Raw genomic sequence first — 57033 nt, forward strand, 5'->3', positions numbered from 1 at the left:
GTCGAAGCCGCCCTCGACCCGGGAGGCCGGGCGCTGCTGCCGGGAGGCGTACGGGGCCACCGCCGCCGCGGGGCGGCGGGCGGGCAGGGCGGCCGGGCGGGCGTGGGTCTCGGCGGCGGGCAGCTCCGGGCGGGCCTGCTTCTTCGGCTCGGGGTCGGGCTCGGGCTCCGGCCCGGAGGGCTTCTTGTCGGCGAGCGCGAGCATGGCCGCGTGGGCCCGGGCGTAGCCGACCGCGGTGGGCGCGCCCGCCGAGGTGCGCTCCTCGGTGACCGGCGGCAGCTCCTTCGGCGCGGGCGCCGGGCCCGCCTCGGCGGCCTCGATCGCGAGCAGCCGACGGCCCTCCAGGGCGCTGGCGCGCTCGGTCTCGGCGGTCGCGTACCGGCGCAGCAACGCGGCGTGCTCCCCGCGCAGCCCCGCGAGTTCGACGCGCTTGGCGCGCAGCTTGGCTTCGAGCCTGGCTCGCAGCACCCGGGCCTCTTCGAGGTCGGATTCGAGCTCGGCTATCCGCTCTTCCGTCTTCCACTCGTCCTTGACCCGCTCGCGGGCGAGTTCCGCGACGCGGCGGCCGGCCGCGCGGTCCCAGGCCCGCATGACGACGGCCCCGGCCACTCCGGCGCCCGCCGTGAGGGCCACGAGGAGTCTCAGCGCCAGCGGCTCCGCGAGCAGCCAGGCGACGCCGGCGCCGGCGACGGACACACCGGCGACGGACGTGGGCGTGAGCAGCCGGTGCAGGGGTTCGGGATTGCGGTGACGTCCACGGGGCATGGCCTGAAATTTACAGGGCGTGGCCCTCGATTGGAGTACCCGCCCGGGAAACTGTTCCCAGGCGGTTACCCGTCATTTCCGCCGCAAACCGTGTGACTGTTGCCTGTTCCGCTACTTCACGAGGCCCTTGGACTGCAGATAGGCCTTCGCCACGTCCGCCGGCTTGGCGCGCTCCGCGTCGACCTTGCGGTTCAGGTCGACGAGGTCGGCGGTCGTGAGGGCCTTGGTCAACTTGTCGAGCGCGGCCGCGATCTCCGGGGCTCCGGCGTCCTTGGCGTTGACCACGGGCAGCACGTTGTCGGCGTTCTGGAGCTTCTTGTCGTCCTCCAGCAGGACCAGCCCGAAGCCGTCGAGCGTGGCGTCGGTGGTCGTGGTGAGCACCAGCTGGTCGGCGCCGTCCTTGACGGCCTGCTTGGCCTGCGGGGTGCCGACGCCCTTCGGGTCGATACCGGAAACCTGAATTCCGTATGTCTTGGTCAACCCGGGTGCGCAGAAGGGGCGGACGGCGCATTCGTCGCCCGCCGCGATCTTCACCTTGAGGCCGGACTTCCCAAGATCGGAAAGCGTCTTGAGGTTGTTCTTCTCGGCGAATTCCTTGGTCACCGCGAAGGCGTTCTGGTCGACCGCCGAGCCCGCCGGCAGCGCCTTCAGCCCGAGGGGGCCGGCGAGCTTGTCCAGGCCCGCCACGGTCGCCGCGACGTCACTGGAGGCGACCGGCTTCTCCTCCGGCGCCTTCGGGCCGTTCACCTTGGCGTTGAGGAACTCGGCGAGCGTGGCCGCGTACTCCGGGACGACGTCGATCTCGCCCTTCTCCAGCGACGGCTCGTACAGCTCGCGGTTGTTGACCGTCTTTATCGAGGTGCTGTAGCCGGCGTCCTTGAGGACCTGCGCGTACAGCTCGGCCAGCACGTTGGACTCGGTGAACCCGGCGGCGCCGATCACCAGCGCCCCCTTGCCGCCACCGCCGTCGGCCGGGGAGGAGGCGGAGGCTGCGCCCTCCTTGCTCTTCTCCAGGCTGTCGCCGCCGCACGCGGCCAGCGACACCGCCAGCGCGAGGGCGCCCAGGGACGCGCCGGCGACGCGTGTGGTCTTGCTCATGGGGAACTCCGTTCGGGGCGTGGGAAAGAGACGTGGGAAGGAGACGTGGTTCCGTACGGGGCCCGTTCGGGCTGCGTACGGGCTCGTAAGGGGGTCAGCGCGGGCCCGTCCGCGGCAGCAGCCGCTCCGCGGCCACCAGGGCCCCCTCCACCAGCAGGGCGAGCGCCGCCACGAGCAGGGCGCCCGCGACGACCTGTGCGGTGTTGTAGGTGTTGAAGCCGGCCGTGATGATCCGGCCGAGGCCGCCCTGGCCGACCATCGCCGCGATCGTGGCCGTGGCGACGACCTGCACCGCTCCCGAGCGCAGCCCGGTCATCACCAGCCTCCGGGCGAGGGGCAGTTCCACGCGGAAGAAGAGCTGGGCACCGGACATGCCCATGCCGCGGGCGGCCTCCACCACCGAGCGGTCCACCTCGCGCATGCCCACGTACGCGTTCGTCAGCAGCGGCGGCACGGCGAAGAGCACGAGCGCGGCGATCGTCGGGAGATAGCCGGCGTTGCGCAGCGGCGAGACCATGAACAGGGCCAGCACCGCGAAGACGGGCACGGCCCGCCCGACGTTCGACAGGTTCACGGCGAGGGCGCCGCCCTTGCCGAGGTGGCCGAGCCACAGCCCGACGGGCAGGGCCAGCGCACAGGCGATGCCGAGGGCGACCCCGCTGACGTAGACGTGCTCGACGAGCCGGTTCCGGACACCGCTCTCGCCCGCCCAGTTGGCTCCGTCCGCCAGCCAGTTCCAGGCTTCCCCCACCACACCCAGCACGTCAGGCCTCCTTGCCGGCGGGTCGGCGTCCGGCCCGGGTCCACGGCGTGAGCAGCCGCTGTACGCCGAGCAGCAGCAGGTCGGCCACGAGGGCGAGCAGCACGCACAGCAGGGAGGCGGTGAGCACCTGGGCCTTGAAGGAGCTGTTGACCGCCGGGGCGATGAGGTTGCCGAGGCCGCCCTTGCCGACGATGGAGCCGACGGTGGTCAGCGCCACCGTGGACACCGTCGCGATCCGCAGCCCGGCGAACAGGGCGGGCAGCGCGAGCGGCAGTTCGACCTGCCACAGCAGCCGCCCGGGCCCGTACCCCATGCCGCGCGCGGCCTCCCGCACCTCCTCGGGCACGGCCTCCAGGCCGGCCAGCGCGCCCCGGACCAGGATGGTCAGCGAGTACAGCACCAGCCCGGTCACCACCAGCGCCGCCGACAGCCCGAAGAGCGGCAGCAGCAGGGAGAACATGGCGAGCGAGGGGACCGTGTAGAGCAGGGTGGTGAGGCCGAGCACGGGCGCGGCCCAGCGGCGGCCCCGGCGGGCCAGCAGGGCGAGCGGGAGCGACACGGCGAGGCCGATGAGGACCGACACGCCGGTGATCCAGACGTGTTCGAGGGTGGCGTCGGTGAGCTCCTGGGAACGGGAGGAGACGTACTCCCAGCAGAACCAGTCGTTCGCCACCAGGCAGCCCCGGCCCGCCATTCCCCTCACCCCCCGGTCGTCGAACGTACGTGGGACCGACCCTAACCCCCGCCGGTGTCAATGGCCGGATTCCTTCGCACATGGGCAACACGCCCTTCACAAACCGGCGGTCCCGGTAGGGAAGGATGATGATGTGATCCGATTCGAGCACGTCACCAAGCGCTATCCCGACGGGACGACAGCCGTTGAGGACCTGTCCTTCGAGGTGGCGGAGGGCGAGCTGGTCACGCTCGTCGGCCCGTCCGGCTGCGGCAAGACGACCACGATGAAGATGGTCAACCGGCTGATCGAACCCACCTCGGGGCGGATCCTGCTCGACGGCGAGGACATCGCCGCGGCCGATCCCGTCGAGCTGCGCCGCCGCATCGGCTACGTCATCCAGCAGGTCGGACTGTTCCCCCACAAGACGGTGCTGGAGAACACGGCGACCGTGCCCCGACTCCTCGGCACCCCGAAGGCCGCCGCCCGCGCGCGGGCCGCCGAACTGCTCGAACTGGTGGGGCTGGATCCGGCCGTGTACGGGGGCCGCTACCCGGAGCAGCTGTCGGGCGGGCAGCGCCAGCGCGTGGGGGTCGCCCGCGCCCTGGCCGCCGATCCGCCGGTGCTGCTGATGGACGAGCCGTTCGGGGCGGTGGACCCGGTGGTGCGCGAGCGCCTGCAGAACGAGTTCCTTTCCCTCCAGCGCACGGTGCGCAAGACGATCCTGCTCGTCACGCACGACCTGGAGGAGGCGATCCGGCTCGGCGACCGCATCGCCGTCTACGGACAGGGCACCATCGAGCAGTTCGCCCGCCCGGCGGCGGTGCTCGGGGCGCCGGCCACCGACTCCGTGGCCTCCTTCGTCGGCGCCGACCGGGGCCTGAAGCGGCTCTCGGTCACGGTGGTGGAGGAGGCCGACCTGACGCCCGCGGAGGACGGCGCCCCGCTCCCCGCCGCGGTGGAGCTGGGCGCGTCGCTGCGCGAGGCCCTCGCGGCCCTGCTCCAGGAGGACTCGGGCCGGATCGGGGTCACCGACCCGGACTCCGGCGCGCTGGTCGGCGTACTGACACCGGAGGGCGTCCACCGGGCGCTGCGGCGGACCGAACCGCAGCACGCGTAGGGCACCCGGGACGCGTAGGGCACACAAAAGAGTGACCGGCCCCTGGGGGCCGGTCACGGGTGCTTCGTTCGGCTGAATCGGCGGGGCCGGCAGCCGGGCCGATGATCAGGCCTGGATGCGGTCGCTCATCCACATCAGCATCGGCGGGATCTCGCGGCGCCACGTGTTGAAGTTGTGGCCGCCGCTGTCGAGGATGATCGAGGAGACCCGGTCCGGGCTCTGCACCTTCTTGATGAACTTCCTGGTGTCCCCGAGGTTCGGCTCGCCCTTCTCGCTGCTGGTGACCAGGAAGGACGTACCGCTCGGCTTCTTGCTCTCCATGGCGTGCAGGACGTCCGCGCGCTTCTTCAGCTTGGCGTCCCCGTGGAAGAGGTCACCGGTCGTCGGGTCGTCCGGTGCCTCGTAGTACGCGGAGAGCCCGGCGGCCGCGCCGAAGGTCTGCGGGTAGTGCGCGGCGATCTTCAGCGCGCAGTAGCCGCCGGTGGAGTTGCCGATGAAGCCCATGTTCTGCGGCTTCTTGCCGACCCGGAAGGTGTCCGTGATGGCCTGCGGCAGGTCCACTCCGAAGAAGGTCTCGGTCTGCGGCCCGTCCGGGATGTCCACGCACTCGGTGTCGCGCGGCGGCGCGACGGTGGGGCGCAGCATGACCAGGATCATCGGCTTCATCTTCCCGGCCTTGGACAGGCTGAAGGCCTTCATCGGGTAGTCGAGCCCTTTGATCAGGTTCTCGGCCGTGCCCGGGTAGCCGGTCAGGATCACGGAGGCGGGGAAGTTGTCGTTCTTGTGCTGCGGCTGGAAGTACTCCGGAGGGAGCCACACGTAGCCGGGGCTCGTTATCTTCGACTTCTGCCCGGTTATGGCAACCTTCAGGATCTGTCCGCCGACCTGGGGCTTGGCACCACCCGGCACGTCCAGCTTCTGCTTGTCGACGACCTTGATGTCCTTGCTGCTCATCGAGTGGTCGACGACCTTGCCCATGGACGTCTCCTGGCCGAACAGGTCGGCCCAGGAACCGTAGAAGAGGAACGACTTGTTGGCCGCGAGCCCCACAGCCGAGAACAGCGCCAGCTGGGCCGCCAGCAGGAGCCCGATACGGCCGGCGACCGGGCGCCAGCCGCGGCCCGCGAGCTTCGGCCAGAACCAGACCGTGGCCGCGAAGAGCAGCACCCCGGCGACGATGGCCAGCGCCAGAACCGTATTACTGGTGAGACCCATGAGCAGTCAGTCGACTTTCTGATGGCAGGACTGGAAATTTCCGACGGAAGAGTGAACCCGCTCCACGTCGCCGTCGTCCTAATGGACGCACCACACCCCGGAGGCTGTCGCGGCCCCCGGCCACATGATCTCTCGCGGAGCAACGGGAAGCGATGTCTAGCAGGATAGATGGCGATAAGTCCGGACAGGTTCCGGCCCTGGCGGGGCGAATCCTCCGGGGTCCCCGACCGGAGGCCGTTCCCGGCCTCGTAGGTACGGCCGTCACGCTCGTCGGCCTGCTCGACATCGCGGCGGGCGTCTTCCCGCGCTTCCGGCACAGCCGGATCCACGCGGTCACCGAGCTGCTGCCCGGCACCTTCGGCCCGTTCGCGGCAGCCGCGTCCCTCAGCGTGGGCGTGCTGCTCCTGCTCCTCGCGCACGGCCTCAAGCGGCACAAGCGGCGCGCCTGGCGGGCCGCCGTCGTGCTGCTCCCGGCCGGCGCGGTGGCGCAGTTCATGTACCGGCACTCGGTGATCGGCGTGGTCATCGCGGCCGTGCTCCTCGCCCTGCTGGTACGCCACCAGGGCGAGTTCAAGGCGCTGCCCGACCCGCGCAGCCGCTGGAAGGCCCTCGCCAACTTCGTACTGATGAGCGCCGGGTCCATCGGCCTCGGCCTGCTCATCGTCAACGTCCACCCGAACCGGGTGGTCGGCAACCCGGGCCTGTACGAGCAGCTCAAGCACGTGGTCGTCGGCCTCTTCGGCTTCGAGGGCCCCGTCAGCTACTCCGGCAAGGTGTCCTGGACCGTCGGCTACTCCCTCGGCGCCCTCGGCATGCTGACCGCACTCACCACCATCTACCTCGCCTTCCGTCCCGAGCACCCGGCCGCCCGGCTCACCGTCGACGACGAGGCCAAGCTGCGCGAGCTCCTCGCCCGGCACGGCGGCCGCGACTCCCTCGGGCACTTCGCGCTCCGCCGCGACAAGGCCGTCGTCTTCTCCCCCAGCGGCAAGGCCGCCGTCACCTACCGCGTCGTCTCCGGCGTGATGCTCGCCTCCGGCGACCCCATCGGCGACGTCGAGGCCTGGCCCGGCGCCATAGAGCGGTTCATGGCCGAGGCCAAGGCCCACTCGTGGACCCCGGCCGTCGTGGGCTGCAGCGAGACCGGCGGCGAGGTCTGGACCCGCGAGACCGGACTCGACGCCCTGGAGCTGGGTGACGAGGCGATCGTCGACGTCAAAGACTTCTCCCTGTCCGGCCGCCCCATGCGAAACGTCCGCCAGATGGTCAAGCGGATCGAGCGCAACGGCTACACCACCAAGGTCCGCCGGGTCGCCGAGCTGAGCGACGAGGAGCTGGCGGCCGTCCGCGGCGCGGCCGAGGCCTGGCGCGGCACCGACACCGAGCGCGGGTTCTCCATGGCCCTGGGCCGCGTCGGCGACCCCGGCGACGGCGACTGCATCATCGCGACCGCGCACCGCGTGGAGGAGGGCGACACCAGCCCCTTCGGCGATCTCAAGGCCATCCAGCACTTCGTGCCGTGGGGCAAGGACGGCATGTCGCTGGAGATGATGCGCCGCGACCGCGCCGCCGACCCGGGCATGAACGAGCTGCTGATCGTCGCCTCCCTCCAGCAGGCCCCCGAGCTGGGCATCGAGAAGGTCTCCCTGAACTTCGCGATGTTCCGCGCGGCACTGGCCCGCGGCGAGAAGATCGGCGCCGGCCCGGTCCTGCGCGCCTGGCGCAGCCTGCTGGTCTTCCTCTCGCGCTGGTTCCAGATCGAGTCGCTGTACAAGTTCAACGAGAAGTTCCGGCCCCGCTGGGAGCCGCGCTTCATGGTCTACCGCACCAGCCGCGACCTGCCGCGCATCGGCTTCGCCGTGATGCAGGCGGAGGGCTTCGTGACGCTGGCCCTGCCGCGGCTGTTCGAGAGCCGCCGGCGTCCCAAGCCGGTGCGTACGTGCACGCACAACGACGACATGGCGGCTGTGCCGGGCCAGGTGGATCGCGAGGTCCAGGCGGCCTGACCCTCCGCCGGGCGCGCGACCGGAGCCGGGAGCGCGCCTCAAATGCCGGCGGGGCTGGATGATCCGTCCCGCCGGCACTTCCAGCCCCGCCGGCGTTTGAGGCGCGGGGTCCGGGGCGGAGCCCCGGCAGCGGCGCCGCAGCCGCACCGCCCTCCGCCCGGCCAGGGCAAGGGCCAGGGCTCTACCCTGGAGCCCATGAACAGCAACCGCCGGCCGGCTCCCAGGGGCCAAGTCGAAGGCCTGCCCGACCTGGACCGCTGCGCGGTCATGGGCGTCGTCAACGTCACCCCCGATTCCTTCTCCGACGGCGGCCGCTGGTTCGACACCACCGCAGCCGTCAAGCGCGGCCTCGACCTCGTCGCCCAGGGCGCCGACCTCATCGATGTCGGCGGCGAATCCACCCGCCCCGGCGCCACCCGCGTCGACGAGGAGGAAGAGCTGCGCCGGGTCGTCCCCGTCGTCCGCGGGCTCGCCTCCGAGGGCGTCGCCGTCTCCGTCGACACCATGCGCGCGGCCGTCGCCGCCCAGGCCGTCGCCGCGGGCGCCCGGCTCGTCAACGACGTCAGCGGCGGACTCGCCGACCCCGACATGATCCCGGCCGTCGCCGCCGCCGAAGTCCCCTTCGTCGTCATGCACTGGCGCGGCTTCAGCGCCGACATGAACAGCCTCGCCGTCTACGCGGACGTCCTCGGCGAGGTCACCGCCGAACTCCGCGCCCGCATCGACGCGGTCGTCGCCGGCGGCATCGCCCCGGAGCGGCTCGTCGTCGACCCGGGGCTCGGCTTCGCGAAGAACGCCGAACACGACCTGGCCCTGGTGGCCCACCTCCCCGAGCTGCGCGCCCTCGGCTTCCCGCTGCTGGTGGCCGCCTCGCGGAAGCGTTTCCTCGGCCGGGTGCTGGCCGGCGGCGACGGCGCCGTCCCGCCGCCCGCCCGCGAGCGGGACGCGGCCACGGCCGCCGTGTCCGCCATCGCCGCCCACCAGGGCGCCTGGGCCGTACGGGTCCACGAGGTACGGGCGACCGCGGACGCGGTTCGGGTGGCCCGCGCCGTGGAAGGGGCTCTGTGAGCCGCACGCACTCAGAAGGAGCCCAGTGAGCAGAACCGACATCGAAGCGGTCGAAGAGGTCAACACGGCCTTCTACGAGGCCATGGAGCGGGGGGACTTCGACGCACTGTCGGCGCTCTGGCTGGAGGACGAGATCTCCTGCGTGCACCCGGGCTGGCCCGTCCTGTCGGGCCGCGGCGAGGTGCTGCGCTCGTACGCGCTGATCATGTCCCACACGGAGTACATCCAGTTCTTCCTCACGGACACCAAGGTGTCGGTCATAGCCGACACCGCCCTGGTGACGTGTACGGAGAACATCCTCAGCGGCGGGCCCGCCGAGGACGGCGGGGAGCTCGGCCCGCTCGTGGGCCAGCTGGTCGTCGCCACGAATGTGTTCCGACGCACACCGGAGGGCTGGCGGCTCTGGTCCCACCACGGTTCTCCCGTCCTGACCGAGTCAGACGAAGAGGACGAACAGGACACCGACTGACCCCCTCGGGCGGGATCCCCGGTATTTCGCAGGTAAATTCGAAGGCGGACGACGCCGACCGCACTCGGCACAGGTCCATGGTTTCGGGGAGTCCCGGACCGGAAGTACCTACGAAAGCAGGAGTGATTCGCGTGGATCGTGTCGCACTGCGCGGCCTCAAGGCTCGCGGGCACCACGGCGTCTTCCCCAGGGAACGCGAGGAGGGCCAGACCTTCATCGTCGACCTCGTGCTGCACCTCGACACCCGCCCCGCGGCGGCCGGAGACGACCTGGCGAAGACCGTGCACTACGGGGTCGTCGCCGAGGAGGTCGTCGACGTGGTCCAGGGCGAGCCCGTGGACCTGATCGAGACCCTCGCCGAGCGGATCGCCCAGCAGTGCCTCAAGCACGAAGCGGTGGCACAGGTGGAGGTCGTCGTCCACAAGCCGGACGCGCCGATCACCGTCCCCTTCGACGACGTGACCATCACGATCACACGGAGCCGCGCATGAACAACGGACTGAGCGCCCAGAGCGACCCCACCGTCCAGCCCGTACCCGCGTCCGTCACCGAGGCCGTGGACGCGGCCGACGTCACCCTCTCCAACCCCAAATGGGCCGTGATCGCGCTCGGCGCGAACCTCGGCAACCGGCTGGAGACCCTCCAGGGCGCCATCGACGCCCTCGGCGACACCCCCGGCCTGCGGGTCAAGGCCGTCTCCCCCGTCTACGAGACCGAGCCGTGGGGCGTCGAACCCGGCTCCCAGCCCTCGTACCTCAACGCGGTCGTCCGGATCCGCACCACGCTGCCGCCCTCCTCCCTGCTCGAACGCGGCCACGCCATCGAAGAGGCCTTCGACCGCGTCCGCGAGGAGCGCTGGGGCCCGCGCACGATCGACGTCGACATCGTGTCGTACGCCGAGGTGGTCTCCGACGACCCCGTCCTCACCCTCCCGCACCCGCGGGCCCACCAGCGCGCCTTCGTGCTGGCCCCCTGGCACGACATCGACCCGGAGGCCCAGATCCCGGGCCACGGCCCGGTGGCGACCCTCCTGGCCGGAATCGGCCTGACCGGCGTCACGCCGCGCCCCGACCTGGAACTCCGGCTCCCGGAGTAGTCGTTAGCCTGTTCACGGCTACTCGCTGAAAGTGGGGAACGGGCAAGTGAAGCAACTGAGGCCGGCGGTCCTGGCGGGCATCTTCCTGATCGCCGGGATCCTGTCCTGGGCGGGCGCCCGGCTGTGGAACGCCTACGGCACCCTGCCGGGCGTCCCGCTGGCCGCCCCGATCGTGCTGGCCGTGATCGCGGTGATCCTCCTCGCCACGGCCCTGTCGATGCGCGCCCGCCTCAAGGCCCAGCGGGAGCGCCGCCCGGGCGCCAAGGGCGTGGAGCCGCTGATGGCGGCCCGCGCCGTGGTCTTCGGGCAGGCCAGCGCGCTCGTGGCGGCCCTCGTGGCCGGCATGTACGGCGGCGTGGGCGTCTTCCTGCTGACCGACTCCCTCGACGTCCCCGCCCGCCGCGACCAGGCCTGGTACGCCGGCTTCTCGGTCCTGGCGGGCGCGGCGGTCGTGGCCGCCGCCCTCTTCCTGGAGCACATCCTGAAGCTCCCCGAGGACGACGACCACGCCTCGCAGGGCGCGGCCCGGGCGTAGTCCCCTCCGGGGCGGCCGCTCAGTGGTCGGCGATCCGCTGCCACAGGGGCAGGTCGAGCGGCCCCAGGTCCGGAAAGTGGCTGACCTCCAGGTCATGGAGGTAGCCGTCCCCGAAGACCAGTGCCTCGCCGATCCAGTCCCCGGCGGCGCTCAGGACCGACCGGGAGGCCACCACGGGGGCACCCGGCGTCGCCGGAGCCGCCGGGACCGCCTCCCGGTCCACCAACAGGTACGTGCTGGGACAACCGCAGGTGCAACCGACGGTCATCCGGGTGTGCGGGATCTGGGCCCGGTAGGCCCGGACCACGGGGGTGTCCTCCCCGAGGATCAGCTCCAGGGTGCGCCGGACGTCTTCGCCGAGCGGCTCCCAGACCGGCTCGTCGTCCGCACCGGCACCGGCCCCGTCTCCGGCCATCAGCGGGCCATGATCAGGGACATCGCCTCGTTGCGGGTGGCGGGGTCGCGGAGCTGGCCGCGCACCGCCGAGGTGATGGTCTTCGCGCCCGGCTTGCGCACGCCGCGCATGGTCATGCACATGTGCTCGCACTCGATGACCACGATGACCCCGCGCGGGTCCAGGATCTCCATCAGGGAGTCCGCAATCTGCGTGGTCAGCCGCTCCTGCACCTGGGGACGGCGGGCGAACACGTCCACCAGGCGGGCCAGCTTCGACAGGCCGGTGATCTTGCCGTCCGTGGACGGGATGTAGCCGACGTGGGCGACGCCGTGGAAGGGGACCAGGTGGTGTTCACAGCTCGACATGACTTCGATGTCCTTCACCAGGACCATCTCGTCGTGGCCGAGGTCGAACGTGGTCGTCAGGACCTCCTCGGGCTTCTGGTAGAGCCCGGCGAATATCTCCTTGTACGCCCGCGCGACCCGCGCCGGCGTCTCCAGGAGGCCCTCGCGGTCCGGGTCCTCGCCGACCGCGATCAGGAGTTCACGGATGGCCGCCTCGGCGCGCTTCTCGTCGAACTCGCCGATCGTGCCCTCGTCACCGGTCAGGGTCACTGGGTCGGTCATGTCGTCTTCCTCGTTCCTGTCCACACAGCGCTCGCAGGCGCATAAAAGTGCCGCGCCCCCCAGGCTAGAACCTGGGGGGCGCGGCTTCCATTCCGGGTGGATCAGGCCTCGGGGCGGTCCTCCGGGGCCACCTCGATGCCCTTCTCCGTGGAGACCGGCGTGACGGCCGTGGCCGTCGAGCTGCCGTTCGCCGCGTTCGTCAGCTGGAGCTCCTTGGGAGAGAGCACCGGCGGACGGGTGGACGGGGTGCGCCGGGCCGAGCCGGTCCACGCCGGGCGGGCCGGGCGCTTCACGATCGTGGAGAAGATCTCGGCGATCTCCTCCTTGCCCAGCGTCTCCTTCTCGAGGAGGGCGAGGACGAGGTTGTCCAGGACGTCCCGGTTCTCGACCAGGATCTCCCAGGCCTCGTTGTGCGCGGTCTCGATGAGCTTCTTGACCTCTTCGTCGACCAGCGCCGCGACCTCTTCCGAGTAGTCCCGCGGGTGCGACATCTCGCGGCCCAGGAACGGCTCGGTGTTGTCGCCGCCGAACTTGATCGCGCCCAGACGCTCGGTCATGCCGTACTGGGTGACCATCGCGCGGGCCGTCGCCGTGGCCTTCTCGATGTCGTTCGCCGCGCCGGTGGTCGGGTCGTGGAAGACCAGCTCCTCCGCCGCGCGCCCGCCCAGCATGTACGCGAGCTGGTCGAGCATCTCGTTGCGCGTGGTCGAGTACTTGTCCTCGTCGGGCAGGACCATGGTGTAGCCCAGGGCCCGACCGCGGGACAGGATCGTGATCTTGTGGACCGGGTCCGAGTTCGGAGAGGCCGCCGCGACCAGGGCGTGACCGCCCTCGTGGTAGGCGGTGATCTTCTTCTCGCGGTCCGACATGATCCGGGTCCGCTTCTGCGGGCCCGCCACGACGCGGTCGATCGCCTCGTCCAGCATGTGGTTGTCGATCAGCTTCTTGTCCGAGCGGGCCGTGAGGAGCGCGGCCTCGTTCAGGACGTTGGAGAGATCGGCACCGGTGAAGCCGGGGGTGCGGCGGGCGACGGCCGAGAGGTCGACGTCCGGAGCGACCGGCTTGCCCTTCTGGTGGACCTTGAGGATCTCCAGGCGGCCCTGCATGTCCGGACGGTCGACGGCGATCTGCCGGTCGAAGCGGCCGGGGCGCAGGAGCGCCGGGTCGAGGATGTCCGGGCGGTTCGTGGCGGCGATCAGGATGACGCCGCCCTTCACGTCGAAGCCGTCCATCTCGACGAGCAGCTGGTTCAGGGTCTGCTCGCGCTCGTCGTGGCCGCCGCCGAGACCCGCACCGCGGTGCCGGCCGACGGCGTCGATCTCGTCGACGAAGACGATCGCCGGCGCGTTGGCCTTGGCCTGCTCGAACAGGTCACGGACGCGCGAGGCGCCGACACCGACGAACATCTCGACGAAGTCGGAACCGGAGATCGAGTAGAACGGGACGCCCGCCTCGCCCGCGACGGCGCGCGCGAGCAGGGTCTTGCCGGTTCCGGGCGGGCCGTAGAGCAGCACGCCCTTGGGGATCTTGGCGCCGACGGCCTGGAACTTCGCCGGCTCCTGGAGGAACTCCTTGATCTCGTGGAGTTCCTCGACGGCCTCGTCCGAGCCCGCGACGTCGGCGAACGTCGTCTTCGGGGTGTCCTTGGTGATGAGCTTGGCCTTGGACTTCCCGAAGTTCATGACCCGGGAGCCGCCGCCCTGCATCTGGTTCATCAGGAACAGGAAGACGACGACGATGAGGACGAAGGGCAGGAGCGAGAGCAGCACGCTCAGGAACGGGCTGGTCTTGTCCGGGGTCACCGAGTAACCCTTGGGGATCTGACCGGCGTCGTACTTGGTCTGGAGGTTCTGGGCGAGCTGGACGCCCTGATCCCCGATGTAGTTGGCCTGGAACTTGGTGCCGTCGTGCTTGCCGAGCTTCTGGCCTTCGCTCAGCTCGATCTTGATCATCTGGCTGTCGCCGGTGGTCAGCTTCGCCGACTCCACCTGGCCGGTGTTGATCGCCTTGATGACCTCGCTGGTGTCCACCGACTTGTAGCCGCCGCCGGAGCCGACGACATTCATCAACACGACCACGGCGAGGACGGCCAGCACGATCCACATGACCGGCCCACGGAAGTATCGCTTCACGTCCATCCATACGGGGCGCAAGGCACCCCGTCCCTCCTGCCCGTAGGTAAATGCTGCTTTGAGTAAAGACTGTTCTTCGGAATGTACCCCTGAATTGTCACCCGCGGCCTCGTGGGACGGCTGACAGACCCGCTTTCCCTGCTCCAACGGCGGGAACCGCCCCCAGGTTCCCGTCTTCCGGGCCCCGGGGGCGTCGTACGCCGGGTGCGGCGGTCAGCCGCCGTAGACGTGCGGGGCGAGCGTGCCGACGAACGGCAGGTTGCGGTACTTCTCCGCGTAGTCGAGGCCGTAGCCCACGACGAACTCGTTCGGGATGTCGAAGCCGACCCACTTCACGTCGATCGCGACCTTCGCGGCGTCGGGCTTGCGCAGCAGCGTGACGACCTCCAGCGAGGCCGGCTGGCGGGAGCCCAGGTTCGACAGCAGCCAGGACAGCGTCAGACCGGAGTCGATGATGTCCTCGACGATCAGGACGTGCTTGTCCTTGATGTCGGTGTCCAGGTCCTTGAGGATCCGGACGACGCCCGAGGACTGGGTCCCGGCGCCGTAGGAGGACACCGCCATCCAGTCCATGGTGAGCGGGGTGGACAAGGCGCGTGCCAGGTCCGCCATCACCATCACGGCGCCCTTGAGCACACCGACGATGAGCAGGTCCTTGCCCGCGTACTCCGCGTCGATCTTCGCGGCCAGCTCGGCCAGCTTCGCGTCGATCTCTTCCTTGGTGATGAGCACCGACTGGAGGTCGTTGCCCATGTCCTTCTCGTCCACCCGCATCACTTTCGTTGTCGGCCGGGGCCCCGGGGGTGTCCCCGGAGGACTCAGCCGTGCTTCAGCACCAATCAGCCCTGCCGGATGACAAGTCTGCCACCCTGGCGCTGGGCCTCGACCCGTCCGGGCAGGTTGATGGCGCCCTGACCGCGCCATCCGGTGATGAGGCGGTCCACTTCCTCGATGTGCCGGGCGAAGAGGGAGCCCGCGGGGGAACCGGCGGCGACGACCGCCCTGCGCAGCACCCGGCGGCGGACGGCCGGGGGCAGGGCGTACAGCTTGGCGCACTCCAGCCGGCCGTCCTCGTCCCGTACGCCGGTCTCGGCCTCGGCGGCCCAGGCGTCCAGGGCGTCGGCGTCGTCGCGGGAGAGCTGGGCGGTACGGGCCAGGGCCTCGACGACGCCCTTCCCGAGGGCCTTCTCCAGTGCGGGCAGTCCCTCGTGGCGCAGGCGGGAGCGGGTGTAGGCGGGGTCGATGTTGTGCGGGTCGTCCCAGACGGCCAGGGACTGGACCATGCAGGCCTTGCGGGCGGTCTGCCGGTCGACCTGGAGGAAGGGGCGGCGGTAGCGGTGGCTGCGGTTGGGTCCGCCGGACACTTCCGCCATGCCGGACAGGGAGCGGATGCCGGAGCCGCGGGCGAGGCCGAGCAGGACGGTTTCGGCTTGATCGTCCCGGGTGTGGCCGAGCAGCACGGCGGCGGCTCCCAGTCGGTCCGCGGCCTCGTCCAGGGCGGCGTAGCGGGCGTCGCGCGCGGCGGCCTCGGGTCCGCCCTCCCGGCCGACGCGCACGGCGACGGACTCCACCGGGTCGAGGCGGAGTGCGGTCATGCGGGTGACGACCTCGGCGGCGCGGAGGTCGGAGCCGGGCTGGAGTCCGTGGTCGACGGTGATGCCGCCGGCCCGGATGCCGAGCTTGGGGGCCTCGAAGGCGAGTGCCGAGGCGAGTGCCATCGAGTCGGCGCCGCCGGAGCAGGCGACGAGGACCAGTGGCGGGGTGGTGCGGGGGTCGGCGGAGCGGTGGGAGAGGTCGGTGAGGACGTCGTGGAGTACGCGGCGGACCGCCAGGCGTATCGCCGCGACCGCAGGATGGGGACCCATGTCCGGTGCCCTTCGATGGTGTTCGGATGCCTCGGAGGCTTCGGGGTGTGTGGTGCGTTGGGGTGCTTGCCCGGCTGCCCCCGCGGGGCGGGGGATGTCACTCAGAGTGCGTCGATGGTGACAGAGCCGAGCCGTTCCCCGAGCATCGCACGCCCTTCCACGCCCCACGGTCCCTCGGACGGGTGATGCTGCTTCCCCCAGTGGGACATGTTTACGCCCCCTGAGTCACTCCGGAGTCAGCTTTCCGCGCCCCCTTCGCTCCCCCTGCGGTGCACCCGGGCGACCCAGTCGGCGGGGCGGGCGATCTCGGCCTTGGTCGGGAGCGTGTTCGGGGAGGTCCACACGCGGTTGAAGCCGTCCATGCCGACCTGGCCGACGACCGCGCGCACGAAGCGCTCGCCGTCGCGGTACTGGCGCAGCTTGGCGTCGAGCCCGAGCAGCTTGCGCAGGGCGGCGTCGAGGCGGCCCGCTCCGCTGGCGCGGCGCTGCTGGAACTTCTCGCGGATCTCGGCGACGGAGGGCACGACCTCGGGTCCGACGCCGTCCATGACGAAGTCGGCGTGGCCCTCCAGGAGGGACATGACGGCGGTGAGCCGGCCGAGGATCTCGCGCTGTTCGGGCGTCTGTACGAGTTCGACCAGGGAGCGGCCCTCGTCGCCGTGCTCGGCGTCGGGGCGGGCCCCGGCGAAGGACTGGGCGGCCTCGCGGACGCGTTCGAGGACGGTCGCCGGGTCGACCTCGGTGGCGCCGAGGAAGGCCTGGATCTCGCCTTCGAGGTGGTCGCGCAGCCAGGGGACGGCCGTGAACTGCGTACGGTGCGTCTCCTCGTGGAGGCAGACCCAGAGCCGGAAGTCGTGCGGGTGGACTTCCAGCTCTCGTTCGACGTGGACGATGTTCGGAGCGACGAGCAGGAGCCGGCCGCCGCCCGCGGAGCCGGGCAGGTCGCGGGAGACCGGTGCGAAGGTCTCGTACTGGCCGAGGACCCGGGAGGCCAGGAAGCTGAGGAGCATGCCGAGCTCGACGCCGGTGACCTTGCCGCCGACGGCCCCGAGGACCGCCCCGCCGGGGGTTCCCGCGCGGCGGTCCTGCATCTTGCCGAGCAGCGGTTGCAGCAGTTCGCGGAAGCCGGCCACGTTGGCCTTGACCCAGCCGGCCCGGTCGACGACGAGTACGGGGGTGTCGGGGACGGTGGCACCGTCGGGGATCATGCGGGTGAACTCGCGTACGTGTCGTTCCGAGGTCCTGGCGTGGGCGCGCAGCTCCGCGACCACCGCTCGTGCCTCGTCCCGCCCGACCTCCGGGCCGGGCCTCACGAATCGGGTCGCGGTGGCCACCGCGAGGTTCCAGTCGACCATCTCGGCACCACTGATGCTCGTCATGCGTCAACGGTACGTGGACGAGCCCTTCCGCGGACCCCTACGGTGCGCCCGCGACTGCGGCGGCCAGCTTGTCCAGGGCCTTCTCGGCGCCCTCCGGTCCGGGGGTGTCCTTGGTGAGGAACGCGAAGGCGAGGAGCCGGCCGGAGCGGTCGACGACGGTCCCGGAGAGGGAGTTCACGCCGCTCAGGGTGCCGGTCTTGGCGCGGAGCAGGCCGGCGGCCGGGGAGCTGCCGGAGTTGCGGGCGCGCAGGGTTCCGGTGAATCCGGCGACGGGCAGTCCCGTGAGGACGGGCCGCAGCTCGGGGTGGTCGGTGCCCGCGGCCTTGGTGAGGATCCCGGTCAGCAGCCCGGCGTAGACCTTGTCCTCGCGGTTGAGGCCGCTGCCGTCGGCGAAACGGGTGCCGGCGACGTCCACGCCGAGGGAGGCGAGCCTGGCCGCGACGGCCTTCTCGGCGCCTTCGAAGCTGGCGGGCTGTCCGGAGGCGAGGGCGGTCTGGCGGGCGAGAGCCTCGGCGATGTCGTTGTCGCTGTTGGTCAGCATCCGCTCGACGAGGCCGGAGAGCGGGGTGGAGAGGGTGACGGCCAGCGGCTGAGCGCCCGCCGCGGGCTTGGCCTTGGCGGGGGCGCCGGTGACGTTGATGCCGTGTTCGACCAGCAGGGCGGAGAAGGCGCGGGCCGCCTCCTTCGCCGGGTCGTCGACCCGGTCCACGGGCCCCGAGACGGAGTCGTCGGTGCGGCCCTCGTCGGCGGCCAGTGAGGTCACGAGGGCGATGTTGGGGTTGTCGCCGATCGGGTGGCGGGCGGGGCCGGTGTAGAGGCTGTCGTCGTAGCCGAGGGTCACGCTGTAGGTGCCGGCGGCCTTGAGGGCCGCCGCGGCGTCGCCGGCGAGCTTGGGGAGGCTGCCGCCGGATCCGGCGGGGCTCTTCTTCTTCGCGGTGAGGGAGGGGTCGCCGCCGCCGACCAGGACGATCTGGCCCGGGCCGGCGCCGGGGGCGACCGTGGTCCGGATCTGGTGCTCGGGCCCGAGGGCGGCCAGGGCCGCGGCGGCGGTGGCGATCTTGACGGTGGAGGCGGGGGTCATCGCGTCGCGCGACCCGGACTCGTAGAGCACCTCGCCGGTCGCGGTGTCGACGACGGAGGCGGTGCGGACGGTGCCGAGGGCGCGGTCGGCGAGCAGCGGCCTCAGCGCGGCGGCGAGCCCGTCCGGGGTGGCGGCGGCCTGCGAACGTGCCTGTCCCACCCCCTGGAGCACCCCGGGGGCGCTGGGAGCGGCCTGCGGCAGGCCCCCGGCTGCGGAGCCGGAGCCGTGATCTGCGCCACCCGTACGGCTCCAGGAGGCAGCCTTGTCCCGCTCGGCCTTACGCTGGCCGGAGTCCCAGGGACCGGCGGAGGCCACGACGGCCGCCGAAAGGGCGAGGCCGGCGACGGCGGACCCCGCGATGAGCTGCCACGTCTTGACCAATGGCACCTCGGACCAGCCCCTTTCGCGATCACACATATGCGTGAGGGACACTTAACCACTGCGTCTTGCCGCGAGCATGGCACCCCACCCGCCAACCGGCAGGGCAGGGCCGGACGCGCACGTAGTTCAATCAAATGCCGTCTCGAAGCAAAGCAGTCTTCTGAGGCTGATCATGGAGGAGCAGGACGTGGAGTTCGACGTCACCATCGAGATCCCCAAGGGTTCGCGGAACAAGTACGAGGTGGACCACGAGACCGGCCGGATCCGTCTGGACCGTCGCCTCTTCACCTCGACCAGCTACCCGGCCGACTACGGCTTCGTCGAGAACACCCTCGGCGAGGACGGCGACCCGCTGGACGCGCTGGTCATCCTCGACGAGCCGACCTTCCCGGGCTGCCTGATCAAGTGCCGCGCCATCGGCATGTTCCGCATGACGGACGAGGCGGGCGGCGACGACAAGCTGCTGTGCGTGCCGGCCTCCGACCCGCGCGTCGAGCACCTGCGCGACATCCACCACGTGTCGGAGTTCGACCGCCTGGAGATCCAGCACTTCTTCGAGGTCTACAAGGACCTGGAGCCGGGCAAGTCGGTCGAGGGCGCGAACTGGGTCGGCCGCGCCGAGGCCGAGGCCGAGATCGAGGCCTCGTACAAGCGTCTCGAGGCCTCCGGCGGCCACCACTGACGCTGCGCTGAGCGCTGAGCCACACGGCGGGCGGCACCCCCACGGGGGCGCCGCCCGCCGTTGCGTTCCCCGCCCCGGAGGGACTCGACGTCGCCCGGGATGGAACGATTCCGCATACTGATACGGCAGGTGATCACGGAGCGGAGGGCGCGGCGCGTGGCGGAAGCCGATGGGGCGGAGGACCGCAAGCCCCAGTCCGACGAGGCGCGGAGCGCCTTCGCACCGCCGCCCGGGATGGAGCCGGAGCCCCCCGAGGAGGACCAGCCCACCTCGGAGTTCGCCCTCCCGCCCGGCACCGGGCCGGTGCCGCCCGAGCCCGAGGGGTCGGCCTTCCGGCCCCCGGCCACCTACAGCGCCGCGCACTCCCCACCCGCCTACACCCCGGGCCAGGGGTTCCCGGTCGCGCGGATGACGGAGTCCCCCTGGCAGGACCGCATGCGCACGATGCTGCGCATGCCGGTCGACGTGCGCCCCGTCCCCGAGCTCGTGCAGAAGCCGAGCGAGACCGGGCCCGCCGTGGGCCGCGTGCTCGACCTGACGCTGCGCATCGGGGAGCTGCTGCTCGCGGGCGGCGAGGGGTCCGAGGACGTGGAGGCCGCCATGTTCGCGGTGTCCCGTTCCTACGGGCTGGACCGCTGCGAGCCGACCGTCACCTTCACCATGCTGTCGATCACTCACCAGCCCTCCGTGGTGGGCGACCCGGTCTCGGCGAACCGGACCGTACGGCGCCGCGGCACGGACTACACCCGCCTGGCGGCCGTGTACCGGCTCGTGGACGACATCAGCGCCCACGAGTACGACATCTCCCTGGAGGAGGCCTACCGCCGCCTCGCGGAGATCCGCCGCAACCGGCACCCGTACCCCACCTGGGTGCTGACGGCCGCCGCCGGAGTGCTCGCCGGGGCCGCCTCCGTCCTCGTCGGCGGCGGGGTGGTCGTGTTCTTCGCAGCCGCACTCGGCGCCGTCCTCGGCGACCGGCTGGCGTGGGTGTTCGCCGGGCGCGGGCTGCCCGAGTTCTACCAGTTCGTCGTCGCCGCGATGCCGCCCGCCGCCTTCGGGGTGGCGCTCAAGCTCGCCGAGATCGAGGACATCAAGGCCTCCGCCGTGATCACCGGCGGGCTGTTCGCGCTGCTGCCGGGGCGGGCCCTGGTCGCGGCCGTGCAGGACGGGCTGACCGGCTTCTACATCACCGCCTCCGCCCGGCTGCTGGAGGTCATGTACCTCTTCATCGGCATCATCATGGGCGTGCTGGTGGTGCTGTACCTGGGCCTCCAGCTGGGCGCCTCGCCGAAGCCGGAGGAGGTCCTCCAGATCACGCAGCGGCCGCTGATCCAGATCGCCGCGTCGATGGTGCTGGTGTTCACCTTCGCGATCCTGCTCCAGCAGGAACGCTCCACCGTGTGGATCGTGACCCTGAACGGCGCGGTGGCGTGGGTGACCTTCGGGGCCCTGCACTACGCCGGCGGGATCCCGCCCGTGCCGTCCACGGCCGTCGCGGCCGGGCTGGTCGGGCTCTTCGGGCAGCTGTTCTCCCGCTACCGCTTCGCGTCCGCCCTGCCGTACGTGACGGCCGCGATCGGCCCGCTGCTGCCCGGCTCGGCGACGTACTACGGGCTGCTGCTGATCGCCGAGGACCGGCTGAACGAGGGGCTGGGATCGCTGGTGAACGCGGCGGCGATCGCGCTGGCCATCGCGATCGGGGTCAACCTGGGCTCGGAGACCTCGCGGCTCTTCATGCGGATCCCGGGGGCGGCGAGCGCGGCCAAGCGCCGTGCGGCGAAGCGGACGCGGGGCTACTAGCCCGGGCGGCTACGCGTACGCCCCCGCGGGCCCGGGTGGGCTCCTGCGGGGGCGTACCTGGTTGCCGTGCGGTGTTCCGGCGCGGCTCAGGGATTCGGGGCTCCGCCCCGGACCCCGCGCCTCAAACGCCGGCGGGGCTGGATTTCGCCCGCGCGGCCGGTTCGGCCGGCGGGCCCGGGGCGGCTAGCGCTTGGCGTGGCGGCCGCGCTGGGGGCCGGTCTCGTCAACCCCCTGGTGCCCCGCGGGGGCCCCGGCGGCGGCCTTCTTCTCCTTGCGGGACTTGAGCACCTCGAAGATCACCGGGATGACGGAGATCAGGACGATGCCGATGAAGATCGGCTCGACGTTCTTCTTGATGATCTCGAACTGGCCGAGCTGGTAGCCCAGGATCGTGACGCCCGCGCCCCACAGCACGCCGCCGATGACGTTGAACGTCAGGAAGGTGCGGTACTTCATCGCGGTCGCGCCCGCGACCATCGGCGCGAAGGTGCGGATGATCGGCACGAAGCGCGCGAGCACGATGGCCTTGGGGCCGTGCTTCTCCATGAACCCGTGGGCCGAGTCGAGGTTCTCGGGCTTGAAGAGCTTGGAGTTCGGCCGGTTGAAGATCTTCGGGCCGAAGTACTTGCCGATCAGGTAGCCGACCTGGTCGCCGATGATCGCCGCGGCCGAGATCAGGGTGCACACCAGCCACAGCGGCTGCTTGATGGTGCCGCTCGCGGTGAACAGGCCCGCCGTGAACAGCAGCGAGTCACCCGGCAGGAACGCGAAGAGACCCGACTCCGCGAAGACGATGACCAGGGTGCCGATCAGGCCGAACTGCCCGACCAGATACTCCGGGGAAATCCACTCAGGGCCGAGCGCAAGCGTGTTCACGAGTTCCGGGCTCTCCTGGATCGGGGGTCTGCGGTGCCGCGGCGACATGCGGCGGTCTCAGTATGAACGCACACCTCCCCCACCCGGTTCCAGGTCCCGGGCGGGGAAGGTGTGCGCGCTACGCCTTGCGGACCGCGTTCGCCATGATCGCGTCCCGCAGGTGCTCGGCCAGGCCGGACCTCATGGAGTCGTAGAACTCCTTGAACCGCTCGTCCGCCACGTACATCTCGCCGAGGCCCGTGTGGATCTCGTACGTGCAGTCGTAGTACCAGGTCACGATGTGCTGCCGGTGCTCCTCGGCCATGTCCATGGCCGCCTCGCCGTCGGCCGGCTCACCGGCCTCCATCAGGGCCGCGTACCGGGCGCCCCAATCGGCGACCTGGTCCTGGACCCGCTGCCAGTCCTCCTTGGAGTACGTGGCGACCCGCCGCTGCGACTCCGCGTAGGCCTCGGTGCCGCCCCAGCGGCGCTCCGCCTCCTCCGCGTACTGCTCCGGGTCCTTGTCCCCGAACACCTCGAACCGCTCCTCGGGTGTGAGGTCGATGCCCATCTTCTTCGCCTCCATGGCGTGCTCAACGGCCTTGGCCATCTGCTGGAGCCGGGCGATCCGGTCGGTCAGCAGGGCATGCTGCCGGCGCAGATGCTCCCGCGGATCCGATTCCGGGTCGTCCAGCAGGACCGCGACCTCGTCGAGGGGGAAGCCGAGCTCCCGGTAGAACAGGATCCGCTGCAGCCGGTCCAGGTCGGCGTCGTCGTACCGCCGGTGACCCGCGTGGCTGCGGCCGCTCGGAGAGAGCAGACCGATCTCGTCGTAGTGGTGCAGGGTGCGCACCGTGACTCCGGCGAATCCGGCGACCTGGCCCACGGAAAAGCTCATCCTCCCCGCCCTCCTCCTGGTTGGGTACGCCCTTCACTGTGGGCCCTCACGCCGCGTGAGGTGCAAGCCCGAAGAGGAGACTCAGCCCATCGCCTTCGTGCCGTCCAGCGTCTCGCGGATGATGTCCGCGTGGCCCGCGTGCCGGGCGAACTCCCGGACCAGGTGCAGCAGCATCCAGCGCATCGACACCTTGGCGTCCTTGGGGAACCAGGGCGCCGGGGGCAGCGGGAAGGTGTCGTCCAGGCTGGGCACGGTGGCGATGAAGGCCTCGGTCTGCTCCTTCACCCCGTCCCAGAAGGCGAGGGCGGAGGCGAGCGTCTCGTCCCCCGAGAGCCGGAAGCCGTCGTGCCAGGCCTCGGGGGCGCGGCCGTGCTCGTTCGGCCGCTGCTGCGCGAGGCGGAGCCAGTTGAGCTCGACCTCGGCCGTGTGCTTGACGAGGCCGGAGAGGGAGAGCTCGCTGACGGTGGGGCGGCTCGCCGCCTGCTCCTCGGTCACGCCCTGGGCCGCCGTGCGGAGGGCCGCGCGCTGGTCCTCGACGAACAGGAGGAGCGTCCCGCGCTCGTCTCCTGCGATCTCCTGGGTGGGGTGCGCCATGCTGACCGCCTCTTCCGTGATCGTGGTTCTGCCTGCCGTGTCGCGTCCTGCCGACAAGAACCACGCTACGGACCGATGCGGTCAGCCCGTGTCCTAATTCGCGTGCCGGTCGTCAGTTGCCCGCGATCTGCCCGTCCGGGCGGATCACCGGCAGGGCGGTGGCGGGCTGCGGGAGGAGCGCCTTGGCGAGGTCCTGCTTGCCGGTCGGGTCGAGTCCGTACATCGCCTCGTAGATCTTGCGGACGGCCGGTCCCGAGGCACCCGAGCCGGTGCCGCCCTGGGAGATCGTCATGACGATCGCGTAGTCCGAGGTGTACGAGGCGAACCAGGAGGTCGTCTGCTTGCCCTGGACCTCGGCGGTGCCGGTCTTGGCATGCATGGGGATCTGCTTCTGCGGCCAGCCGCCGAAGCGCCAGGCGGCGCTGCCGTTGGTGGCGACGCCGGCCAGCGCCTCGTCTATGTCGTCGCGGGTCTCGGCGTCCATGGGCAGCTTGCCCTGCACCTTCGGCGCGATCTCCTGGACCGACTTCCCGTCGGCGCTGACGATGGCCTTGCCGATGCTCGGCTGGTGGAGCGTGCCGCCGTTGGCGATGGCCGAGTAGACGGAGGCCATCTGGATGGGCGTGACCAGGGTGTCTCCCTGGCCGATGGAGTAGTTGATCGCGTCGCCCTCGCGCATCTGGTTGCCCTGGCGGCAGTTCTCGTAGGCGATCTTCTCCGCGAAGCTGCCGTTCTTCTTGCCGTCCCGGCACCAGGCGTTCTTGTTCGCGTCGAAGAAGTCCTGCTTCCACTTGCGGTCGGGGACGCGGCCGGGGACCTCGCCCGGCAGGTCGATGCCGGTGCGCTGCCCCAGACCGAATTCGTGGGCCGTCTTGAAGAACCAGTCGCTGGGGTTCTTCTTCGGGTTGATGCCGCCGTCCTTCTTCCACTCCTGGTCGGCGAGCAGGTAGTACACGGTGTCGCAGGAGACCTCCAGGGCCCGGCCGATGGTGATGTCGCCGTGTCCCTGGGACTCGAAGTTGGTGAAGGTCTGGCTGCCGACCGAGTACGAACTGGGGCAGGGATAGCGTCCGTTGAAGGGGTAGCCGGCATTGACCACGGCCGTCGAGGAGACCACCTTGAAGATGGAGCCGGGCGCGGCCTGGGCCTGGATGGCCCGGTTCAGCAGCGGGTGGTTCGAGTCCTTGTCGGTGAGCTTGGCGTAGTCCTTGGCGGAGATGCCGCCCACCCAGGCGTTGGGGTCGTAGGTCGGATTGGACGCCATCGCGACGACGCGGCCGGTCTTGGTCTCCATGACGACGACGGCGCCCGAGTCGGCCTCGTAGTTGCGGCCGGTGTTCTTGTCGTAGGTCTTGCGGGCCTCGATCATCGCGTTGTTCAGCTCGCGCTCCGCGACCGCCTGCACACGGGAGTCGATCGAGGTCACGACGTTCGAGCCGGGCAGCGCCGGATCGGTCTGGCCCTGGCCGATGACCCGGCCGAGGTTGTCGACCTCGTAGCGGGTGATGCCCGCCTTGCCGCGCAGCTCCTTGTCGTACGTGCGCTCCAGGCCGGAGCGACCGACCTGGTCGGAGCGCAGGTAGGGGGAGTCGGTGTTCTTCGCCTTGGAGATCTCCTCGTCGGTGACCGGGGAGAGGTAGCCCAGGACCTGGGAGGTGTTGGCCTCGTCCGGTGCCGCGTAGCGGCGCAGGGCGGTGGGCTCGGCGGTGATGCCGGGGAAGTCCTCCGGGTGCTCGCGGATCTGGAGGGCCTGCTCGGTGGTGGCCTCGTCGGTGACGGGGATCGGCTGGTACGGGGAGCCGTTCCAGCAGGGCTGCTTCGTCTTGGCGTCGCAGAGCCGGACCTTGTCGATGGTCTCCTGCGGGTCCGTGCCGAGGACCCCGGCGAGCCGGGTCAGGACTTCCTTGCCCTTGTCCTTCATGGTGAGCAGCTCGGTGCGGCTGGCGGAGACCACGAGGTGGGTCGCGTTGTCGGCGAGCGGGACGCCCCTGGAGTCGAGGATGGATCCGCGCACGGCGGGCTGGACCACGCGCTGGACGTGGTTGTTCTTCGCCTCGTCGGTGTACTCCTGGCCATTGCGTATCTGGAGGTACCAGAGGCGTCCGCCCAGGGTGAGCAGCAGCGAGAAGACGACGATCTGGATGACGACGAGCCGGTTCTGGACCCGAGGGGTCCGGCCGGTCTCCGGTATGTTGCTCAACTCGATCTCCCCCGGGCGGCACCGCGTACGCCCGGTCGAGTCTAAGACCAGTCGGGGGTCAGAACGGGAACCGGCTGCGCCCGTGCTGCACCGAGATCCACTTCTGGGTGGTGAAGGCCTCGACGGTCGCCTCGCCGTTGAGCCGGCCCAGCCCGGAGGCCTTCTCGCCGCCGAAGGCGGCCAGGGGCTCGTCGCCGATGGTGGAGTCGTTGACGTGGATCATCCCGGTCTCGATCCGCTGGGCGAAGCGCACGCCGCGTTCGACGTCCCGGGTGTGCACGGCGCCGCTCAACCCGTACGGGGTCGCGTTGGTCAGTCGTACGGCCTCGTCCTCGCCGTCGAAGACCACGAGCAGGGCGACGGGGCCGAAGATCTCCTGACCCAGCAGCGGGGAGTCCTCGGGGAGGCCGGCGAGCACGGTGGGTTCGACCAGGTTGCCGCGCGTAGCGCCGCGCACGAGGGCCTGTGCGCCGGCTTCGATCGCCTTGTCCACGAGGGCGGTGAGGGCGTCGGCCTGGAAGGAGTTGATCAGCGGGCCGATCTGGGTGTCGGACTCGTGCGGGTCACCCGTCTTCAGGGAGCGGACGCGGGCGGTGAACTTCTCGGTGAACTCCTCCGCGACCGCCGCGTCGACGAGGATCCGGTTGGCGGCCATGCAGACCTGGCCCTGGTAGACGAAGCGGCTGAAGACGGCCGCGTCCACCGCGTAGTCGAGGTCGGCGTCGTCGAGGACGACGAGCGCGCTGTTGCCGCTGAGCTCCAGGACCGTCCGCTTGAAGTGGCGGGCGGCGACCGCTCCGACGTGCCGTCCGACCCGGTCGGATCCCGCGAAGGAGATCACCTTGGGGACGGGATGCGTCAGGAGCGCGTCGCCTATCTCGGCTATGTCGGTGACCAGGACGTTCAGCAGGCCGGCCGGGAGTCCGGCCTCCTCGAAGATCTTGGCGATGACCCCGCCGCCGACGACGGGCGCGTTCTGGTTCGGCTTGATGACGACCGCGTTGCCCAGCGCCAGGGCCGGGGCGACCGACTTCAGGGTGACCAGGAACGGGAAGTTGAACGGGCTGATCACGGTGATGACGCCGACGGGCAGGCGCTGGACCCGGTTCTCCTTGCCCTCGACGGGCGAGGCCAGGATCCGGCCTTCGGGGCGGACGGCGAGCTGCATCGCCTCGCGGATGAACTCCTTGGCGAGGTAGACCTCGTACTCGGCCTTGGGACGGGTCCCGCCGAGCTCGTCGATCATCGCCTCGACGATCTCCTTCTCGCGCTCCTCGGTGATCCGCAGGGCGCGTTCCAGGATCTCGCGTCTGGTGTAGGGGCTGGTGGCGGCCCATTCGCGTTGGGCGCGTTCGGCGCCGCGGTAGGCCTGGTCCACCTGCTCGACCGTGGCCACGGTGATGGCCGCGAGCTTCTCGCCGTTGTAGGGGTTGACGTCGATGATGTCCCAGGAACCGTTGCCGGCCAGCCATTCGCCGTCGATGTACTGGTGAGCGAGTTCGCTGAATATGGACATGCCATCCCTTACTGCGAGCGCGCACCCGTGCGCTGCACCGGAGACCGATCGGTCATCATGCACTGATCAGACGTCATACTACGTGCGAATCAAGACAGTTGAAGCAGGCCGCGGAGAAGATCCCGGGTCCGGTCGGGGTCCGGGCAGTCCTCCTGGAGCCGCGCCATCGCCCGCTCGTACTGCCCCACTTCCTCCTCTTTGTCGAGGTAGAGGGCACTGGTGAGCTGTTCCAGATAGACGATGTCCTGGAGGTCGGACTCGGGGAAGCGCAGCAGGGTGAAGGCTCCGCTCTCGCCCGCGTGGCCGCCGAAGGAGAAGGGCATCACCTGGAGCTGGACGTTGGGTCGCTGGGAGACCTCGATGAGGTGTTCGAGCTGCCCGCGCATGACGTCGCGGTCGCCGTACGGGCGGCGCAGCGCGGCCTCGTCGAGAACGGCGTGGAAGACCGGCGCGCTTTCGGACACCAGGACCTTCTGCCGTTCCAGGCGCAGGGCGACGCGGCGGTCGATCTCGGCGGCGGTGGCACCGGGCATGCCGCGGCTGACGACGGCGTGCGCGTAGGCCTCGGTCTGCAAGAGGCCGTGTACGAACTGGACTTCGTAGATCCTGATGAGCGATGCCGCGCCCTCCAGGCCGATGTACGTCTGGAACCACCCGGGCAGCACGTCGCCGTAACTGTGCCACCAGCCGGTCGCGTTGGCCTCGCGGACCAGTCCCAGCAGGGACTCGCGTTCGGTCGTGTCCATGACTCCGTAGAGCGTGAGGAGGTCCTCCACGTCTCTGGCCTTGAAGCTCACCCTTCCCAACTCCAAGCGGCTGATCTTCGATTCGGATGCGCGGATCGAGTAGCCGGCCGCCTCGCGGGTGATGCCGCGGGATTCACGGAGTCGCCTGAGCTGGGAGCCCAGGAGGATGCGGCGCACCACGGAACCGCTGGCTTCTGCGGTCACTAGTACTGCCCTCCCCATCGCAATTGGCATGCGTGCGCGTCGAGGGGCCCCCGCACCCCAGAGGCCGCAGTCTGCCACCAAAACGCATCGGCCCGTACTCGTTCTGTAACGGAATCCCGCTGCCCGGAAAAGAAGTCCGTAAGTATGCGTAGGAAGAAATGAGCAAGAACCGTCACGGGAGCGGACAGGTCCGGCGCGTGCACGTGCATCTGCCCTTGCATCCGGCTCTCCCATTCGGAACGATGGTCACCGCGCACCTGCGTGCACTTCGCGCCGGCGCCGGACCCACCCCGCAGTTCTCTTTGGACGAAGCCGCCGCTTCGCCCGCGAATCCCGGGAGTGCCTCGCATGGGGACGAATGGATCGACCATGCTCGAGCCGTTACGGCAGGGGCTTCCCCCGGTCGACCCCACGGCTGTCTCCGGGTCCGCGTCATGCGCCCTGCCCGCCCGCTTCGACGCGGTGCGCGGCGCACGTTCCTTCACCCGCTCGACCCTGGCCCAGTGGGGTCTCGACGAGCGCTTCGACGACGTGGCCCTGGTCGTCTCCGAACTCGTCACCAACGCGCTGCGCCATGCGCTGCCCGAGGAAGCGCGGGGGCCGGAGGCCGAGCCGGAGCCGTCGGTGCGGCTGCACCTGATGCGGTGGAGCACCCGTCTGGTGTGCGCCGTGCGCGACCCCAGCGAGGACCGGCCCGGCGGGGCCTTCTCACCGGAGCGCGCGGAGGAGAACTGCGACCTGGAGTCCGGGCGGGGACTGTTCCTCGTGGACGCCTACAGCGACAGCTGGGGCTGGCACCCGCTCGCGGGCCGGCTGACCGGCAAGGTCGTCTGGGCGCTGTTCCTGCTCCCCGACTGAGCGGGGCACACGGGGGACGCGAGGGGTGCGGGGGTTCCACGTGCGCCATCTGGCCGGGAATGATCATTGCGATCAGTCCCGGCCAGTGCACGTGCATGGCTTGATGACGGCTCGATGAGCGCTCTGTTCCTCGCCTGCCCTGTCAGCTGATCAGGTGGTCGAACTCGCCGTCCTTGACGCCCAGGAGCAGGGCCTCTATCTCGGCCGGCGTGTAGATGAGCGCCGGGCCGTCCGGAAAACGCGAATTGCGAACGGCGACGTCGCCGCCCGGCAGCTTCGCGAACTCCACGCAGGATCCCTGCGAGTTGCTGTGTCTGCTCTTCTGCCAGGTCAGCCCGAACGCGGTAGCGAGTTCTGCAGCTGCCATCCCGTTGTACGCGTGGTCCACAGGAAGCCCCCGATAGTGCAGATGTCAACTGCACCGGATCATAGCTGTGTTCATAAGCGCATGCATGGGCAGATGCACGTGCACGCGCAGGGTTATCCCTTGATCACAGACACGACATCCCTACGGGCGCAGGGCCTCGGAGACCTCGTCCAGTGACCCCAGCAGCTGCTCGGCGGCCCCCCGCAGCACCCCCGGCCGCGGAGCGTCCCACTCCGCCAGCACCGTCCTGACCCCGTCCCAGCACGGGACCCGCCGCTCGCGCACCTCCTTCGCGCCCGCCTCGGTGGCGGTGCGCAGCGCGTGCGCCAGGACGGCCGCGCCCGGCACCGGGTCGTGCGCGCGGTCCGGGAGGTGCGCCTCCAGGAGCATGGCGTGGCGGCCCAGCGCCGCCAGGGCGTCACCGGCTTCGTCGGCGGCCGCCCGGGACAGGCCCCGATGGCGCACCGGCTCCCCGGCGGCCCGGTCCAGCGCGTCCTGCCAGGCGACCCGGGCGTCGCGCGCCGCCAGCAGCGCCTCGCGCACGTCGGAGCGGCGGGCGGCGGCGGGATCGGCGTACTGGCTCAGCACGGCCGCCGCGTACCGCCCGTCGGCGGCGATCCAGTCGGCCAGGCGGGTGCGCAGCCTCGGGGTCTCCCAGGCCGGGTAGACGGCGTACCCGATCATCGCGAGCAGCCCGCCGACGAGGGTGAGCGCGACCCGGTCGGGCACCGTCTGGTCCCAGCCGACGCCGCCCATGCCGAGCAGGAAGACCACGTACGCGGAGACGAAGAGCTGCGCGACGGCGTACCCGGTGCGCATCAGCACGTACATCAGGCCCGCGCTGACCACGGCGAGGAAGCCGGAGAGGTACACGCCGGGGTGGACGAGCTGCACGATCCCGGTCGCGACGGCCACCCCGGCGAGGGTGCCGCAGAAGCGGGCGACGGCCCGCGCGTACGTCTGGCTGAAGTCGGGCCGCATGACCATGACGGAGGCCATCGGGGCCCAGTACGCGTGCCCGAAGGGCAGGGCGTGGCCGATCAGGTACCCGGCGCAGGCCACGGCGGTGAGCCGCAGCGCGTGCCGCAGGATCGGCGAGCCGGGGCGCAGCTCGGCCCGTACGGCCTTGGCCACCAGCGGCGCGAGCCGCGGCAGGGTGGGCCGCAGCATCGACTCGGCGGGGTCGGCGGTGCGGCCCGATCCCGGCTGGGCGGTCTCCAGTACGTCGTCCAGCAGCGCGGAGAGCCGGCGCGCGGCCCGCAGCGGCGCTCCGGTGAGGAGGTCCGCCGTGTCCGGGGACTTGAGCACGGCCAGGGACGGCGCGGGCAGCGCCACCGGTTCCCCGTGCCGGATCGCGTGCGCGGCGGCGTCCAGGACGGTGCCCGCGGCGGCGAGCAGCTCCCGCACCCGGTCCCGGCCGGGCCCCTCGGCATCGGCCCCTACGGCCGGGTCCGCGAGCGAGGCCAGCACGGGCCGGATCCGCTCCGCGAGCCCCCGCGCCCCGTGCAGCTCGGCGGGGCGCCGCCGGGCCTGGCGCGGGGTGACGGCGGCGGCGGCCCGGGCCCGCATCAGGGGCGCGGGGTCGAAGGGGGCGACGGGGTCCTGCCGCAGGCGCCGGGCGTAGTCGGCCTCGGCGGCGAGCGCGTCGGCCAGGGCGTCGCGCTGGGCGCCCCAGCGGCGGACCGGGAAGACCACGATGAGCAGGGCCTGGACCACTCCGCCGGCGGCGATCATCGCGGCGTGCCCGGCGGCCTGCGGCACGGAGGTCGGCAGGGTGACGGTGACCAGCATGATCGCGACGTTGCCGGAGGCGATCATCCCGGCGGTGGGGCCGGCGGCCCACATCATGCCCGCGGCGAAGGTCCAGACGGCGAGCAGGGCGAGGAACAGCACGGTGTGGGAGGAGCCGACGAGGTAGCCGACGAAGGTGGACACGGCCAGGGTCAGCCCGGAGGCGAGGGCGAGCACCGGCCGGGGGCGCCAGCTCTGCTGGAAGGTGGCGATGGCGGCCATGAAGGCCCCGAAGGCGGAACTGGCGGCGGCGCCGGGCCCGAGGAGCACGAGCGAGACCCCGATGACCACGGCCAGCCCGGCGGTGGCCCGCAGCGCGACGAGCGGCTCCAGCCGGGTGCGCTCTACGGTCATGCCGGTGCGGGCGGTGTCCTTCAACGCCCGGAGCCAGCTCATGGCTCCTGACCTTACCGTTTCGCGGGGTGCGTCCTGGTTTGCGGCCCTACGTGCCACCGGTGCCGAAGCGCCGCTGCGCGGCACCCCCGGGGCTCCGCCCCGGACCCCGCTCCTCAAACGCCGGAGGGGCTGACATTGCCCTCCGGGCAATCAAGCCCCCCGCCAAGCGGACGGCATCAGCCGAATCCAGCCCCGCCGGCGCTTGAGGAGCGGGGCCCGGGGTCGCGCCCCGGCGGCGGTGCCGCACCCGGGACGAGGGAGCCGCTAGCGCGGCAGCGGATTCCGGCGGCCGCCCACGTGCGCGGCATCCGCCGCCGCCGTGCCGTCCTCCCAGCCCGCGTGATCGGTGGCCCCCCGCAGCCGGGTCGTCGTCGTCTTCGGGAACATCTCGTCCGCCCGGGACGTCACCGCCACGTCACGCGCCACCAGCGCGGGCAGGTTGTCCGGGGCCTCGCTCACCGCGTGTTCCGCGGTCTCCGCCAGCCGCCGACCGAGCCGGCTGGCGTACGCGAGCAGGAAGGACTGCCGGAAGGTCTTGGTCCGCTTGCGTCCACCGGCCCGCTGCGCGGCCTCCGCGCGGGTCATCGCCGCCATGCCCTGCACCAGCAGCGAGGTGTACAGCAGTTCCACCGCCTCCAGGTCGCTCTCGAAGCCGACCACCGTGGAGAACTCGAACCCGCTGTTCCACACCGCCCGGCAGCGGTTGGCCGTGGCCACCGCGTCGAGCAGCACCGCCTTGGCCTCCTCGTACGGCGGCTCCACCCCGATCCGGCAGGCCCCCGGCACCTGCGCGGGGCGACCTCCGCGCGCCGCCAGCAACGCCTCGTCCACGGTGTGCCGGGCCATCAGCTCCTGCGCCTTGGCGCTGAGCGCCTCCGCCTCCTCGGGGAAAGTGGTCGCCTCGGCCTTCGCGAGCAGGGCGCGGATGCGGCCGAGCATGCGGGGCTCGATGTGCGCGTGTTCGTGCTCGTCCAGGGGGTCGCCCGGAAGCGGGCCCACCGGTTCGATGGACGGCAACCGGATCAGCAGCCGGAACACCTCCAGCAGCGCGGTCGCCAGGGTGAACCGGTCCGTCCGTTCCCGCTGCGCGAGCCCGTCCGCGTACTCCTGGTCGGACGCCCACCACACCTCGGCCCCGGTCCACCGCTCGGGGAGCCGGGCGTAGCGGCGAGCCTCGCCGGCGATCAGGTCGCCGGTGACGCGTATGTGCCGCTCGTCGAGGTCCCGCCGCACCAGCCGCAGCAGGTCGGCCGGCTGCCACCCCCGCTCCCAGGCCTGCCGTACGTACCCCTCCCCGCGCACGAGCAGCTCCTGGCCGACGCCGGGCCAGGCGGCCGGGTCCGCCGCGAGAACGGAAGCACCGGTGTCCAGCCCGGCGTCGTCCTGGGCGTACAGGGCTGCGGCGAAGGCTCGGTCGACGGTCTCGGCATGCTCTTTCACGCCCTCCAGCTTGGCATGCCGCCCTTGGGGAGCCGGACCTCGCGGGTGGGGCTGGAATTGCCCTGCGGGCGCTCCGGCCCGTGCGGGCGACAGGGTTGCGCTGCGCGCACGTGCAAGCCGACGCCGGCCGAAATCCAGCCCCGCCGGCGATTGAGGCGCGGGGTCCGGGGCAGAGCCCCGGCAACAGCGCCGCACCCGGCACGCCCAGGCCCAGGCCCCGGCCCCGGCCCCGGCCCCGGCTCCGCCGCACTGTCAGACCCCGGTGGGACACTCGCACCCGTGAGCGAGAACGTCGGGCGGTGGGCCCTCGCCGAGGACGGCGACGGACAGTGGCTCGCCGCGCCCATCGACGCGGCGGCAAGACCGATCCGCGTCGCCGACCCCGCGGAAGCGATCCGCGCCGCACCCCCCGCCACCCGCTGGATCTGGCAGTCCACCGCCGCCGTCTACCCCCGCCTGCTCGCCGCCGGCGCCCGCGTGGAGCGGTGCTACGACGTCGAGGACGCCGAGCTGCTGCTCCTCGGCCACGAGGGCCGCTCCGGCGAGCCCCGCTCGGCCGCCGCCGCCTGGGCGCGGCTCACCGACGACCCCGTACCCCCGGATCCACCGCAGCGCGCCGCCGAGCCCGGCGCCCAGGACTCCCTCTTCGACGCCCGCCCGGCCCCCGTCCCCCTGGACGCGCTGCTCGCCGTCCACGCCGACCAGGCGAAGCGCATCGACGCCACCGCCCACCCCGACCGCATGCGGCTGCTCACCGCCTCCGAGTCCGCGGCCTTCCTCGTGGCCTGCGAGATGCACCGCGCCGGTCTGCCCTGGCGGGCCGACGTGCACCGGGCGCTGCTGACCGAGCTGCTCGGCGAGCGGTACGCGGGCGGCGGCGAGCCCCGCCGCCTCGCCGAGCTGGCCGACCGGATCTCCGCCGCGTTCGGCCGCCGGGTGCGCCCCGACCTGCCGGCCGACGTCGTCAAGGCGTTCGCCGAGGCCGGCATCAAGCTGAAGTCGACCCGCCGCTGGGAGATCCAGGAGCTCGACCACCCGGCCGTCGAGCCCCTCCTCGCGTACAAGAAGCTGTACCGGATCTACACCGCCCACGGCTGGAGCTGGCTCGCGGACTGGGTCCACGACGGCCGCTTCCGCCCCGAGTTCATCCCCGGCGGCACCCTCACCGGCCGCTGGGTCACCAACGGCGGCGGGGCCCTGCAGATCCCCAAGGTGATCCGCCGGGCCGTCGTCGCCGACCCCGGCTGGCGGCTCGTCGTCGCCGACGCCGACCAGATGGAGCCGCGCGTACTGGCCGCGATCTCCCGCGACCCCGCCTTCATGGAGGTGGCCGGGCGCCCGGAGGACCTCTACACCGCCGTCTCCCGCCAGGGCTTCTCCGGCGACCGCGACAAGGCCAAGCTCGCCGTCCTGGGCGCGGTGTACGGCCAGACCTCCGGCGACGGCCTCAAGAACCTGGCCGCCCTGCGCCGCCGCTTCCCCCGCGCCGTGGCGTACGTGGACGAGGCGGCGAAGGCCGGGGAGGAGGGCAGGCTCGTACGGACCTGGCTGGGCCGCACCTGCCCGCCGCCCGCCCAGGTCCCGGAGGAGGGGGAGGCGGGCATCCCGCAGGACCGGGACGAGGCGTGGACCCCGAGCTACGCCTCGACCAACACCCGCGCCCGCGGCCGTTTCACCCGCAACTTCGTCGTGCAGGGCAGCGCCGCGGACTGGGCCCTGCTGCTGCTCGCGGCCCTGCGCCAGTCGCTCGCCGGGATGCGGGCCGAGCTGGTGTTCTTCCAGCACGACGAGGTGATCGTGCACTGCCCGGCCGAGGAGGCGGAGGCAGTGGCCGAGGCCATTCGGGCCGCCGGTGACCGGGCCGGGCGGATCACCTTCGGCGACACCCCGGTCCGGTTCCCGTTCACCACGGCGGTCGTGGAGTGCTACTCCGACGCGAAGTAGTCCAGTTCGCTCCACATCGGGTCGGAGGCGACGTACCGCAGCTGCTCCAGCGTCAGCGCGGGTGCCTCACGGGTGGCCGGGCCGCTCTGGTCGGCGGCGTTGTAGGTGGTCGCCGTCACCCGCAGCCCGTTCTTGTACAGGCTGTCCACGGTCCACCGGACCACGCCCTTCTCGGCAGGAGCTTGTGTGACCTTCACCTGTGTGCCGTCGAGCAGCCGGATGACGTCGCCCTCGAAGTCCGGAGTGCCGGTCGCCTTGACGACGTCGAGCCGGATCAGGGACTTGCCCTTGCCGTCGTCGACCACGAGGTATCCGGACCCGCCCTCCCCGCCCTGGGAGACGACCGGGAACTTCAGCCGCTTGACCACCATGTTCTGCAGTTGGTCGACGGCCTTCAGGTCCCGCAGCGCGTTCGCCCTCGCGGGCGACCAGCCGCTCCCCTCCTGCGCGGCCGCGGGCAGGTCGTCCAGCGCAAGGTGCCACTTGTCGGAGGTGACCAGGGCTTTCAACCCGGCGGGGGACAACGGCGGGTCCGTCCGGGAGATCTCCTGGACCGACCCGGACGGGGCATTCCCCGGGTAGATCCCGAACGGGGAATTGGATTCGGTCAACTGGATCAGGTATCCCTGCGGGGTCGCGAGCACGGCCCGCCATTGTTTGGCACCTTCACCTGCGCCGAAGCTCGGGACCATGAGGCGCTGCTCGATCAGCAGCTTGGAACCGTCGGCCAGTTGCTCGCTCGTGCAGTCCTTGCCCTCCTGCGTGTGCTGCTTGGAACAGAAGGTCGCCGTGTTGGCCATGTTGCCGCGGGGATCCACCCGACCCAGGACGAGGTTGATCTCCGCTCTGCCCTTGCCGTCGTCGTACACGCCGAGCACACCGGCGGAGCTGCGATCGGTACCGCTCGCCTTGGTGACGGACAGCGTCCCTCCCGGCAGCAGCCCCTTGAGCATCTCGGCCACCTGTTCGCCGGAGACGGCCCCGGTACCGCGGGGCGGCGGCGGCGGTGTCTGTGGGGTCCCGTCCGACGGCCCGCCCGAAGGTGACGGCGGCATCGCGACCTCGACCCGGTCCGATCCGTCCAGCAGCCCCCCCGCGTAGGCGCCCACCCCGCCGATCAGGGCCAGGGACAGCACCGATCCGCCGATCACGGCGGCCCGGCGGCGGGCCACGAGCCGCCGTCCGCGCCGCTCGCCGGCTTCCACGAGGGCGTGCCGGTCGGCCGTGAAACCGTCCCCCGCACGCCGGAGGGCTTCGCCGAGCTCGTCTTCAAAGGGCATGGGGAACCAAACCTTCCGTTCTCAGGGGTGTGCCGAGGATCACTCAGAGGCCCGCGAACTCGCCGATGCTGCCACCCAGTTGTTCCCTGAGCCGGCCGAGCGCCCGTGAGGAACGGGTACGGACCGCCGCCGAGCTGGTGTTCATCGCGTCGGCGGTCTCCTCGATGCTGCGGTCCTCCCAGTACCGCAGCACGAGCACCGCCCGGTCCTTGGGCGCGAGCCGCCCCAGCGCCTCCAGCAGCGTCAGCCGCAACGCCGGATCGGCCGAACCCGAGTCGGATCCCGACCCGGCGGCGGCCGCGCCCGAATCGGGGAACTCCCCGACCGGGCGCTCCCCCGCCGACCGCCGCCGCTGGTGCGTCAGGAAGGCCCGCACGAGGACGGTCTGCGCGTACGCCGCCGGGTTGTCGATGCGGGAGATCCGCCCCCAGAGCAGGTACATCCGGCCCAGGGTCTCCTGTACGAGGTCCTCCGCGAGATGGGTGTCCCCGCTGGTCAGCAGGCAGGCCGACCGGTACAGGTGCCCCGATCTGCCTTCCGCGAACTCACGGAACCCGTCTCTGCGACCCTGCCGCATCTACTCCCCCTCGCGTCGTCTCACCCCATCGACGCGACGGCCACCGCGGAATGTTTCACCCGAGTTCGTGGAAGTAGACGTGGAACTCCTCGCGTACGAAGCCCTCGGCCTCGTACAGCCCCTGCGCGACCGTGTTGTCGTAGGCGGTCTCCAGCTGGACGCCCGCCACCCCGGCCTCGCGCGCCCGGCGCAGCACCTCGCGCAGCAGGGCCCGGCCGGCGCCGGTGCGGCGGCCTTCCGGTGCCACGTACAGGTCGTTGAGGACCCAGGCGGTGCCCATCGTGAGCGAGGAGAAGGCCCGGTAGACCTGGGCGAAGCCGACCGTGCCGACGCCCGGCGCGTCGGCGAGCAGGATCAGGGACTCGTCCTTCGCGATCCGCTCGGCGAGGAAGGCGCGGGGCCGGTCCGGATCGGTCACCTCCACCTCGTAGAAGTCGAGGTACCCGCGGAACAGCGCGGCCGCCGCCTCGACGTCCGCCTCCCCCGCGACACGCAGCTCGATCCCCGGTCCCTCTTGCGTGACCTGAGCGTCCACACCCGTCTCCTTCGTCCGTCCCTGCGCGCCGGACCCAATTGTGCGCGCAGGGACGGACGCCCCCGATGTCGGCCCGCCACCGCGCTACTTGGTGGTGGACTGGGCGGGCAGCGAGTAGACGTGGTCCGGCGTCACGATCTTGGTGATGGCCTCGGCGAACAGGGTGCTCGGCTCCTCGCCCTCGGCCGTGATGTCGGTGTTCAGCAGGATGACCATCGTGGCCCGCGCGGGCGGCATGTAGGTGACGACGGCCTCGTATCCGGGCAGCGACCCGTTGTGCCCGATCCAGCCCTGGAGGTTGAAGATGCCCAGGCCGTAGCCCGTGCCCGGCAGGGCGCCGATGACCTTCAGCCGCTGGGCCTGCGTGGCGGGCGTCAGCAGGGACCCGGTGGCGAGGGTCTTGGCCCAGGACGTCATGTCGTCGAGGTTGGAGATCATCGCTCCGGCCGCCCAGCCCCAGGAGGGGTTCCAGTCGGTCGAGTCCTCGACCTTCCCGGTCAGCGTCTGGTTCGTGTAGCCGTGGGCGTGCGGCTTGGGGAACTCGGCGCCCACGGGGAAGAGGGTGTTCGGCAGCTTCGCCGGCGCGACGACCTTGTTGTTGATGTAGTCGTCGAGGTGCTGCCCGGTCTGCTTCTCCACGACCAGCCCGAGCAGGATCAGGTTGGTGTTGGAGTAGTAGAACTTCGCGCCGGGCTCGAACATCACCGGGTGCTCGAAGGAGTACGCGAGCAACTCCTGCGGGGTGAACGGCCGGTCCGGGTCGGTGAAGAACGCCTTGTCGAACCCCGGGTCCTCGGAGTAGTTGAACAGCCCGCTGCGCATCTCGGCGAGCTGGCGCAGCGTGATCCGGTCCCCGTTCGGGACCCCTGAGATGTACTTGCCGATCGGGTCGTCCAGACCGACCTTGCCCTGGTCCACGAGCTGGAGCAGGGCGGTCACCGTGAAGGTCTTGGTCACACTGCCGATCCGCATGTTCATGTCGGTCCGCATGGGGGCTCGGGTCGCCTTGTCGGCGATCCCGAAGGCCTTCACGTACGAGCCCTTGCCGGGCGCGGACAGGTGCACCATCACCCCGGGCACCTGGGCCTCGGCCATCACCTTGCGCACGGCCTCGTCCAGCTGCCGCTGCACGGCGGGCGTGAGCTGCGCGAAGTCCCCGTCGTCCCTGGCCGGAGCCGGGAGCGGCGCCGCGGCCGGCGCCGTGACCGCGGAAGCGCTCCAGGCGCTGCCGGCCGTCGCCCCGAGGGGCACCACCGCCATCCCGAGGGCGGCCAGTCCGATCGCCGCCCTCCGCACGCGCGTCACCATGGCGGGCCCTCCTACAGCGCAGACGACCCCCGCCCCTCCAAGCTAGCCCCGGCCCCCCCGCACCGGCGACCGCAGCGGTGGGCGGGCCACGAGTTGCGCACCGGGCCTGGACGTGCCCAGCGCTCGGACATGCTCTATGTTGCAGAGGCAAAACGGGGAGATCGCACAGTCGTACGGGCAGTCGTACGAGCAGTCGTGTTTCCCCGGAGCGGTAGTTGGCGCTCGACGAGCCGAGACTGAGGCGACGGACGACGGATGGCACGGGACTACGACAGCCAGCTTCTGGAATCGGTGGCAGTACGCCGCCGCAGGATGAGGGACGCCCTGTTGTTCGGCGCGCAGCGGGCGCGGCGGACCGCGGACGAACGGCTCGGGAAGATGTTCGCGGGCATCGCCATCGCCGCCGTCCTGTGTGCGGGATGCATCGGCTGGTCCTTCGTCCAGACCACGCTCGCGAAGCAGAAGGCCGAGCAGCAGAAGCAACAACAGCAGCAACAGCAACAGGGGCCGCTGCCGCTGCCCGGACCGTCGTCGAAGTCGAAGCAGCCGTCGGGTCCGGCGAGCCCGTCCGCGTCCTCGCCCGGCCCGTCGAAGGCGCCGAAGTCGTCGAAGACCCCGCAGTCGTCGCACTCCGCCACGGCCAAGTCGCCGAAGCCGTCGCATTCGTAGAGGAAGAAGCAGCAGCGATGTGCAGATCCGGGAGAGTTCACGGTCCCGGAGCAGAGCTGTGTCCCTTTGGCCCCGAAAGGTCGCAACGCCGCGATGATAGGTTCCCGTAAGTGGTGAGCACAGCAACGACTTCCCGGGCGCAACTGAGCCGGGTGACCCTCGTCGGCGAGCGGCGTCGGGCGGACATCGTCCTGCCCTCGGACACCCCGATCGGGCAACTGCTCCCCGACATCCTGTACTTGCTGGACGACCGGGCCGCATCGCGCCCGATGACCCGTCAGCTGATCACGTCCGACGGTTCCGCGCTGCCGCACGACAGCACGCTCGCGTCGGCCGGGATAGCCGACGGCGCCGTCCTGCGGCTCGTCAGGACCCACTCGGCGCCGCCCGCCCCCGTCGTCCACGACGTCACCGACCTGGTGGCCGACGACCTCGATCTGCAGGCCTGGCGCTGGCGGCCCGCCGCCCGCCGGGCCAGTGCCGGGGTGGCGACCGTCGCGATCACGGTCACCGCGGCGCTGCTCGCGCGTCGCGAGTTCACACTCGGCACCCTGGCCGGCGCCCTCGCGGCCGTCACCGTCGTCCTGCTGGCGGCGGGCGCGCTCGTCGCCCGGAACGGGCGGGGCAACCAGGGCCTGTCGACCGCCCTCCTGCTCGCCTCCGGCGGGCTGGGCGTCCTCACGGCGTGGACCGCCGCGGACGCCAACCACTGGTCGGGGATCGTCAGGCTCGCCGCCGTGGCGGGCTCGCTCGTCGTGTCGCTGGTGATGCTCGGCTTCTTCTCTCCGCTCGGCCGCGGCGGGCTGATGGGCGGCGCGGCCGTCGCCGTGCTCACCGCCCTGTGGGAGGCCGTCGCCGTCGTCCAGGACGATCCGGCCCGGCTCGGCGCGGTCATGGCCCTCTTCTCCGTGGTACTGCTCGGCCTGCTGCCGCGACTCGCCCTGATGGCCTCGGGTCTCACCGCGCTCGACGACCGCCGCTCCGGCGGTACCTCCGTCAGCCGCCACGAGGTGGGCAACGCGCTCGCCGCCACGCACCGCGGGCTCGCCCTCGCGACGATCGCCACCGCCGTCTCGGCGGCGGCCGCCGGGTGGCTGCTGACGCTGGCCGCGAAGCCGAGCGTGTGGACGGTGGCGCTGCCGGCGCTCGTCGCCGTGGTGCTGCTGTCGCGGGCACGGGCCTTCCCGCTGGTCGCCGAGGTCGTGGCACTGTTCACCGCCGCGGCGCTGCTGGTCGTACGGCTCGTGATGCTGTGGGGCGAGCACGGCGGGGGCGCCGGACCGCTCGCCGTCCTGGGCGTGGCCGCGCTGCTGCCGCTGCTCGTCCTCGCGGTGCAGCCGCCGGACCACGTCCGGGTCCGGCTGGGGCGCGGGGCGGACCTCGTCGAGTCGGTCGGCATGGTGGGGCTCTTCCCGCTCGCCGTCGGGGTCTTCGGTGTGTACGGGCAACTGCTGGACAAGTTCTGAGGTCCGAGGACCGAGTCAACGCGCAGGCGCTCCGGGCGGGGCAGCAGGTCGAAGAAGGAAGAAGAGGGGCAGGGGCAGACATGCCGAGCGGAGACAACTGGCAGGGCGACGTCCTGCGCGACCTGAGGTCCGGACCCCCGACCACACCCCCGGACCAGCCCGACCCGCCCCAGGGCACACCCCATGACCCCACCCAGCCCCACCAGGGTTCGGCGCCCCACCAGGCCCCCGGCGCACCACACCCCGCACAGCCCCACACGGGCCCCGACCCGTCGTACCCGGCCCCTGCCCAGCAGGGCCCCGGCGCACCACACCCCTCGCCGGCCACCCCGCAGGGCCCCGGCACGCCTCACCCCGGCCATGCCCCGCAGGGCCCCGGCCCGTCGTACCCCGGGCATGCCCAGCAGGACCCCGGCGCGCCTCATCCCTCGGCAGCCGCCCCGCAGGGGTACCCCGGTCACGCGGCGCCCCACCCGGGCCAGGCCCCAGGGACCCCCGCCTACAGCTACCCGAACCAGGCACCGCCGCAGGCCCCGGCCCAGGCGGCCACCCCGCAGGGCCAGAACCCCGCCTACGGCTACCCGAGCCCCGACCAGGGACAGCACGCGGCCCACGCCGCCGACCCCCAGCAGGGCCCGGCCCAGGCGGCCACCCCACAGGGCTTCCGCGGCACCCCCGCCACCCCGCACGGCCAGGACCCCGCCTACGGCTACCCGGGCCCCGACCAGGCACGGGCACAGGCCGCGGCACACGCCGCCGACCCCCAGCGCTTCCCCCACCAGGCCGCCGCCCCGCAGGACCCGGCCCGAGCGACCGCCCCGCAGGGCCAGGCACCCGGCTACGGCTACCCGGGCCCGCCCCACCCTCAGGCCCAGAACCCCGCCGCCGGCCCCCAGGCCTTCCCCCACCAGGCCGCCGCCCCGCAGGGCCAGGCACAGGCCCCGGCCCACGCCGCCGCCCAGCACGGCTTCCCCGGCGACCCGACCCGGCAGGGCCACGCCCCCGGACAGCCCGGGCGGCCGCAGACCCCGGGCCACGGCCCCGCCCGGCAGGGCCAGGCCCCCGCGTACCCGGACCAGCCGCAGGGCCCGGGCCACGCGCCCACCCCCCACGGCTCCCCCGGCCACTCCGCCGGCCCGCAGGGCGACGCCGCCGGATACGGCTACCCGGGTCCGAACCAACCCCCGGCCCCGGCCGCACAGGCCCGCCGCACCCCCGACTCCCGCCCCTCCGTCGACCGCAAGGTCGCCTCCGCCGGCCGCAAGCCCCTGCACGGCGAGCCCTTCGCCGCCCGCGCCACCCGCGCCCTACGACGAATCGTTTCCTCATCCGCGGCCCGCGAGGTCGCCGAGGCCACCCGCGCCGCCGAGCTGCTCCAGCAGCCCGTGACCACCGGCCGCCAGATCGCCGTCACCTCCATCCGCGGCGGCGCCGGCAAGTCCACCGTCGCGGCCCTCCTCGGCACCACGTACGCCCACTACCGGCAGGACCCCGTCCTCTTCGTCGAGGCCGACCCCGCCCTCGGCTCCCTCCCGATCCGCCTCGGCGCCGAGTCCCTGCGCTGGACCACCGGCGACATCGCGGACATCGTCGAACCCCAGATGTCCCTGCTCGACATCACCGGCTACCTCGTCCAGCTCCGCGACAACGCCTGGCTGCTGCCCGGCAGCCAGGGCCAGATCGGCGCGATGCTCGACGCCCGCTCCTACGAGCGGGCCATGGTCGCCCTGCGCCGCTACTTCGGCGTGACCGTCGTCGACTGCGAGACGCTGCCCGCCGAGGTCGCCCGCGTCGCGCTCACCGCCTCCCAGGCCCGCGTCCTGACCACCCCCGCCACCCTCGACGGCGTCATGAGCACGTACGCGGTCCTCCAGTGGATGCGGGGCCTGCCTCCGCACGTGATCGCCGGCACGGTCGTCGTGCTCACCGAGCAGTCCCCGCACTCCGGCATCGGCCTCGCCGAGGCCGTCAGCAGCCTGGAGTCCATCGGGACGAGCGTCCACGTCCTGCCGTACGACCGCCACCTGGCGGCCGGCGGCCGCATCCGCACCGAACTGCTCGCCCACTCCACCCGGCAGACCGCCGCCCGGCTCGCCGCGGACGTCTTCCAGCTGTCCCAGCAGCGCCACTGACCCGACCGACATGCCGAGCCAGACCCCGACGAGTCAGACCAGCCGCACCAGCCCGACGAGCCCCACGAGCCCGACCGCGAACGGCGGACGACACCAACCATGAGCACCCGACTGATCCACCGCCCGGCCAGGACCGTCCGGCCCCTGGTCGCCCCCGCCGCCCGCCTCATCGAGGCCCCGCCCAACCTCCCCGAGGGGAAGGCGGGCAACATCGCGATGTCGCTGCTGCCCGTGGCCGGCGTCATGTCGTCCGTCGTGATGATGACGGTCGTCCGCAACAGCCAGTTCGCCGCGCTCGGCGCGCTGATCCTCGTCGTCACCGTGATCGGCTCCCTCGCGCTCGTCTTCTCGCAGCGCGGCAAGGCCCAGCGCACCCGCCGCACCCAGCGCGAGGCCTACCTCGCCTACCTGGAGGACCTGCGCGAGGAGCTCGCCGGCGAGGAACGCGAGCGCGGCGAGCTCGCCGACGTGCTCAACCCGCCCCCGCACGCCCTGTACGACATCGTCCGCGACCCGGCCCGGCTGTGGGAGCGGCGCCGCGTCGACGGCGACTTCCTGCGCGTGCGCGTCGGCACCGGCGAAATGCCCGTACGCGACCTGCAGATCGGCCAGCAGGGCTCCACCGTCCTCACCCCGCCCGACCGCTTCATGCTCAACGAGGCGTCGGCGCTCACCGCCCGCTTCCGCGACGGCACCGACCTCCCGCTCACCGTCCCGCTCGACCGCGTCGGCAACATCAGCGTCATCGGACACCGCGAGGACTGCCTGCGCGTCGCCCGCGCCCTGCTCGTGCAGGCCGCCGCCCTGCACGCCCCCGACGACGTGGCAATCGCCCTGGCCGTCTCCGGCGACCGGCTCCCCGACTGGGAGTGGGCCAAGTGGATGCCGCACCTCCTCGACACCGAGCAGCTCGACGGCCCCGTCGCCGCCCGCCGGATCGCCCCCTCCACGTCCCAACTCGCCCGCCAGATCGGCCCGGAGCTGCGCCGTCGCGCCTCCTACGCGGCCGAGGTGCGCCGCGGACTGTCCGGCCAGGACGCCCTGTCCATGACCTCCCGGCTGCTCGTCGTGACCGACGGACACGGCGAGGACGCCGTCGAACTGCCCCGCCCCGACGAGGCGGTCGGCCTGCGCGAGATGGGCGTCACCGTCCTCCACCTGCTCGACCGGCGGGTCCAGGAGCCGGGCCACGTCGGCGTGCGCATCACCGTCGAGGGCGACCGGGTGTTCATCGAGGACCTGCGCCAGGACGAGCCCATCAGCGCCCACGGCACCGTGGACGAGGTCGGCATCCCCTTCGCCGAGGGCCTGGCCCGGATGCTCGCCCCGCTGCGCCTGTCCGCCGAATCCCTCGTCGACGCCCCGCTGTCCGGACCCGTCGACTTCGCCGACCTGCTCGGCATCGACGACGTGGCCCGCCTCGACCTGGCGAGCCTGTGGGCCCCGCGCGGCGAACGCGCCTTCCTGCGCGTGCCCATCGGCATCAGCGACGCCCGCGAACCGGTGCTGCTCGACCTGAAGGAGTCCTCCGAGCTGGGCATGGGCCCGCACGGCCTGTGCGTCGGCGCGACCGGCTCCGGCAAGTCCGAGCTCCTGCGCACCCTCGTCCTCGCACTGGTGGCCACGCACCCGCCGGAGGACCTCGCCCTCGTCCTCGTCGACTACAAGGGCGGTGCGACCTTCGCGCCGTTCGCGGACCTGCCGCACGTCGCCGGCGTCATCACCAACCTGGAGAACCAGGCCGGTCTCGTCGAGCGCGTCCACGCCTCCCTCGCCGGCGAGGTCAAGCGCCGCCAGCAGGTCCTGAAGGACGCGGGCAACGTGGCCGACATCGGCGACTACGCCGCGCTGCGCGCCGAGCGCCGGCCCGACCTGGAGCCGCTGCCGCACCTCTTCGTCGTCATCGACGAGTTCGGCGAACTGCTCACCGCCAAGCCCGACTTCATCGACCTCTTCCTGTCCATCGGCCGGATCGGCCGCTCCATCGGCGTGCACCTGCTGCTGTCCAGCCAGCGCATCGAGGGCGGCCGGCTCAAGGGCCTCGACACGTACCTCTCGTACCGGCTGGGCCTGCGCACCTTCTCCGCCGACGAGTCCCGTACCGTCCTGGACACCTCGGACGCCTTCCACCTCCCGCCGCTGCCCGGCTTCGGCTACCTCAAGGTCGACACCAGCCACTACGAGCGGTTCAAGGCGAGCTACGTCTCCGGCGGCTACCACGGCCCCGTCCAGCGCGCGGAACAGGAGGACACCGGCCCCCTCGCCCTGGCGTACGAGGCCTTCAACACCCTGTCCGAGCCGGAGGGCGCGGGCCCGCAGGAACCGGCCTCCCGGCGCCGGGAGACCGGCCCGACCGAGCTGGGCGTCATCGTCGAGCAGCTGGAGCGCGCCGCCGGGCCGGTGCGCCGCATCTGGCTGCCGCCGCTGCCCGAGGCGATCCCGCTGGACGCGGTCGCCGGCCCCCTCGACGTGGGCGCCCGCGGCATGCAGCTCTCCAAGCGCCGCGGCCGGCTCGCGGTGCCGCTCGGCCTCATCGACGACCCGACCCGGCAGTGGCAGGGCGAGTGGTACCTCGACCTGACCGTCGCGGGCGGCCACGCCGCCGTCATCGGCGGCCCGCAGTCCGGCAAGACCACCCTGCTGCGCACCCTCGTCCTCTCTCTCGCGCTGACGCACACCCCGCAGGAGGTCGGCGTGTACGGCCTCGACCTGGTCGGCGGAGGCCTCCAGGCCCTGTCGGGCCTGCCTCACGTCGGCGGGATCGCGGGGCGCGCCGACCGCGAGCGCGCGGCCCGTACGGTCGAAGAGGTGCGGAACATGCTCGCCACCCGCGAGGACCTCTTCCGCGACCACGGCATCGACTCCGTGGAGCAGCTGCGCACCCTGCACGCGGCCGGCCGGCTGCCGCAGCTGGCCTCCGCCGAGATCGTCCTGGTCATCGACGGGTTCGGCGCGCTGCGCGACGACTTCGAGGAGCTCGACGACGCCATCGCCGACATCCTCAAGCGCGGCGGCGGCTACGGCATCCACGTCGTCGCGGGCATGCTCCGCTGGAACGACGTCCGCATCGCGACGCAGTCGAACTTCGGCACCCGCGTCGAACTGCGCCTCAACGACCCCAGCGAGTCCAGCATCGAGCGCAAGCTCGCCGAGACGCTCTCGCCCGACGAGCCCGGCCGCGTCCTGACCGACGGCAAGCTGTTCGCGCAGGTGGCGCTGCCCCGCACGGACGGGCTGCGCGACACCGCCGAGCTGGGCGCGGTGCTGGAGCGCACGGCGCGCACGGTCCGCGCCACCTGGACCGGCGAGGCCGCCCAGCCGGTGCGGGTGCTACCGCACGTGCTGGAGCCTCACCTGCTGCCCGGCCCGGTCGCCGAGCCGAAGCGAGTGCCGATCGGCCTCGACCAGGGCGCGCTGGCGCCCGTACTGCTCGACCTGTTCCACCACGACCAGCACCTGCTGGTCATGGGCGACAGCGAGTGCGGCAAGACCAACCTGCTCAAGACCGTCGCGGCCGGGCTCATCGAGCGCTACGGCGAGGACGAGCTGGTCTTCGCGATCATGGACCCGCGGCGCAGTCTGCGCGGGGCGGTCCCGGAGGAGTTCAATGGCGGTTACGCCTACAACTCCAAGATGTGCGCGGGTCTGGCCGCCGGCATCGCCACCGAGCTGGAGCGGCGGATGCCCGACGACGACGCCCCGCTGGAGGACCTGGAGCCCGGCAGCTGGGGCGGCGGGCCGCGGATCGTCGTGCTCGTCGACGACTACGACGTACTGACCACGGCCGGGCAGTCGCCGCTGCAGCCGTTCCTGCCGTACATCCCGTCGGCCATGGACATCGGCCTGCACTTCGTCCTGACCCGGCGCGTCGCCGGCGCCTCGCGCGGGATGTACGAGCCGCTGGTGCAGGGCCTGCGCGAATCGGGGGCCTCCGCGATCGTCATGGCGGGCGACCGCAGCGAGGGCCAGCTGTTCCCGGGCGTGTACGCCTCGCAGCAGCCCGCCGGTCGCGGCGTCCTCGTCCGCAGGGGCCAGTCCAACCGCCTGATCCAGACCGTCTACACCCCCGAGTGAAGGACCGCACGACCACATGACCAAGGACGTCATAGCCCTCACCCAGCGGATGCCCGACCCGTGGGCGGTGCTCGCGGGTCTGCTCTCCGGGGGGCCGGACAAGCTGGTGAACGCCACGGGCGAGGGCGCGGTCGTCCAGCTCTGCGACGAGCAGGGCCGGCCGCTGGTCTCGGTCGAGGCGCCGATGCTGATCCAGGTCGAGGGCGAGGCGGAGCGGCTTCTCGGCGCGACCCCGCCGCGGGTCCCGTACTGGTGGACCGAGGCCCGCGCCACCACCGGGGTCCCGGACGCGGAGCGGCTCGCGGGGACCTTCGCGGGGCGCCTCGCCACCCTGTCCGCGGGGACCACGTGGCCGCCGGAGGCGACGCGTTCGCTGGGCGTGGTGAAGACCGACGGGGTCTCCGTCGCGCCCACGCCCGCGGCGGCGCAGCCCGCCGTCGACGTGCTGACCCACAGCGTGGCGGTGATCATCATGGACCGTCCCGTCGTCGCGATGACCGCCTGGCTCGCCGACGCCTTCCGGGGCGCGGCGGCGGCCGAGCGGGGCCTGCAGATCGTGACCCCGCCGGGCACGAAACTGTCCCCGGCGGTGCTGGCGAACATGCCGGGCTGGCCGTCGCGTTGGGTCGTACAGGACGAGCGGGAGGGCTACTACGACGGCCTCTCGGGCGCGGTGCTGCGCTGGCAGGACGGCATGTTCGGCACGCCGGTCTCGCCGCACGCCACCGAGGACGACCCGGCGACCCCGGTCGCGGCCTCGTACCAGGAGGTCGCGGCCACCGGCGAACGGCAGCTCGCCGTCACGTTCCGTACGGTCCACCCCGCCGACGACCGGCTGGTCCTCGGCGGTGCCCTGGAGACGGTCTGGCGCGAGCTGACCGGCGAGCCCCCGGCGGGTTGGGGCACGGCGGAGCCCGCGAACCTGCCGTGGTCTCCGGGCCGCCTCACCGACGTCGCCCACACCCGCTCCCCCGAGCCGACCTGGTTCGTGGTGGTCGGCAGCCCGGAGCGTCCCGGCCTCGCCACGATCCGGATCAGCCGCACGAAGGCGGGCGTCGCGGAGGACGTCACCCTGGCGTTCGGCTACGGGCCCGACGAGGAACTCCCGCTGGAGGCCCTGCACCGCACCGCCGAGACGCTCGTCACCCGCCACCACCTCCAGTCGATGCTCGTACAGCTCCGCAAAGCCCGCCGCGACCTGCTGGTGCCGCCGCGCTTCGAGGGGCCGGGAGTGCCGCTGGGCTTCGTCCTGGGTTCGGAGGAGGTCCGGAAGATGCCGGACGACCGGGCCCGGCGCACTCCGCTCGCCGAACAGCCCTTGCGGCTGGGGCCGAAGGCCCGCCCCGGCTACTACTACCCGCTGCCGGGGGACCCGTCCGATCTCTCCGGCTGGAGCGACTTCGAGCAGTTGATGAGGCATCTGAAGGGCGTGTGAAGATCTCTGTCGGTATGTCATGACTGAGTCACAACGGGCTCGTTGCTGATTGCATCAGCGATGTATGTTGATAGAACCAGACGTACTTTTGATCGTTCGTACGTACGACCGCGGGGGAGTGGGATGAAGTTCGACATGGGGACTCAGGTTCTTTCGAACCTGATGAAGGGGTCGCGGAATTCGAGTACGGACCTCGGCGCACTGGTCAAGCAGCTGGTCCACGCCGCCCAGCCGCTGGAGGGCAAGTTCAACGGCCAGGGCAAGGTCGCGTTCGACTCGTTCAAGTCCCGCTCGGACTCGATCGCGGCGGAGCTGAACGCCTCGCTGTCGGCGATCCTGGGCGGCCAGTCGGGCATGGAGCAGGCCTTCGGCTCGGGTGACCAGGAGCAGGGCGACAACGCGCGGCAGCAGCAGTCCGCGGCGAACTTCGACGCGGCCCGCTTCTCGGGCCGCTGATCTACTTCACGGGGAGTGATGTGTGATGGCCGGTGACAAGGACCGTCGTTCGTACGACCTGGGCGCCTCGACGGAGGCCCAGGGCAACATCAAGGCCGTGATCGGCCAGCTGGAGCGGCTGATCGCCGAACGCGACGCGCAGGTGGCGGCCGCGATGGCGGACTTCGCGGCGGACGGCGTGTCGGACGACTACCACGCCAAGGAACAGCGCTGGAAGAACGCCTCGCAGGAGGTCAAGAACATCATCCACCTGCTGAACACCACGCTGGAGAAGAACGACGGCACGGCGCAGCAGACGCTGCAGCGCGCGAAGGCCGCGGTCGACAACATCGGCTGAGCCTGAGCCGAATCGTTTCAGCAGTACGGCAGGAACGCAGGGCAGCAGGACAGCAGGGCAGTAGGACAGCGGGTTACACGGGGGTGGGTCGTCGATGACGTCATGGGACATCAAGCCGCAAGGCGTGCAAGGTCAGTTGAAGAAGGTCGGCGACCACGCCGGCGATCTGGAGAAGGCCTTGAACGCCCTGCTGACGGACATGTCGCTGGCGGCGCAGTTCGCGGGCACGGCGATCATGGGCTCCCAGTCGAAGGTCGTCGGCCCGCTGGCCCCCGGCCAGGCGCGGAACGCCATGGGCCCGGTGGCGGCCGCCCTCGGTGAGTACCTGAACGGCCGAAAGCCGGAACTCAAGTCGATGACGGAACGCATCGAGGCCTGCATGCGCGGCGCCGCGACGGCGACCAACGAGTACCTGGAAGGCGACCTGGACCAGGCGAAGGCGGCCCAGGACGCCGCCCGCTCGGTGAACCTCCAGTACCTGCGCGAGCACTCGGGGGAGCAGAAGTGACCGCGGCACCGGTAGATCCGGCCGAAGTACCCATCTTCACGGGCGACTTCGCACAGCTCGACCTGAAGGTCAAAGCGATCTCGGCGGGCGGCGCCGCGATCTCGACGGCCACGAGCGACGTCCACAGCAGCTTCGGCGGCCTGTCGGCCTTCTACCAGGCGCCGGAAGCCGACCAGCTGTTCGCGACGACGAAGCCCGTCGCCGACCTGGGCCTGAAGCTCAGCTCCGACATGTGCACGATCGCGGGCGCCCTCGGCACGTACGCCCGCGACGCGGAACCCATCGCCAAACGCCTCGACTCGCTGAAAAAAGAAGCCGAAGCCTTCCGCACCAAGGTCACGTCCGACGAGCACTGGGACCGGGACGGCGACCTGATCGACGAGAACCTCGAACGCCGCAACCGGATCGCCGAGGCCTGGGCCCAGTTCCAGGACGTCGAACGTGCCGCCCACGCCAAGATCGTCGCCCTGGTGGGCGGCACGCCCCTCACCAAGGACGACGGCTCCCACGGCAAGGGCATGTACGGCTACGACGCCGAGGCCATGAAGCAGGCCAAGACCCTGCCCTGGGGCGAGGCGGTCGAAGAGGACATCCCCGCCTGGCAGATCTGGGAACACGCCTGGGAGTTCACCAAGGGCTTCTTCGTCGACGGCGTATGGGGCACCCTCAAGGGCCTCGGCGGCCTCGTGGGCCTCGACGGCTGGGACACCTTCAAGCAGTCCTGGACCGGCCTGGCCAAACTCGCCACCGGCCTCGCGATCGTCTCCATCCCCGGCGCCGGCCCCCTCATCATGGGCCTCCCGGACGACAAGCTCCCCACCTGGGTACGCGATTCGCGCACCGCACTGAAGGAGACCGGCAAGGCCCTCCTCGCCTGGGACCAGTGGAGCTCCAACCCGGGCCGCGCTGCGGGCGCGGTCACCTTCAACGTGATCACCACCATCGCCACGGGCGGTTCGGGCAGCGCGGCCGCGGGCGCGGGCAAGGCCGGTGCGGTCGCCAAGGCCCTCTCCGTGGCGGGCAAGGTCGGCCACTACGTCGACCCCATGACGTACGTCTTCAAGGGCGCCGGCGCCGGCATTTCAAAAATCGGCGACGTCATGACCGCCCTCAAGGGCATGGGCAAGGTCGAAGTCCCCACCATCAACATCGACAACGCCATCTCCCTCCCCGAGGGCACCGTCCACCTCCCGGACGGCGCGATCCACCTCCCGGACGGCGCACCGATCCCGGAGGGCGCGACCAAGCTCCCGGACGGCAACATCAAGCTCCCGGAAGGCACCGTCAACCTGCCCCCGGACACCGTCAAGCTGCCCTTCGAACACCCGGAGGCGAAGTACGTCGACGGCGCGGGCAACCTGTACAAGGAGGACGGCAGCCTCCTCCAGGACGGCAAGCACTCCCCGAAGGAGCCCGGCGCGGGCGCCGGCGTGCCGAAGACCGACGCCCCGAAGATCGACTCCCCGTCCACGGTCAAGGTCCCGGAACGCGAACTGGTCGGCGTGGGCGGCCGCGGCGGCGACGACGCCATCCGCCTGGGCAGCGACACCTCGAACCCGCTCCACCCCCTGGACAACGGCGCCCACGGCGGCCCGCACGGCTTCGACAACACCCCCACGGGCCGAGCGGGCGACCACACCCCCGGCGGCCACGCCCCGGACAACATGCCCCGGAACGACCTCAACAACGGCCCCCACGGCAACGGCCACCCCGACACCCCGACCACCCACACCCCGGACGGCCCGGGCACCAACGGCCACGGCACGGGCGGCACCCACCCGGACGGCCCGGGCACGGGCGGCTCCCACCCGGACGGCCCGTCCACGGGTGGCGACGGCCCCACCGGCGCGGGCGGCCATGGCAACGACCCGTCCACCGGCAGCGGAGGCCACCTCCCGGACAACCCGGGCACGGGCGGGGCGGACGATGCGGCGCGGGCGGGCGAAGGCGACGAGCCGCTCACGGCGGAACGGCGCAAGGAACTCATGGACAAGCACGTATGGCTCGCGAACAACAACGAGGCCTGGCGTGCGGAGCACTACAACACGCTCAACCGCCGTAAGCGCATCGAGGATTATGTCGACGGCGTGGAGCTGCCGCAGCTGGCCAAGAACGCGGACGGGAAGCTGATCCCTGCCCATGACCTGCCGAACGGTCCCCGCGAGCACCGGTTGGCCCCGACGCCCTTCAAGCTCGACACGGTCCCCGAAGGCAACCTGCAGGAGCTGCACCAGGCCATGGGGGACCGCCGTGTATCGGTCAACCTCACCAACGCTGAGGTGAAACTGAAGGAGCTGAACAACCAGGCGAACCGCGATGCCGTCCGAGCCGCGCAGAATGCGTTCGACGAGCGTCTTCCCGGTGTCGCCAACAACAGCAAGATCTCGGAGAAGCTCGGAACCAAGACCGCGCTGCTCCACGTGATCCCGGAGGCCTTCCCGGAGAGGGAGATCATCCACCTTCCGAAAACGGCGAACGGCGCGAACATGTTCGACGGGGCGTACAAGCTCCCCGACAACCAGCGCCTGGTCGTGGAGGAGAAGGCACCGTCCAACGGTCCCGACTGGCGTCATGGCAAGGCCGACCCCGACCCCGACGACCTGACCGACCACGGTGGCGCCCAGGGCATGCGCGTCCAACAGGGCACCAAGCCGTACCTTCGAACGATCTTTGCCGAGATGACCTCTCGCGGTGGCAAGGACGCCGAAATCGCCACGGATCTCCGCAAGGCGTTGAAGGAGGGCAGACTGAAGTACGTCCTGGTCAAGGCCAAGGAAGACGTCAACCAGAACGGCCAATACGCTGGTGGCACGCTTGAGGAATTCGTTTATTAGTCAGAGGAGAGTTTGATGGCAACGCGTATCCCGCGCCATGACTTCCGTACGGACAATGCCGCCGAAGCCATGGCGCCGGTCGTCGCGGCCGCGCAGGAGGCCGTCGAGGGGATGGAGACCTCCGAGGACGACCGCTACGACGCGTTGCCCCTCACGCTCTCCGCGGCAAAGTGGCGCTGTGTCCAGGACCCCAAGTCGGACGAGCTCGAGACCTGGGAGTCCTGGGTCCTGGCGATGCAGGTGGGCTCGGCCCTCTTCGCTGCTGGTACCGCACAGGAGGGCCCGGTCCCGCTGCGCGTCGGGACCCTGGACGAGGTGCGTAGGCTTCCCGTCACCGGTCCGCAGGACTACCTGCACGCCGGAAACTGGCTCACCGCCTTCTACCTGGCGGTGATCTGCCGTGAGAACGACCGCCTGAAGGAACTCGCCCAGGTGCCGGTGGAGTTCATTCGGGCCTCGGGCGCGGAATTCGACGAGTACGTCTACGCCTGGATCGAGACGCTCCAGAACTTCTGGTTCGGTCGACAGGAGACTTGGAACACCCTTGTCACCGCGGTCCGGGGCACTGCGCCCGAGGAGGCTCGGATCGCCGACACCGACCTGATGCTGAAGATCCTCTATCCGCCGCTCGAGCTGTTCCAGCTCTACCTGCGTCGTGAGGACCAAGCCTTCACCGATTCCCTCGTCCAGGCCCTGACCTGGCACAAGGAGTACTGGACCACAACCGAGGCCCGCTCCCTGAGCGGCGACGGCCTCGTTGCCCTGGCCCCCCTCGCCATCGCCTGCCTGGCGTACGACGCAGACATGGCAATCGGGGTCGAGTCGGAGTACCTGCCCAAGCACCTGGTCAAGCGCTCGTGGGTGGGCGAGTTCGCCACCTGATATCGGAGCCGTACGACACGGCCCGGGCATGGATCGCATTCAAAGGTTCAAGTTCGTCTGAGAAGAGGCGCGTTGGTCGCGATCATCCCCCGTCATCCCTTTCCGACGGAAAACGCGGAAGCGACCCTCACCCTTCTCGAAGAGCGCGCGGCGACATGGATCGGCCGCCTGGAAGGACGTCCCACCGCTCTCGGCTCGGCCCTGAGCAGCACTCTCCTCGTCGCCCAGGCACGTTGCATCATGGACCCCCGCGGTGCGATCTATCCCACCTGGGATTCCTGGGTGACCGCGATGCAGGTCGGCTCGGCCGTGTTCGCCGCCGCGACCACGACCGAGGCCCACGTCCAGTGCCGCATCGCGCACAAGGACCTCACGCTCGAAGCCACCGGGCCGCAGCCCTACGTGACCCCGGCGGCCTGGGTCACCGCGTTCCACCTGGCCGTGGTGTGCCGCGAGCGGGACCGGATCACCGCCCTGTGCCGGGTGCCGCTGTCACTGCTACGGGAGAACGGCGGCGTCACCCAGGAAGACCGGTCCCAGCTGATCACGGGCCTCGTCGCCCTCGCCCCCCTCGCCATGGCCTGCTTCGCCCGCGAAGCCGGCATCTCGAAGTCCGACTACCTGCCCGCGGTACTGCTGAACGGCAACTGGCTCGGTGAGTTCCCCACGTGACGAACTTTGCTCTGGGTGAACAGCACGGGGCGTGGGAATTCGGGCACCTACTCTGGCAGCAAGCTCCAGTACTTCAAGATCTTCAAGTAAGAGGGCCGGACCTAGTGGCTACAGCCATTCCCCGTCACAGCATTTCCCGGCAGGACCTTCCGGGCCGCGAGCCGTCCCTCTCGGAACACACGATGATGCTGATCGACCGAATCGACAAGGCGCCTTTCGCCCTTGAGAACGCGATGTCGACGGCCCTCATCACCGCGTACGAACGGAGTACGGTCGATCCCACCGCCACCTGGCTGGAGTCATGGGAGGCCTGGGTCGCGGCCATGCAGTGCGGTTCGGCCGTATTCACCGCTGCCACGACGACCGAGACCAGCGTGCAATGTCTCATCCACCACGAGACCCGCACGGTTCCGGCCTTCATGGATCCCGAACCGTTCGTGGACGCGGGCCACTGGACCACTGCCTTCTACCTGGCGGTTATCTGCCGCAATGCAGAGCGCATCACAGCTCTGTGCAACGTTCCGCCGGCAAAACTACGCGAATCGGGGTCGGTTTACGACGCGTACAACTACGCCTGGATCGAAACGCTCCAGGCCTTCTGGCTGGGCCGGCCGGACTTCGCCGACAAGCTCATGGAAGCGGCGCGGGGGACCGACCCCGACCTCCCGTCCATCGCCAACCACGACCATGTCTCGCAGCTCTCATGGCCCCCCATGGACCTCCTCCGGTGGCGTGCCACCGGCTCACACGAGGAGTTCAACCGCTCGCTCGAAGAAGCGCTCCGCGCCCACGAGGCGTACTGGACGTCCGACCAGGGGCGTGCCGATTCCCCCTACGGATGGGTGGCCTTGGCCCCTCTGGCGATGGCCTGTCTGGCCCAGGACGCCGACTTCCCCATCGAGGTCGAGTCCGAGTACCTGCCCGAGCACCTCCTCAAGGGCACGTGGGCCGGGGAATTCCCCACGTGAGCACCGCCCTACCCCGCCACTCGTTCCGTACCGACAATGCGGCCGAAATGATGGCGCCGGTCGTCGAGAGTGCCGAGGAGGCGCTCTCGGGCCTCGCGACGTCCGAGGACGACCGGTACGACGCACTCACGCTCACGCTGGCGGCGGCGAAGTGGCACTGCCTCGCCGATCCCGAAGCCGACCGGTTCACGACGTGGGAAGCATGGATCCTCGCCATGCAAACCGGATCCGCGCTGTTCGCCGCGGGCCAGGTCGTCGAGGGCACCGTCACGTGCCGGATCGGGGTCAACGGGGAGGAGCGAGAGCTGCCGGCCACCGGACCGCAGGAGTACCTGCACGCCGGGAGCTGGCTCACCTCCTTCTACCTGGCCGCGATCTGCCGTGAGAACAGCCGCGTGAACCAGCTCGCTCAGGTCCCGCTCTCCTTCCTGCGTGCTTCCGGTGCGGAATTCGACGAGTACGTCTACGCGTGGATCGAAACGATCCAGCACCACTGGTTCGGTCGCGAAGAGACCTGGGACACCCTGGTCCGCGCCATCGACGGTACGGACCCGGCGAACGTGCAGATCGCCGGCAAAGAGCTGATGCTGAAGATCCTCTATCCTCCGATCAACCTCTTCTACCGTTACGTGACGCGGGACAACACCCAGTTCAACGAAGCCCTGGTCGAGGCGCTCACCTGGCACAAGGAGTACTGGACGGCGAACGAGGCCCGCGCGAGGAGCGGCGATGGACTGGTCGCCCTCGGCCCGCTCGCCATCGCCTGCATGGCCCGTGACGCCGGTATGCCGATCGATGTCGAGTCCGAGTACCTGCCCAAGGAACTGCTGGAATTCGGCTGGGTCGGCGAGGTGGACGCCTGACGCGGGGAACCCTCCCACGGGGGGGGTGACTGTCATGGAGCGCGGGCCGCGATGAGGAGAATCGCTCGGCACACGTGGCATCCAGGGCATTCGAGAGGTGCGAGTTCACAGGGAAGACCTCTTCCCCGAACCACTGACAGGAGCGGTCCGTGACGGTGATCGTGGAGGGGCACGCCATTACCACGGTCGACGAGCAGTTCACGAAGCGCTTGACCAAGCGGTTCGAAACAAGCATCCAGAACCTGGACGCCTCGCTCGCCATCGTCGGCACGGCCCTGAACGAGGCGCTCCTCCAGGTGCAGGTGCACCAGTCGCTCAACCCGCATGGCAACCGGAACACGGGAGCGACACGATGACCACCGCCGTCCCACGCCACGCGTTCCGTACAGACGGCGCGGCCGAAACCATGGCTCCGGTCGTGGCGTCCGCGCGGGAGGCAGTCGAGGGGATGGAAACCTCCGGGGACGACCGCTACGACGCGCTGACCCTCACGCTTTCCGCAGCGAAGTGGCATTGCCTCCAGGACCCCAAGTCGAACGAGCTCGAGACTTGGGAGTCCTGGGTCCTGGCGATGCAGGTGGGCTCTGCCCTCTTCGCCGCGGGAACCGCACAGGAGGGCCCGGTCCCGCTGAGGGTCGGGACCCTGGACGAGGTACGCGGGCTTCCCGCCACCGGCCCGCAGGACTACCTGCACGCGGGCAACTGGCTCACCGCCTTCTACCTGGCGGTGATCTGCCGTGAGAACGACCGTCTGAAAGAACTCGCTCAGGTACCGGTGGAGTTCATTCGGGCCTCGGGCGCGGAATTCGACGAGTACGTCTACGCCTGGATCGAGACGCTCCAGAACTTCTGGTTCGGTCGACAGGAGACGTGGATCACCCTTCTCACCGCGGTCCGGGGCACCGCGCCCGAGGAGGCCCGGATCGCCGACACCGACCTGATGCTGAAGATCCTCTACCCGCCGCTGGAGCTGTTCCAGCTCTACCTGCGCCGCGAGGACCAGGCCTTCACCGATTCCCTCGTCCAGGCCCTGACCTGGCACAAGGAGTACTGGACCGCCGACGAGGACCGCGCCCG

49 protein-coding genes and 2 pseudogenes (2 of these 51 running past the window's edge) are annotated in these 57033 nt (G+C 71.2%); 26 read left to right on the forward strand and 25 right to left on the reverse strand.

Going from position 1 to position 57033, the window contains the following annotated elements:
- The 4 genes from ACFYYJ_RS00270 to ACFYYJ_RS00285 form a co-directional block, all read right to left on the reverse strand.
- Positions 1-765: the 5' portion of a hypothetical protein gene (locus tag ACFYYJ_RS00270; RefSeq protein ID WP_389127420.1), read on the reverse strand. It extends 252 nt beyond the left edge of the window; the window shows 765 of its 1017 coding nt (coding positions 1-765); it begins with the start codon at positions 763-765; the stop codon falls past the left edge of the window.
- Positions 766-876: 111 nt separating this feature from the next.
- Positions 877-1863: an ABC transporter substrate-binding protein gene (locus ACFYYJ_RS00275; RefSeq protein ID WP_385130562.1), complete on the reverse strand. Its 987-nt coding sequence runs from the start codon at positions 1861-1863 to the stop codon at positions 877-879.
- 94 nt (positions 1864-1957) lie between these two features.
- Entirely contained in the window at positions 1958-2623 is a 666-nt protein-coding gene (locus ACFYYJ_RS00280; protein WP_385130617.1) for an ABC transporter permease, read from the reverse strand.
- Between the two features lie 4 nt (positions 2624-2627).
- Positions 2628-3320 carry an ABC transporter permease gene (locus ACFYYJ_RS00285; protein WP_384582257.1) on the reverse strand — a complete coding sequence of 231 codons (693 nt, stop codon included), beginning with the start codon at positions 3318-3320 and terminating at the stop codon, positions 2628-2630.
- Positions 3321-3453: 133 nt separating this feature from the next.
- Between ACFYYJ_RS00285 and ACFYYJ_RS00290 the strand changes: the two genes are divergently transcribed.
- Positions 3454-4419: an ABC transporter ATP-binding protein gene (locus ACFYYJ_RS00290; protein ID WP_385130559.1), complete on the forward strand. Its 966-nt coding sequence runs from the start codon at positions 3454-3456 to the stop codon at positions 4417-4419.
- Positions 4420-4524: 105 nt separating this feature from the next.
- On the opposite strand, the gene ACFYYJ_RS00295 is transcribed toward ACFYYJ_RS00290, so the two are convergent.
- Positions 4525-5634, reverse strand: a complete 1110-nt coding sequence (locus ACFYYJ_RS00295) for an alpha/beta hydrolase (protein WP_385130557.1) — start codon at positions 5632-5634, stop codon at positions 4525-4527.
- 152 nt (positions 5635-5786) lie between these two features.
- On the opposite strand from ACFYYJ_RS00295, the gene ACFYYJ_RS00300 reads away from it, so the two are divergent.
- The 6 genes from ACFYYJ_RS00300 (at position 5787) to ACFYYJ_RS00325 (ending at position 10808) form a co-directional block, all read left to right on the forward strand.
- Positions 5787-7640 (forward strand): phosphatidylglycerol lysyltransferase domain-containing protein, encoded by a 1854-nt coding sequence (locus ACFYYJ_RS00300; protein WP_385130553.1) that lies wholly within the window; start codon positions 5787-5789, stop codon positions 7638-7640.
- A gap of 267 nt (positions 7641-7907) precedes the next feature.
- Complete coding sequence (gene folP, locus ACFYYJ_RS00305) at positions 7908-8708, forward strand: dihydropteroate synthase (RefSeq protein WP_389128036.1); 801 nt, start codon at positions 7908-7910, stop codon at positions 8706-8708.
- Between the two features lie 25 nt (positions 8709-8733).
- The gene (locus ACFYYJ_RS00310; RefSeq protein ID WP_385366781.1) at positions 8734-9177 is read left to right on the forward strand and encodes a nuclear transport factor 2 family protein; all 444 of its coding nucleotides are present in this window, start codon (positions 8734-8736) and stop codon (positions 9175-9177) included.
- Positions 9178-9308: 131 nt separating this feature from the next.
- Positions 9309-9668 (forward strand): dihydroneopterin aldolase, encoded by a 360-nt coding sequence (folB, locus tag ACFYYJ_RS00315; protein ID WP_030010912.1) that lies wholly within the window; start codon positions 9309-9311, stop codon positions 9666-9668.
- The gene (gene folK / locus ACFYYJ_RS00320) at positions 9665-10273 is read left to right on the forward strand and encodes a 2-amino-4-hydroxy-6-hydroxymethyldihydropteridine diphosphokinase (protein ID WP_385126636.1); all 609 of its coding nucleotides are present in this window, start codon (positions 9665-9667) and stop codon (positions 10271-10273) included. Before folB ends, folK begins: the two co-directional genes overlap by 4 nt.
- 46 nt (positions 10274-10319) lie before the next feature.
- Entirely contained in the window at positions 10320-10808 is a 489-nt protein-coding gene (locus ACFYYJ_RS00325) for a DUF3180 domain-containing protein (protein WP_389127424.1), read from the forward strand.
- Between the two features lie 19 nt (positions 10809-10827).
- On the opposite strand, the gene ACFYYJ_RS00330 is transcribed toward ACFYYJ_RS00325, so the two are convergent.
- The 7 genes from ACFYYJ_RS00330 to dacB all read right to left on the reverse strand — a co-directional run bounded on the left by ACFYYJ_RS00330 (position 10828) and on the right by dacB (position 18675).
- Positions 10828-11223 (reverse strand): hypothetical protein, encoded by a 396-nt coding sequence (locus ACFYYJ_RS00330; protein ID WP_385126632.1) that lies wholly within the window; start codon positions 11221-11223, stop codon positions 10828-10830.
- On the reverse strand, positions 11223-11831 hold the full coding sequence (gene folE / locus ACFYYJ_RS00335; protein ID WP_384596422.1) for a GTP cyclohydrolase I FolE: 609 nt from the start codon (positions 11829-11831) through the stop codon (positions 11223-11225). Before folE ends, ACFYYJ_RS00330 begins: the two co-directional genes overlap by 1 nt.
- Positions 11832-11932: 101 nt before the next feature.
- Complete coding sequence (gene ftsH, locus ACFYYJ_RS00340; RefSeq protein ID WP_384756621.1) at positions 11933-13969, reverse strand: ATP-dependent zinc metalloprotease FtsH; 2037 nt, start codon at positions 13967-13969, stop codon at positions 11933-11935.
- A gap of 207 nt (positions 13970-14176) precedes the next feature.
- Positions 14177-14737: a hypoxanthine phosphoribosyltransferase gene (hpt, locus tag ACFYYJ_RS00345; protein ID WP_243339812.1), complete on the reverse strand. Its 561-nt coding sequence runs from the start codon at positions 14735-14737 to the stop codon at positions 14177-14179.
- A gap of 65 nt (positions 14738-14802) precedes the next feature.
- Positions 14803-15828 carry a tRNA lysidine(34) synthetase TilS gene (tilS, locus tag ACFYYJ_RS00350; protein ID WP_385126630.1) on the reverse strand — a complete coding sequence of 342 codons (1026 nt, stop codon included), beginning with the start codon at positions 15826-15828 and terminating at the stop codon, positions 14803-14805.
- A 236-nt stretch (positions 15829-16064) separates the two neighbouring features.
- On the reverse strand, positions 16065-17207 hold the full coding sequence (locus ACFYYJ_RS00355; RefSeq protein ID WP_385126628.1) for a zinc-dependent metalloprotease: 1143 nt from the start codon (positions 17205-17207) through the stop codon (positions 16065-16067).
- Between the two features lie 37 nt (positions 17208-17244).
- Positions 17245-18675 carry a D-alanyl-D-alanine carboxypeptidase/D-alanyl-D-alanine-endopeptidase gene (dacB, locus tag ACFYYJ_RS00360; RefSeq protein ID WP_389127429.1) on the reverse strand — a complete coding sequence of 477 codons (1431 nt, stop codon included), beginning with the start codon at positions 18673-18675 and terminating at the stop codon, positions 17245-17247.
- Between the two features lie 181 nt (positions 18676-18856).
- On the opposite strand from dacB, the gene ACFYYJ_RS00365 reads away from it, so the two are divergent.
- Both ACFYYJ_RS00365 and ACFYYJ_RS00370 read left to right on the forward strand, forming a co-directional pair.
- Positions 18857-19351: an inorganic diphosphatase gene (locus ACFYYJ_RS00365; protein WP_243629059.1), complete on the forward strand. Its 495-nt coding sequence runs from the start codon at positions 18857-18859 to the stop codon at positions 19349-19351.
- Positions 19352-19450: 99 nt separating this feature from the next.
- Positions 19451-21151 (forward strand): threonine/serine exporter ThrE family protein, encoded by a 1701-nt coding sequence (locus tag ACFYYJ_RS00370; RefSeq protein ID WP_389127430.1) that lies wholly within the window; start codon positions 19451-19453, stop codon positions 21149-21151.
- Positions 21152-21334: 183 nt separating this feature from the next.
- Here the strand turns inward: ACFYYJ_RS00370 and ACFYYJ_RS00375 are convergent, their stop codons facing one another.
- From ACFYYJ_RS00375 to ACFYYJ_RS00400, 6 genes and pseudogenes are all read right to left on the reverse strand, one after another.
- Complete coding sequence (locus ACFYYJ_RS00375; protein WP_385126622.1) at positions 21335-22027, reverse strand: DedA family protein; 693 nt, start codon at positions 22025-22027, stop codon at positions 21335-21337.
- Positions 22028-22145: 118 nt separating this feature from the next.
- Positions 22146-22904: a MerR family transcriptional regulator gene (locus ACFYYJ_RS00380; protein ID WP_385360744.1), complete on the reverse strand. Its 759-nt coding sequence runs from the start codon at positions 22902-22904 to the stop codon at positions 22146-22148.
- An 81-nt stretch (positions 22905-22985) separates the two neighbouring features.
- Positions 22986-23498: a DinB family protein gene (locus ACFYYJ_RS00385; RefSeq protein ID WP_385126618.1), complete on the reverse strand. Its 513-nt coding sequence runs from the start codon at positions 23496-23498 to the stop codon at positions 22986-22988.
- A gap of 124 nt (positions 23499-23622) precedes the next feature.
- Positions 23623-25698 (reverse strand): annotated as a pseudogene (gene mrdA / locus ACFYYJ_RS00390) (penicillin-binding protein 2); the annotation flags it as partial.
- Positions 25699-25756: 58 nt separating this feature from the next.
- Positions 25757-27214, reverse strand: coding sequence for an aldehyde dehydrogenase family protein (locus ACFYYJ_RS00395; protein WP_384592496.1), 1458 nt, complete (start codon positions 27212-27214; stop codon positions 25757-25759).
- An 89-nt stretch (positions 27215-27303) separates the two neighbouring features.
- Positions 27304-28182 (reverse strand): helix-turn-helix domain-containing protein, encoded by an 879-nt coding sequence (locus tag ACFYYJ_RS00400; protein ID WP_384592493.1) that lies wholly within the window; start codon positions 28180-28182, stop codon positions 27304-27306.
- A 351-nt stretch (positions 28183-28533) separates the two neighbouring features.
- Between ACFYYJ_RS00400 and ACFYYJ_RS00405 the strand changes: the two genes are divergently transcribed.
- The gene (locus tag ACFYYJ_RS00405) at positions 28534-29022 is read left to right on the forward strand and encodes an ATP-binding protein (protein WP_385126616.1); all 489 of its coding nucleotides are present in this window, start codon (positions 28534-28536) and stop codon (positions 29020-29022) included.
- Between the two features lie 142 nt (positions 29023-29164).
- Here the strand turns inward: ACFYYJ_RS00405 and ACFYYJ_RS00410 are convergent, their stop codons facing one another.
- The 3 genes from ACFYYJ_RS00410 to ACFYYJ_RS00420 all read right to left on the reverse strand — a co-directional run bounded on the left by ACFYYJ_RS00410 (position 29165) and on the right by ACFYYJ_RS00420 (position 33016).
- Entirely contained in the window at positions 29165-29410 is a 246-nt protein-coding gene (locus tag ACFYYJ_RS00410) for a DUF397 domain-containing protein (RefSeq protein WP_385126614.1), read from the reverse strand.
- A gap of 120 nt (positions 29411-29530) precedes the next feature.
- Complete coding sequence (locus tag ACFYYJ_RS00415) at positions 29531-31576, reverse strand: FUSC family protein (protein ID WP_389127434.1); 2046 nt, start codon at positions 31574-31576, stop codon at positions 29531-29533.
- Between the two features lie 264 nt (positions 31577-31840).
- The gene (locus tag ACFYYJ_RS00420; RefSeq protein WP_389127436.1) at positions 31841-33016 is read right to left on the reverse strand and encodes a DUF2786 domain-containing protein; all 1176 of its coding nucleotides are present in this window, start codon (positions 33014-33016) and stop codon (positions 31841-31843) included.
- Positions 33017-33295: 279 nt separating this feature from the next.
- On the opposite strand from ACFYYJ_RS00420, the gene ACFYYJ_RS00425 reads away from it, so the two are divergent.
- A complete protein-coding gene (locus tag ACFYYJ_RS00425) occupies positions 33296-34960 on the forward strand; it encodes a bifunctional 3'-5' exonuclease/DNA polymerase (protein ID WP_389127438.1) in 1665 nt (554 codons plus the stop codon).
- Here ACFYYJ_RS00425 and ACFYYJ_RS00430 read toward each other — a convergent pair.
- The 4 genes from ACFYYJ_RS00430 to ACFYYJ_RS00445 form a co-directional block, all read right to left on the reverse strand.
- Positions 34942-36240, reverse strand: a complete 1299-nt coding sequence (locus ACFYYJ_RS00430) for a hypothetical protein (RefSeq protein ID WP_389127440.1) — start codon at positions 36238-36240, stop codon at positions 34942-34944. The genes ACFYYJ_RS00425 and ACFYYJ_RS00430 overlap by 19 nt on opposite strands.
- A gap of 43 nt (positions 36241-36283) precedes the next feature.
- On the reverse strand, positions 36284-36817 hold the full coding sequence (locus tag ACFYYJ_RS00435; RefSeq protein ID WP_385360728.1) for a SigE family RNA polymerase sigma factor: 534 nt from the start codon (positions 36815-36817) through the stop codon (positions 36284-36286).
- A 55-nt stretch (positions 36818-36872) separates the two neighbouring features.
- Complete coding sequence (locus ACFYYJ_RS00440) at positions 36873-37352, reverse strand: GNAT family N-acetyltransferase (protein ID WP_385126603.1); 480 nt, start codon at positions 37350-37352, stop codon at positions 36873-36875.
- Positions 37353-37436: 84 nt separating this feature from the next.
- Entirely contained in the window at positions 37437-38660 is a 1224-nt protein-coding gene (locus tag ACFYYJ_RS00445; protein ID WP_389127443.1) for a serine hydrolase domain-containing protein, read from the reverse strand.
- Between the two features lie 255 nt (positions 38661-38915).
- Between ACFYYJ_RS00445 and ACFYYJ_RS00450 the strand changes: the two are divergent.
- The 15 genes and pseudogenes from ACFYYJ_RS00450 to ACFYYJ_RS00520 all read left to right on the forward strand — a co-directional run.
- A pseudogene (locus ACFYYJ_RS00450) lies at positions 38916-39218 on the forward strand (hypothetical protein); the annotation flags it as partial.
- A gap of 221 nt (positions 39219-39439) precedes the next feature.
- Positions 39440-40795 (forward strand): type VII secretion integral membrane protein EccD, encoded by a 1356-nt coding sequence (gene eccD, locus ACFYYJ_RS00455; RefSeq protein ID WP_389127445.1) that lies wholly within the window; start codon positions 39440-39442, stop codon positions 40793-40795.
- 80 nt (positions 40796-40875) lie between these two features.
- The gene (locus ACFYYJ_RS00460; protein ID WP_389127447.1) at positions 40876-42927 is read left to right on the forward strand and encodes a cobalamin biosynthesis protein CbiA; all 2052 of its coding nucleotides are present in this window, start codon (positions 40876-40878) and stop codon (positions 42925-42927) included.
- A 99-nt stretch (positions 42928-43026) separates the two neighbouring features.
- A complete protein-coding gene (gene eccCa, locus ACFYYJ_RS00465) occupies positions 43027-47001 on the forward strand; it encodes a type VII secretion protein EccCa (protein WP_389127449.1) in 3975 nt (1324 codons plus the stop codon).
- 16 nt (positions 47002-47017) lie between these two features.
- The gene (locus ACFYYJ_RS00470) at positions 47018-48436 is read left to right on the forward strand and encodes a DUF6177 family protein (protein WP_389127451.1); all 1419 of its coding nucleotides are present in this window, start codon (positions 47018-47020) and stop codon (positions 48434-48436) included.
- Positions 48437-48559: 123 nt separating this feature from the next.
- Positions 48560-48892, forward strand: coding sequence for a hypothetical protein (locus ACFYYJ_RS00475; protein WP_384588259.1), 333 nt, complete (start codon positions 48560-48562; stop codon positions 48890-48892).
- 25 nt (positions 48893-48917) lie between these two features.
- On the forward strand, positions 48918-49229 hold the full coding sequence (locus ACFYYJ_RS00480; RefSeq protein WP_384749121.1) for a pore-forming ESAT-6 family protein: 312 nt from the start codon (positions 48918-48920) through the stop codon (positions 49227-49229).
- A 94-nt stretch (positions 49230-49323) separates the two neighbouring features.
- A complete protein-coding gene (locus tag ACFYYJ_RS00485; RefSeq protein ID WP_385126592.1) occupies positions 49324-49737 on the forward strand; it encodes a DUF6507 family protein in 414 nt (137 codons plus the stop codon).
- Entirely contained in the window at positions 49734-52571 is a 2838-nt protein-coding gene (locus ACFYYJ_RS00490; protein ID WP_389127454.1) for a hypothetical protein, read from the forward strand. Before ACFYYJ_RS00485 ends, ACFYYJ_RS00490 begins: the two co-directional genes overlap by 4 nt.
- A 15-nt stretch (positions 52572-52586) precedes the next feature.
- A complete protein-coding gene (locus ACFYYJ_RS00495) occupies positions 52587-53453 on the forward strand; it encodes an immunity 49 family protein (protein WP_385360709.1) in 867 nt (288 codons plus the stop codon).
- 240 nt (positions 53454-53693) lie between these two features.
- A complete protein-coding gene (locus tag ACFYYJ_RS00500; protein WP_389127456.1) occupies positions 53694-54125 on the forward strand; it encodes an immunity 49 family protein in 432 nt (143 codons plus the stop codon).
- Positions 54126-54310: 185 nt separating this feature from the next.
- Positions 54311-55093 (forward strand): immunity 49 family protein, encoded by a 783-nt coding sequence (locus tag ACFYYJ_RS00505; RefSeq protein ID WP_389127458.1) that lies wholly within the window; start codon positions 54311-54313, stop codon positions 55091-55093.
- Positions 55090-55956, forward strand: coding sequence for an immunity 49 family protein (locus ACFYYJ_RS00510; RefSeq protein WP_389127460.1), 867 nt, complete (start codon positions 55090-55092; stop codon positions 55954-55956). Before ACFYYJ_RS00505 ends, ACFYYJ_RS00510 begins: the two co-directional genes overlap by 4 nt.
- 149 nt (positions 55957-56105) lie before the next feature.
- Positions 56106-56312 (forward strand): hypothetical protein, encoded by a 207-nt coding sequence (locus ACFYYJ_RS00515; protein WP_389127462.1) that lies wholly within the window; start codon positions 56106-56108, stop codon positions 56310-56312.
- On the forward strand, positions 56309-57033 hold the 5' portion of the coding sequence (locus tag ACFYYJ_RS00520; RefSeq protein WP_389127464.1) for an immunity 49 family protein. 142 nt of this gene lie beyond the right edge of the window; 725 of the gene's 867 nt are visible here — the first part of the coding sequence; the start codon lies at positions 56309-56311; its stop codon lies beyond the right edge, outside the window. The genes ACFYYJ_RS00515 and ACFYYJ_RS00520 overlap by 4 nt, the downstream gene beginning before the upstream one ends.

The organism is Streptomyces sp. NPDC002467 (assembly GCF_042889825.1).
In the GTDB taxonomy this organism is placed as follows: Bacteria; Actinomycetota; Actinomycetes; order Streptomycetales; family Streptomycetaceae; genus Streptomyces.

Bases quoted from the DNA above. Each gene is read 5' to 3' on its own strand.
- ACFYYJ_RS00275 (WP_385130562.1), bottom strand. From the start codon at position 1,863: ATGAGCAAGACCACACGCGTCGCCGGCGCGTCCCTGGGCGCCCTCGCG.
- ACFYYJ_RS00285 (WP_384582257.1), bottom strand. From the start codon at position 3,320: ATGGCGGGCCGGGGCTGCCTGGTGGCGAACGACTGGTTCTGCTGGGAG.
- ACFYYJ_RS00295 (WP_385130557.1), bottom strand. From the start codon at position 5,634: ATGGGTCTCACCAGTAATACGGTTCTGGCGCTGGCCATCGTCGCCGGG.
- ACFYYJ_RS00300 (WP_385130553.1), top strand. From the start codon at position 5,787: ATGTCTAGCAGGATAGATGGCGATAAGTCCGGACAGGTTCCGGCCCTG.
- folP (WP_389128036.1), top strand. From the start codon at position 7,908: ATGGGCGTCGTCAACGTCACCCCCGATTCCTTCTCCGACGGCGGCCGC.
- folK (WP_385126636.1), top strand. From the start codon at position 9,665: ATGAACAACGGACTGAGCGCCCAGAGCGACCCCACCGTCCAGCCCGTA.
- ACFYYJ_RS00330 (WP_385126632.1), bottom strand. From the start codon at position 11,223: ATGGCCGGAGACGGGGCCGGTGCCGGTGCGGACGACGAGCCGGTCTGG.
- folE (WP_384596422.1), bottom strand. From the start codon at position 11,831: ATGACCGACCCAGTGACCCTGACCGGTGACGAGGGCACGATCGGCGAG.
- ftsH (WP_384756621.1), bottom strand. From the start codon at position 13,969: ATGGACGTGAAGCGATACTTCCGTGGGCCGGTCATGTGGATCGTGCTG.
- hpt (WP_243339812.1), bottom strand. From the start codon at position 14,737: ATGCGGGTGGACGAGAAGGACATGGGCAACGACCTCCAGTCGGTGCTC.
- tilS (WP_385126630.1), bottom strand. From the start codon at position 15,828: ATGGGTCCCCATCCTGCGGTCGCGGCGATACGCCTGGCGGTCCGCCGC.
- ACFYYJ_RS00355 (WP_385126628.1), bottom strand. From the start codon at position 17,207: ATGACGAGCATCAGTGGTGCCGAGATGGTCGACTGGAACCTCGCGGTG.
- ACFYYJ_RS00370 (WP_389127430.1), top strand. From the start codon at position 19,451: ATGGAACGATTCCGCATACTGATACGGCAGGTGATCACGGAGCGGAGG.
- ACFYYJ_RS00380 (WP_385360744.1), bottom strand. From the start codon at position 22,904: ATGAGCTTTTCCGTGGGCCAGGTCGCCGGATTCGCCGGAGTCACGGTG.
- ACFYYJ_RS00385 (WP_385126618.1), bottom strand. From the start codon at position 23,498: ATGGCGCACCCCACCCAGGAGATCGCAGGAGACGAGCGCGGGACGCTC.
- ACFYYJ_RS00395 (WP_384592496.1), bottom strand. From the start codon at position 27,214: ATGTCCATATTCAGCGAACTCGCTCACCAGTACATCGACGGCGAATGG.
- ACFYYJ_RS00400 (WP_384592493.1), bottom strand. From the start codon at position 28,182: ATGGGGAGGGCAGTACTAGTGACCGCAGAAGCCAGCGGTTCCGTGGTG.
- ACFYYJ_RS00405 (WP_385126616.1), top strand. From the start codon at position 28,534: ATGCTCGAGCCGTTACGGCAGGGGCTTCCCCCGGTCGACCCCACGGCT.
- ACFYYJ_RS00415 (WP_389127434.1), bottom strand. From the start codon at position 31,576: ATGAGCTGGCTCCGGGCGTTGAAGGACACCGCCCGCACCGGCATGACC.
- ACFYYJ_RS00430 (WP_389127440.1), bottom strand. From the start codon at position 36,240: ATGCCCTTTGAAGACGAGCTCGGCGAAGCCCTCCGGCGTGCGGGGGAC.
- ACFYYJ_RS00435 (WP_385360728.1), bottom strand. From the start codon at position 36,817: ATGCGGCAGGGTCGCAGAGACGGGTTCCGTGAGTTCGCGGAAGGCAGA.
- ACFYYJ_RS00445 (WP_389127443.1), bottom strand. From the start codon at position 38,660: ATGGTGACGCGCGTGCGGAGGGCGGCGATCGGACTGGCCGCCCTCGGG.
- ACFYYJ_RS00460 (WP_389127447.1), top strand. From the start codon at position 40,876: ATGCCGAGCGGAGACAACTGGCAGGGCGACGTCCTGCGCGACCTGAGG.
- eccCa (WP_389127449.1), top strand. From the start codon at position 43,027: ATGAGCACCCGACTGATCCACCGCCCGGCCAGGACCGTCCGGCCCCTG.
- ACFYYJ_RS00470 (WP_389127451.1), top strand. From the start codon at position 47,018: ATGACCAAGGACGTCATAGCCCTCACCCAGCGGATGCCCGACCCGTGG.
- ACFYYJ_RS00475 (WP_384588259.1), top strand. From the start codon at position 48,560: ATGAAGTTCGACATGGGGACTCAGGTTCTTTCGAACCTGATGAAGGGG.
- ACFYYJ_RS00480 (WP_384749121.1), top strand. From the start codon at position 48,918: ATGGCCGGTGACAAGGACCGTCGTTCGTACGACCTGGGCGCCTCGACG.
- ACFYYJ_RS00485 (WP_385126592.1), top strand. From the start codon at position 49,324: ATGACGTCATGGGACATCAAGCCGCAAGGCGTGCAAGGTCAGTTGAAG.
- ACFYYJ_RS00495 (WP_385360709.1), top strand. From the start codon at position 52,587: ATGGCAACGCGTATCCCGCGCCATGACTTCCGTACGGACAATGCCGCC.
- ACFYYJ_RS00500 (WP_389127456.1), top strand. From the start codon at position 53,694: ATGGACCCCCGCGGTGCGATCTATCCCACCTGGGATTCCTGGGTGACC.
- ACFYYJ_RS00505 (WP_389127458.1), top strand. From the start codon at position 54,311: ATGCTGATCGACCGAATCGACAAGGCGCCTTTCGCCCTTGAGAACGCG.